Source organism: Coleofasciculus sp. FACHB-542 (assembly GCF_014695825.1).
Taxonomy (GTDB): Bacteria; Cyanobacteriota; Cyanobacteriia; order Cyanobacteriales; family FACHB-T130; genus FACHB-T130.
In genome coordinates this window covers 115,344-173,014 of the sequence record NZ_JACJPB010000041.1, presented here as the reverse complement: position 1 = coordinate 173,014, position 57,671 = coordinate 115,344, and the positions used below count along the sequence as shown (strand labels likewise).

Sequence of the window (57,671 nt, the reverse complement as noted above, 5' to 3'; positions counted from 1 at the left end):
GCCAAAGGAGAATTCGTCTAACGGGTAAGATTTGCTTTGACTCAATCCGGTTTGGTTTAGCATAATTATAGATTGGCTTCGGGTTAGACAAACCCATAAAATACCTTTCTATGGGTGGTTACAGGCTTCAAGGCAATCTACACAGGGAAAGTTTTTAGTCTTAAGCCAACCGGATTTTGCCTCTATTTGTGCCAGTAAAAAAGATTTTATCTCTTACCAATTGAACTGTAAAACTAACAATTTTTGAGAAATTTTATGAGTATTATTTTGCACATCACGAAGCGCGAACAGTGGGAAGAAGCAAAATTAACTAAAAAATATTGTGGCGATACGCTGGAATCGGAGGGTTTTATCCACTGCTCAACTCCAGAGCAAGTTATTAATGTAGCGAATAGCTTTTTTCATTCCCAAAGTGGCTTAGTTCTCCTGTGCCTCGAATCGGAGGCAGTTGAGGCAGAAATCCGATACGAGGCATTAGACGGAGAACGTTTTCCTCATATCTATGGGGCTTTAAATATCAATGCTGTGGTGCAAGTGCTGGACTTCTCTCCAGGGGAAGATGGCTGCTTTAAATTGCCGCCAGAAATTGCTGATGGTGCTGACAAGGCTTGAAGAACGAGAGCGATCGCATCCTCATCTAGCCGCATCCGTTGCCCGTTAGAGGCAACCTGAGCCGCATTTCTGGTTGATTTGGGGCTATCAAAGGATTAAATAGGAGCAAGTCCGTTTATCGATTGCTCAATAAACGGACTTGAAATCGGGAATGGCTAATCCCAAAAAACATAGGGTTTACAGACGTGAGTTGATTTTCCTCTGGTTGTCGCCAGCGCCACAAGTCGCCAGCGCCACAAGCCGCCAGCTCCACAGAGTTATAGCACCTGCGCCCTCAACCAAGCCGCTGGCAAACTCAGCAGCTTCCGGGAAGTCGGGACGTAAGCTCTGGTGCTAAATACATCGTATTGATTGCGTTCAATCCGATCGAGAATTTGGCTATAGAGCATTAAAGCCGCCGCAACGGGCCAACGAGCATCGGGACTAAGGGCACCAATTCCCTGTTCGGCTTCAACGTAGAATTTGCGTGCCCGTTGAATTTGGAAACGCATCAATTCGCGCCATCGCTCATCGACTACCCCATTCATCAGATCCTGTTCGGTGTAGTTAAATAACGCCAATTCTTCGAGGGGCAGGTAAATGCGACCCCGACGGGCGTCTTCTCCGACATCTCGCAGGATGTTAGTGAGTTGGTTAGCAATGCCAAGTGCGATCGCTTCCGAGGTCGGAATATAAATCTCTTGATTGCGTTTCCAGGGTGCTGTATACGGTTCCGTATCGACACCCATCACCGCAGTAGACATCAACCCCACCGTACCGGCAACCCGATAGCAGTAAAGATTGAGTTCTTCAAAGGTCTTGTATCGGCTCCGGTAGAGATCCATCCGCTGACCCGCAATCATATCCCGAAATGGTTCAATATCCATCGGGAAGCGTTTCAGCGTATCTACCAAAGCCACATCCGGGTCGTCTAGGGGTTCGCCAGCAAAAACAGATTCTAGCTGTTTTTCCCATCGATCCAAAGTTTCAGGAGTCGTAATCGCAGCTGAGGCACCGTCTACCAGTTCATCGGTGCGACGACACCAAGCATAAATTGCCCAGATGGCACGGCGCTTGGCTGCTGGCATCAGCAGCGTACCCAGATAAAACGTCTTTGCGTACTTAGCCGTAATCTGGCGACAGAGTTGGTAAGCGTCCTCTATTGAAGCCAGCGTTCTCATGCGCGGGAAATTAGACAGTTGCAGCATTCAGTACAGGCACCAGAGATTGTCAGTTTTCCGTTGTCAATTGTCAATTGTCCTGAGTCTGTTGTTCTTTGGTAGCAGGTAATAGATAGTCAGATATTCGGGAGTAGACTCTTTCCCCCTAACCATTACCCACTAACGACTAACGCCTGATCGGTGACCGTTGACGATTGATCGGTGACTACTGACGACTGACTGCTCACAATTGCCTGCGCTGTCAGCTTACCAGAAAGTACGGCACCTTCCATACTCGCTAGGTAACGCTGCATGGTGTAATCACCCGTCAAATAGAAATTCGCAATCGGTGTTTCTTGGGAAGGACGATATTGCTGACGCCCTGGAGTTGCCTTGTAGACTGAACGAGGGGTTTTGACAACGTGATATTTCAGTAACTTGGCTGGGTTCTCACCCCCAAAATGATCGGGAAAAAGTTTTTCCAATTCTGCAACGGTGGCGTCTACAATTTCCCCATCCGATTTGCTAATCCAATCTTTTGCTGGTGCCAGCACCAATTCCAACATTGAGCGGTCGGGGTTCGCATATTCGCGACAGGTGTTGCTCATGTCCGCGTAGACACTAAGCAAGGGCGATCGCGAAAACAGCAGATGGTCAATTTGAGTTAATTTTCGGTCAAACCACAGATGCACGTTGATGACCGGGACACCCTCTAAGCCGTCTAGCTTTTGGAAATACTCCATCTGACGCCAAGATTGGGGCAACATCACCTTCAGGGGATCAACCGGCATCGCAGATACATAAGCATCCGCCGTAATAATTTCATCCGCAGCACCATTTAACCCACGAATCAAGAATCCCCGCACCGTGCCATCGGCATTGAGCAAAAATTCCTTGATCGGCATATTCAACCGCACTTCCCCACCGCGCTCGGTGATGTAATCTACCATTGGCTGACACAACCGCTCGGTCGGGGAACCATCCAAAAATGCCATTTTTGAGCCATTTTTTTCCTGAAGGAAGCGATTGAGAGCGGTCAGCAATATCGTGGCAGAAATTTCATCTGGGTTAATGAAGTTCAGTGCTTTGGACATGGCAATGAAAACTTCTTTTTCTACCCGTGGGGGGATGTTTTGCTTTTTCATCCATTCCGACCACGAGTATTTATCCATCTCCTCAACGTATTTTTGCCCCTGAACCATCGCCGGAATTAAACCAATCCCGAAGCGAATTTTTTCAGGCCAAGTCAACATATCGTTGTTGCCCAAAATCGCTGTGACGCCATTAAATGGTGCCGGAATGTCCGGAAAGTCAAAGCGAGAATAAGTACCGGGGGCATCGGGCTGGTTGAAGATCATTGTGTGTTCTTTCCACTGCAATCGATCTTCAATACCGAGTTCCTTAAATAGCTGCAACATATTGGGATAAGCCCCAAAAAAGATGTGCAGTCCGGTTTCGTACCAGTCGCCGTCTTCGTCTTTCCATGCTGCCACCTTACCGCCTAGAACGTCCTGACGTTCTAGAACGATGGGAGTGTGACCGGCATCTGTCAAATATTTGGCGCAGGAAAGCCCTGCTAAACCCGCCCCAGCGATCGCAACTCGCATCTGATGGTCTACCCTTATAGCTGCTTGCGTGTTTGGTCGCTCTCATTATACGTTGCATTTCGTTACAGAAGATAGCGCTACCCCACTGCAAATCTCTGTAAAGTTGTCACCCTCTCCCGATCGATGAATATTAGCTGCGATCGGAGCGGGGCAATAATGAGAAATTATCGTCCGAGCTGAACCCGCAGGAAAGACCGATGAGTCAAGACAATCCCGATGCACCTCAACCACTCAGCGAACGAGATAGGGCACTGGCAAAGGAGCTTGCAGCAGTACGCGCTCAAAGACAACGTCTGTATGAAAAGCTAAATGGTTCCCTAAAAGCATTGTTTAGCCATTGTGAGTGGAGAATCACTCATCACGACACTGGAATGACAGAATTAGTTGTCATCTGCCCTAGCTTGGTCATTTATCAACGGCTATTAAAAAAAGTAATTTCCATTCAAACTCGGCTTGAAGATGCTATTGAAATTAAACAGACTAGATTTATTCTCTGTTATCCTCCAAATCCTCAAGCTTTTTATGAGCATGAAGTGACAATACAACAAGATTTCAATCCTGATCCTTATTTAGATTTAGATGAGAACGAGGAGTTTTAGGAGATCAGGAGAGAAAACTTAAACCGCAAGGGTGCAATCGTACCAAATCGTAGCAATGACAATAAGGAAAAAATAGATGCTAATTGTCCGCATTGCGAGCTTTGTTTAGCTCTAGCATTCAATGATGCGGACAATATTTTATCTAGCGAGGCCAGGGAATTCTAGTATCGGCAGCAATTTGGCGACCGATGACAGCCGCACCATAGCGATTTAAATGGCTGGGATCGGCAAAATAGCCATTTTGGTTTGTCCACTGTCTGGATAAGTCGAGAAAGATGAATCCTTTAGCACTAGATTGGCGAACCATATAAGGTCTAAATTGTTGCTCAGCTCTAAGACGAGTTCGGTCTAAATAATCTCTACTTAAAGGCAGGTTGATGAAGAATACTGGAATCCGACGCTGCTTGGCAAATACCATTAAATTATTCAACGCCGCCTCCTGCTTACCTCCGAGTTGGAAGGCACTGTAATCACTGTCATAAGCGCCTGCAACTCGCGGCTTTTGTCGATAGTAAATAGCAGGATTAAAGCGAATATTTACGGGAAGAAATCCATTGGCGTCGATTGCCGCTGCCGAGTAGTCGGGAGTCAATCCTCCTAGAGTATTTTGAGCCAGTATTGTCTCGCTGGACGGCTGAGAATTCAAAAGGGTGATATTAAACTGGCTTTCGTTCTGGGGAATTTCGTCTAGGTTGGTATCAGCAACTGAGTTGAGGTTTGGAGGTGGGGTCGCTGTTAAGAGTGTATCCGGGCGGTTAGAGGGTGTAATACCACTTAAGGGGCGATTGCCCGTTAATAAGCGCTTGTAGCCTGGAGAAGCCAAAATCAAGTTATAAGTCCGATCTACACGCCCACTGTTAAAGGCTCTCACTCCATCCGCCCACACAATGAGTTTCGGCAACTGCTCTTCGGTTAAAATTTTCCGCAACAACAAATCAATCACTTGGACAGTCGCACCATTCACCCCGAAGTTAAAGATTTTCAATCCCCCAAAACCTTTACCCGCTAAAGCTTGCTGCATCTGTTTGGGATCGACTCCCTGCAAAGAGCGGGAACTGCCTACAATTAAAATATCGGGTGGGCCAAGGGCAGCGATGTAGGACAGATAAAGAACTAGCTGATTATCAAGCAATTGGTTGTTAAAGGTGGGGTATTTTAACTGAAAGCTGGTTGCAGCGGCTCTTTGTTGGGCTACCTGCAAAAAAGCCATATACTCGATAATTTTCTTCTGGGCATAGACTCGTTGGGGACTGTCGGGTGGTATGGCTTGCAGGGATGCGATCGCGCTTAGCCATGTTTGGGCAACTTCATCCCAGTCCGCCGCCGATCTAGCCGTTTGAGCCAGGGTAGCAGCCCTGTTAGCGTAGTTAATTGCCTCCGACAAGGAATCGCTCTTAGTCGCTGCTGTTGTGGCAGCTAAGGGCTGAACCAGCAGGTTCCTATGGGGAATTTGGGGTACTAGCGTTGTCGAACAGCCAATCGCCAGCAAACATCCTGCCACGACGGCAGTAAAGCGGGACAAGAAGCGATGATTCGCAGCAAAAATAATAAAGAGTCGATATATCATTGAGTTTCTCTCTTGCCTGATACTGCTCATTCCTGACAGCAAGATAGAATAAATCCAGCAAATTGTTCTCAGTATATTAAGTTAGGTAAGGAGAACACGAATCGCATGGGCAAGGTAGTCGGCATTGACCTCGGAACAACCAACTCAGTCGTAGCTGTCATGGAAGGCGGCAAGCCCGTTGTCATTGCCAATGCGGAAGGCATGAGGACTACTCCCTCCGTGGTAGGCTTCAGCAAAGACGGGGAACGCCTAGTTGGACAAATGGCACGGCGGCAAGCCGTTCTAAACCCGCAGAATACGTTTTATGCGGTAAAACGGTACATCGGACGCAAGTATGCGGAACTCAGCCCCACCTCGAAGCAAGTTCCCTACACGATTCGGCGGGATGACGAGGGCAATATTAAAGTCAAATGCCCCAGACTGAAGCGGGAATTTGCTCCAGAAGAAATCTCGGCAATGGTGCTGCAAAAGTTGGCAGATGAGGCGAGTCGTTATCTGGGACAACCGGTGACGGGCGCGGTGATTACAGTTCCGGCTTATTTCAATGATTCCCAACGGCAAGCGACGCGAGATGCTGGGCGAATCGCCGGGTTGGATGTATTGCGGATTCTTAACGAGCCAACGGCTGCATCTTTGGCTTATGGTTTGGATCGCAAGGATACTCAGACGATTCTGGTGTTTGACTTGGGCGGCGGTACATTTGACGTTTCCATCCTGGAAGTGGGGGATGGAGTGTTTGAGGTAAAAGCCACCAGTGGCGACACCCAATTGGGCGGGAACGATTTTGACCGAAAAATTGTGGATTGGCTGGCAGAGCAGTTTCTGGAAAAAGAAGGGGTAGATCTCAGACGCGATCGCCAAGCCTTACAACGCCTCACGGAAGCCGCCGAAAAAGCCAAAATTGAGCTGTCTGGCGTCACGGTCACAGATATTAACTTACCTTTTCTCACTGCCACGGAAGAAGGTCCCGTACACTTAGAAACCAGGTTGACGAGGGCGCAATTTGAAGGATTGTGTGGGGATTTGGTGAGCCGATTGAAGGCACCCGTCAAACGCGCTTTAGTGGATTCTGGTCTGAACCCCTCCAAGATTGATGAAGTGGTGTTAGTGGGCGGTTCTACTCGCATTCCCTTGGTGAAACAGCTGGTTCGTAGCTTAATTGACAAGGAACCAAACGAGAACGTTAACCCAGATGAAGTCGTGGCAGTGGGTGCCGCAATTCAAGCAGGAATCCTCGCCGGTGAAGTCAAAGACGTGCTACTACTGGATGTCACGCCTTTGTCCCTAGGATTGGAAACGATAGGCGGCGTGATGAAGAAACTCATCCCCCGAAACACGACGATACCCGTGCGGCGTTCGGATATCTTCTCGACCGCTGAAAATAACCAAACCTTGGTGGAAGTTCACGTCCTGCAAGGGGAACGGGAAATGGCGGCTGATAACAAGTCGCTAGGGCGGTTTAAGCTCACTGGCATTCCCCCAGCACCGCGAGGAGTGCCCCAAGTTCAGGTATCTTTTGATATTGATGCCAACGGGATTTTGCAGGTGACGGCGTTAGACCGGACGACAGGGCGAGAGCAGAGCATCACCGTTCAAGGGGCTTCCACTTTAAGCGAATCGGAAGTTAACCGGATGATTCAGGAAGCCGAGCAATATGCCTCAACAGATCGGGAACGGCGCGAACGGGTGGAGAAGCGCAACCGCGCCGAAGCACTGGCTTTCAGTGCGGAACGGCAACTGAAAGAAGTGGCGCTGACCTATGGAATGCAGTTTGCTGCCGGTCAGCGCCGTCGCATTGAGAACATGGTGCAGGAACTGCGCCAGAGCATTGCCCGCGATGACGATCGGTCTGTGGATCGGGCACAAAGCGATCTCCAGGATGCACTCTACGAGCTGAACCGAGAGGTGCGGATGGAATCAATGGAGGACGAGGACGACTTTTTCGGATCGATCCGTCGCACGTTTTCCGGCGAAGGCGATTCCTTGTTTGGCAACTCGACACAAGACCGCTATGAGAGTAGCCGCTATCAAGATCGTTATGAAAGTAACCGCTATCAAGATCGCTCGGAGGGTAGCCGCTATCAAGATCGCTCGGAGGGTAGCCGTTCGCGCGATCGCTATGACGATGACCGTCGCAATAGCGGCTCTACAGGCGGTCAGCGGTATAGTCGGGATAGTGACGCGGCTCCCCGCCGGACTTCGAGAATTGTTCAACCTGAGGATGATTGGGATGATGATGATGATTGGCTGTAAATTAGCTATAGCTGTTAGCGATTAGCTGTTAGCTATTGAAGCGGTCTGGCACAAATAGTAGAGGATTAGTCTGCTAAAACTGTGAATATCCAACGCTCAATCAGCTAATCGGTAACAGCTAATCGGTAACAGCTAATCGTTAATTAACTATGCAAAATTTTCGGGACTACTACCAGATGCTGGGCGTTGCTCGTGATGCCTCCGGCGACGAAATTAAGAAAGTTTATCGGCGGCTAGCTCGGCAGTATCACCCCGATCTAAATCCTGGCGACAAAACAGCAGAAGAAAAGTTCAAGGATATCGGCGAGGCTTACGAAGTTCTTTCCGATCCGGGTAAGCGATCGCAATACGATCAGTTCAGCCGTTTCTGGAACCGGAGCGGTTTCAAGGGCGCTAAAGGGACGAAGGGGACTAAAGCCTGGGGGACGCGCTCCAACGGTCGCAACGGCACACAAGAATTAAAATATGACGATTACCCGGACTTCAACAGCTTTGTCGATACTCTGCTAGGACGTCGGGAAACCCGTGTAGCTACTCAGGCACCCAGTTCCAACAACCGAGTTGCCTCAGCCGATACCTTCCGTCCTGGTAACACAAAAACATCCTACACCGTGAGTTCGCGCCCTAGTCGGCGCGATGTTGAAGCTAGACTGACGATGCCCCTCGAAAAAGCTTATCAGGGAGGACGAGAGCGGATTCGGCTGGAAGATGGGCGATCGCTGGAAGTGGATATGCCACCCGGAATGGTCAACGAGCAACGCATCCGGCTGAAGGGTCAGGGCATTGAAGGTGGCGATTTGTACCTCAAAATTACCGTATCGCCCCACGCCTTCTTTCAAGTAGAAGGCTCGGATATTTTCTGCCAATTGCCAGTCACTCCCAGCGAGGCAGTCTTGGGGGGAGCCGTGGAAGTCCCTACCCTGGATGGTTTGGTGAAAATGACGCTTCCTAGCGGTGTCGGGCACGGGAAGCGCCTGCGCCTTGCCGGAAAAGGCTACCCGACAGGTAGAGGCGATCGCGGCGATCAGTTAGTTGAAATTCAGGTTGTGGTTCCCAAAACGGTCACTTCCCAAGAACGGGAACTCTACGAAAAGCTGCGGCAAATCGAAACCTTTAAACCCCGTCTCGATTTGCCAGTTCAACGCTAAAAAATTAGCCCGCGCAGGCAGGGCTAATTTTTTGTCTAGCCGCAGACTTCAGTCTGACGGATGAGATGGGCTTTAATTGAAATACTGGCGTTTAAGCGCGATCGCGATAGCACAAACCTAACAGCGTACCGCTAGCAATCAACTTCAACGCTTCTAATGTCCAGTAGCCCCCGTGCATTTGATTCATCCCGGCAGGAATCTCAGCAACGGGTTCAAAAAGATTGAGCTGTAGCCCCAGCGCGCTCATTTGTGGGGTTAAAAAATATGTATCAATAATGGCAATTGTCAGCAAGAACAGGGATAAGAAAATTACTTTGCGCCCTCCCAGCTTAGAAGCAGCCTGAGTGCGGTGAAGAACCAACAGCCCCGTTAACACTAAGGCTGCACATAATAATTCAATCCGATTAAAAATCCAGAAAATTGAATAACCTGCTGTTGCAAATCCAGGTTGAGTCATCATCCCGGTTGCAAACAAACTGGGCATAATTACCCAGTCCAAAAGCAAGCTTCCGCTAAGCCAGAAAGCCAACGTAAAGGTGACGGTTGTTTGCCATGCTGGTTGCTTTAATCCAGCGCTAGAAAAAGCGGTCATATAATTTCCTCAACTTTCTGTCTTCTTTCAGCTTATCGAATTGTTTTTAGAAACGATATGAAGTATCTTTTCGATTTTTGGCAGTTTTGCTGTTAGGAATTTACATTTAGTTAAATTCTCCAAATCATTAAGAATTTTAGTAAATTCCTAAGCTAGTTAATTGAGTCAGGAGGGCACCATCGGCTTGGTAAAGTGCGATCGCTTGCAAAGAAAACAGGTGCGAGTCGCTGCATCGCCGCCTACCAAGAAGGCGATCGCGCTCTAGACCCGTTTAAGATGTGTAAAACCCTGAAACGGAGATTTCCATCTAGACGTTTTTTGAGTCGAAATTAGGTCGCAGCCGAGTTTGATGACGCGGCTCTAAAAGTTTTTTGGACTCTATCTCGCAAAAAGGCTTAACATTTGCCTCATTCTGCCGATATTGTTCAACTTGCGCTTACAAATAAAACCAAGAGAAAACATCTGTCTAAAGAATGAACTTTATTAGGCAAATATACCTTTAAGACAAGGATGGAATCAGATTTACAAAATCTTTTCTCGATGCCCTTGCCCAAGTAAAATCCTCATCAAGAGAACACTATAGGCTTTTCATCGCTATCCGAAAAATGCAATCAAGCTTCGCTTTCTAAGTCTGGAAGCTGCTACTGGTTATCGTTCACCCTCAACCTTAGTTCACCGAAACACGCCATGATGAAAGCGATTCTGCCTAAAAATGAAGCTGATTTAGTGTATGCACCCACTGAGGGCAGCTCAACGAAGCACTTGCATCGGAAATTCTTCTACAAGGTTGCGGGAGGTCTGGGAGTGGCAACTGTCCTACTGGTTAGCATTGGTGGGATTTCGTACCGGAGTATCACGCAACTTGTGCAAGCGAATAACTCAGTAGACGATACCTTTACCTTCATTAATCAGCTTGATGATGTATTTTCCGGAATCAAGGACGCAGAAACTGGGCAGCGTGGCTACATAATCACTGGAGACGAGGCTTATTTACAACCCTACTACACAGCAACAGCTAAGGTTAATCAACAAGTTGAGTTTCTCAAGGGATTAGCGGGAAATAACCTCAATCAACAGCAGAAGCTCGGCACTCTGGAATCTCTGACTGCAAGTAAATTTTCTGAATTGAAACGGTCAATCGAATTACGAAAAAACAAGGGATTTGAAGCCGCGCAGCAATTAGTTAAGACGAATGAAGGCAAGGTAGTGATGGATAACATCCGCCTGCTTGTCAATGATTTGGAAAATGACCAAAAGCATTTGTTGAAGGAGCGGTACCAACAAGCGAAAGACCAGGCTCGTGACTCTCTAATTACATTTTTAAGCGGTGTATTCCTAAATTTTATTATTGCTTTATGGGTTTACAGGCTTATTTATGGGGAGATGAGCGATCGCTATCGGACAGAAAATGAACTTCAGAAAGAACGCGACTATACATCATTTATTGTTCAGACTACACCAGCACTGGTCGTTGGGCTAAAGCTTGATGGGGTGATTACATTTGTCAATCCTGCTGTTGAGCAGGTGACAGGCTACTGCGCAGAAGAATTAATTGGACGCAACTGGTGGGAAATCTTTTATGCTGACGATGAATACAGAGGTATCGAGCAGTTATTATCCACCCTGAAGCACGGAGGCGTCCCCGACTATGAAACAGTTTTGACCATTCAGAATCGAGAAAAACGGATTATCAATTGGAATGTTCTGAAGCGGTTTGACGAGCGAGGCAAATTGGTTGATGTGATTCAATTTGGCAATGATATCACCGATCGCAAAGCAGCTGAGGACATTCGCAAAGGCGCAGAACTGCTGCAACTGATTTTGGATAATATTCCCCAATATATCTTCTGGAAGGATAGAAACTCTGTCTATTTAGGCTGTAATAAGGTTTCATGTCAAATCACTGGGATTAACAATCCAGAAAACATTATTGGCAAGACGGATTATGACTTGTGGTCGCAAGAAATAGCAGAAAAATACCGCAAAGACGACCGTCGCGTGATGGCAACGGATACCCCGGAACTGCATATTATCGAACGCTTGATTCAGCCAAACAATGAAGAACTCTGGGTAGACATCAACAAAGTTCCCATTCACGATGCGATGGGCAAAGTAATCGGTATCCTCAGCACCATAGAAGACGTTACCGAACGCAAGCAGGCGGAGAAAGCCTTGCGGCAGAATATGGAGATGCTTGACTTAGCCACGGACGCAATTATCATTCGGGATTTGAATGACAAGATTAGCTATTGGAATCAGGGCGCTGAACGACTATATGGTTGGACAAAAGCAGAAACACTCGGTCAGTACATCCACACCTTCTTGGAAACTGTCTTTCCCCAACCAAAAGAGGAAGTTCTAGAGATATGCCTGCGTGAAGGGAATTGGGAAGGCGAATTGATTCACACCAAGCGTGATGGCACTCAAATCACGGTAGCCAGCCGATGGACGCTGCAATTAGATGAATTTGGTCAGGTGTCCGCCAGACTAGAAATTAACAATGATATTAGCGATCGCAAGCAAGCTCTTGATGCCTTGCGCCAGTCGGAAGCGAAGGAACGAGAAAAAGCCCAGCAGTTGCAGCAAACTTTGCACGAACTCAAAAAGACCCAATCTCAACTGATTCAGACTGAAAAAATGTCCAGTTTGGGTCAACTGGTCGCTGGAGTGGCGCATGAAATTAATAATCCCGTTAACTTTATCTACGGCAATCTCATCCACACCGAGCAATATACACAAGACTTGCTCAATCTAATGAAAGTCTACCAACGGTACTATCCCAATCCCGCGCCAGAGATTCAAGAAGAAGTTGAGGCTTTAGACATTGAGTTTGTTCTTGAAGACCTGCCCAAAATGGTCGCTTCAATGAAGTTAGGCGCTGACCGCATCCGCCAGATTGTCCTCTCTTTGCGAACCTTCTCCCGCCTGGATGAAGCAGAAATGAAGCCGGTTGATATTCACGAGGGTATTGATAGCACCCTCTTAATCTTGCAGAATCGGCTGAAAGCTAAACCAGATTCTCCAGGAATTACAGTTATTAAGAAATATGGCACGCTGCCAGAAGTAGAGTGTTATGCAGGACAACTGAATCAAGTATTTATGAATATCTTGAGCAATGCCATAGATGCTTTAGAAGGGTTGCCCTCTAATCGTCAAAAGCTCATCGATTTTGGAGAAACAAGTTCTAATAGCGAGTTCCTCATTCCTAATTCTCAATTACCGACCATCCAGATTTGCACTGAAGTTTTGAACGCGAACAAAATTGTTGTGCGAATTGCAGATAACGGCCCCGGCATCCGTGAGAATGTCAAGGCGCGACTTTTTGACCCATTTTTCACGACCAAGCCAATCGGTCAGGGCACCGGGCTAGGATTGGCAATCAGCTATCAGATTGTCACAGAAAAACATGGAGGGTCGATCAGTTGTGTATCAGCAGTGGGAGAGGGAACCGAGTTCGTTGTAGAGATTCCAGTCACACAAAGTCCAAGGCAAGGGAATTGACACATTTTCCGCGATTTCAAACGACAGAAGGGATTTCAAAGGTAATCCTTTTTGGTTAATGCTGTAATCCTGGGAGAACCTCTCAATCCCTTGGATCGCCAGACTTCCGAGTAATTTTCCCTGCTACTAAGTTAATCCTGCCCTTGAGGAGCATCTATGGGTGGATAGATGAGCGGCTTAAAACTAGATTTTTGGGTTTAAGAAAGAAAATCTTAAAAACCCGTAAAAACACAGTGTTTATTTTCTCCAATCCTCCTGAGAATGAGGATTGAGTGAAAGCATGGATCTAAAATTAGCGGACTCAAAATTTAAGTAGTAATCTCTTATATTACCACTTAACTTAAGATGTGAAAAAATAACATTTTTTGAAGTGTTACTTTCATAATTTTGGAAAGCGGTATTATTCTCCAGACACGGTAAAAAGTTAAAAGGTAAACATAGCCTTAAACAGAATGCAAAAACATCTATCTTGGACACGAAATCGCTCTTACAAACGAGCAGTGACTTGCTTCATCCTAGCCTTGTCCGTTACGTACAGTTGTGTAGCCTGTACTCAGCCAAGTGAAAATACCACAACGCCAATAAGCCCCAGCTCTCAGCCACTGAGTGATAGTTATAGGAATACAGGAGACGAACTAAAAACCATAAATATGGCGGTGATTCCGTGGCAGGTTTCAGCAGAACAGGAAAAGCAACTTCAGCCACTAGCGGACTATCTAAGCAAGACATTAGGAAAACCTGTTAAATTTCAGATTACAAAAGACTACGACACATCGATAGATTTACTGGTGAAAGGAAAAGTAGAAATGGCTTTTCTAGGTCCCCTGTCGTATGTGAAGGCACATCTTCGAGATCCCCAACTTAAGCCAATTGTTGCGCCAATTGAAAGAACAACCGGACGACCTTGGTATACAAGCACCATCGTTGTTAATAATGCCAGCGGTATCAAAACTATTAAAGATTTAAAAGGTAAGAGATTTGCCTTCGTCAGTAAATCCTCAGCTTCGGGTTACTTAGTGCCTTTAGCTCACTTTCAAGACATTGGTATTAACCCCGAACGCGACTTTGCTACAGTCAAGTATGCGGGTAGTCACGACAAGGTGAAAGCGGATTTACTAGCAGGAAAGGTGGATGCGATCGCGGATGATAAACGCTCGTATCTCCAGCAACAAAAAGAGGGAAATATCGATCCTTCAAAATACAAAATCATTTGGGAATCCGACCCAATTCCTCTTTCGCCGATTGTCGTCTCTAGTAAGCTTCCATCCCAACTGGTAATCGACCTCAAGAAAGCATTTGTCCACTCTCCAGAGGGACTGCTAGATCCCAGTGGTTCTGAGTCGGCTGGATATACTCTGGTAGAAGATCGAGACTATACACCGATTAGAAAGCTCCAAGAGCGCCTTAAGTTGAAATAAAGCCAAATGCAATGAAAATATTAACTAAGTTTATTGGATCTTCTATTGCCGTATTAGGGCTGATTTTATGCCTTACAGTTGGCAGTGAAGACTGGCTCAAGCAAGTAGAAAAATCTACCGAAACAAGCCGAGAAAGAGCCGCTCAAGCTGACAGTATAGTCTTGAATCTAAAAGTTTCTTTAAGAGACCAGATCGCAGCACTGAGGAACTATCTCATCCTCAACCGCGACCCCTCAGATATGGCAAAATATCACAAGGCAATGTCTGACTTTATCCTTAGCTTGGATGACTTAGAAAGTCTGATGCCAGAAAATTCAGAACTGAGAGTTGTTCGCCGTCGCCATAGTTTTCTCGTCCGCTTAGCAACAGAGCTTCGCGATACACCTTCTACTCTTAAACAGACTCAGCAGGATTTCAGAACCATCAATTCTTTTAAAGAAGATATTGATTTCTCTTTAAATTATCTAGTTACTAATATTCAGCAGCAGTATGCCCTAGCAAGGCAAGAATCAAATAAATTTAAACAGACAACCCATATTATTAGATATGCCACTACAGGTTTAATTCTTATAATTCTCACTGGGCAGATGATATTAATATTAATCCCAGTCATTTTATCTATAAAAAAACTCCAGTTAGGAGCGACAAAAATTGGTGCAGGTAATTTAGATTATCGCCTAAATATTCAAACAGGAGATGAAATTGAAAAATTGTCTTGCGAGTTCAACCAAATGGCAAAAAAACTTGCAGAATCTTACTATTTTTTAGAGCAAAAGATAATTGAACGGACTGCCGAATTGATTGAGTTAAACCAAAACTTAGAAATTGAAATTTCCGAACGCAAGCAGGCAGAAACAGAACTTCAGCAAGTTTTGCAAAACTTGCAACAAACCCAAGCTCAGCTCATTCAAACCGAAAAGATGTCTAGCCTTGGTCAAATGGTTGCTGGGGTAGCTCATGAAATTAATAACCCCGTTAATTTTATCCACGGCAACCTTGTGTATGTGGGTGAATATACACAAGATTTGTTGAGACTGGTGCAGCTTTACCAAAAACACTATCCTAACCCAATTACCGAGATCGAAGAGCAGACAGAAACTGTCGAAGTTGACTTTATTATCGCAGATTTAGACAAAATCCTATCTTCGATGAAAATTGGCACTGAACGTATCCGTCAAATTGTTCTTTCTTTGCGGAATTTCTCTCGCCTTGACGAGGCAGACATGAAGCCAGTTGATATTCACGAGGGATTAGATAGCACTCTTTTAATCTTGCAAAATCGATTAAAAGCTAAGCCGGAGCATCCCGCTATTGAGGTGGTTAAAGAATACGGAAATTTGCCTTTAGTTGAGTGTTATGCGGGTCAGATGAATCAGGTATTTATGAATATTATTAGCAATGCTATTGATGCCCTAGAAGCCTTTGATGGCTTATCGTTCATTGCTCGTAACAATGAACAATCGACAAGTAATCTTGAACCATCCCCAACGATTCGGATTAGCACTCAAGTTTTGCACCCCGACCGTGTTGCTGTGCAAATTGCTGATAATGGACTAGGCATGACGGAAGAGGTAAGAAAACGGCTATTCGATCCGTTTTTTACGACCAAGCCAGTTGGGCAAGGAACGGGGCTGGGGCTATCAATTAGCTATCAAATTGTAGTAGAGAAGCATTCAGGAATGCTTCGCTGCATTTCCGAAGCGGGACAGGGAGCAGAGTTTTGGATTGAAATCCCGATGCGTCAAAGCCAGAGAGGCTCTACTGCAACTGTTCGAGAGAGGTCAAATCGGTCAAAACCTATGGCAATTTCTTAAGCGTTGTCCTCTTATTGTTGAAGGGATGCATTAGCGAAGCTTAAGGAGCCGATCGGTTTTTGCTTTTGGCCTTCCTCTAGGCGACGCCGCAGCGATTAGATATTAAGTTGGTCTACCTCCTTCTTAACGTTGGTTTTGTAGAGACTCCATATCTCGCGTCTCTACAAACGATAAATGCTACCTCTAGGTCTCTGGCTTTTCATAAAAGTTTTATGTCTAAAATTTAACTTTAGTATCTTTTTTATTAATCTTTTATAAAAAAATCATATATTTTTGGAAGTCTTTTTAAGGTTTTCCAGTTCTATGCCAGAGAGATGACTTCTCTAAACTGGCATTACCTTGCCTATTCCAGCATTCACGAATAGGTAATTGTTACTAAGCATTTATTATTGAAACACTATTTCAAGTAGCAAGACGGTTTAGCATCAGGAACCCATTTAGATGAAAATCAGCCACAAATTGATGACAGGTTACTTAGCCGTTGCTCTACTTGTTGAAGTGGTTGGATATGTCGGAATTAAAGGAACGAATAATCTTGAAAAAAAATACAACGAACTTATTAATAGAACAATTCCTTTTCACTATGAGTTAGAGCGGTTGCAATATGTTTCGGATACAGTAGTTTTGTATACTAAAAAATTAGAATTCCAAGAAATAGAAAGAAATCCATCTGCAAAAGATATTGTATCGACGCGAAAATATCAAAATGTGGAGACTAGCCAGGAAAATTATCGCAAGGCTCTGAATGATTATAAAGAATTAGCGAACTATTTTTTCCCATCTGAGCAAGGATTGTCAGAAGAAATCCAAACTTCAGGTGAGAGATTTTTAAAATTATCCAACGAGGTGATTGGCTTAAAAAAGCAGGGAAAGGTAACTCCAGAGTTACTGGCAAAAGAAAACGAACTGGAAAAAACCAGCCAACAATTTATAGGAACTATTAACCAAAAAATTCAGGCTCAATCGCAAGAGTTGGAAGCCGAAAGAAAGAAGATTCAGGAAACTCTGCTCTTGACCGACAGAATGATATTTGGCGTCGGTTTATCTACCGTCTTAATCGCTATATTTCTTGGTCTTTCTATCTCGCGGTCTATATTGAGTCGGCTAAACAAACTCAAAGCGGCTGCGGGAGAGATAGGCAAGGGCAAGCTAGAGACAAAAATAGACGTTTCCAGCAAAGATGAGCTGAGCGCCTTAGCTGATGCTTTCAATAAAATGGCTGAGGATTTGCGGCAGAAAACAGCGGATGTAATCAATGTTTGTGAAAGCATGGTGGAATCTCTGATCGTGGTAACGCCCGATACCATGATTCAGTCAGTTAATAAAGCAACCTGCGAACTTTTGGGGTATCACAAAGAGGAATTAATTGGGCAACCGATAGGAGTTATTTTCGCCGATGAAAAATTTCCTTTCACAGCGTCGGAGTTGGATGATTTAACTCAAAAAAGGGTTGTCCGAGATGCGGAAAAAATTTACCTGTCCAAAGACGGGAGAAGAATCTCGGTGCTGTTTTCCTGTGCAGCGATCGCAAGCGTAACGGATAGAATTCAGGGAATCGTTTGTGTAGCCCAAGATATCACCGAACGACAGCGAGCGGAGTTGGCGATCAAACAAGCGAAAGAAGAACTAGAAATTAGAGTTGAGGAGCGCACAACTGAGTTAAAGCGTGCAATTGGGCAATTTCAGGGCGAAATTGTCGAGCGTCAGCGGGTAGAGGAAGCACTGCGCGATAGCGAGGAGCGGTTTCGGACGCTGATACAGGAGCTTCACGTCGGCGTTTTACTGCAAGGAGCCAACGCAGAAATCCTGCTGAGCAATCAAGCGGCTATCGACCTTCTCGGTATCACTGACAGCCAACTGCTGGGGAAAACTTCCTTCGATCTGAATTGGAATGTCATTCATGAAGATGGTACACCGTTCCCCGGAGAAACCCATCCGGTGTCGCAAGCGATCGCAACTCGTCAAGCCGTGCGGAATGTCGTGATGGGCGTTTATCGTCCCAGTGTGGGCGATCGCATCTGGCTATTAGTCAATGCCGAACCTCAGTTGGCAGCGGATGGTCGCCTTGAACAAGTAATCTGCACCTTCAGCGATATCACCAAGCGCAAGCAAGCAGAGGAAAGACTCGCGCAGCGCGAACGCTACTTATCAGCATTGGTTGAAGTTGAGCGCCGGTTGCTGACTTTTGATGGCAGCGTCAATTGCTACACGGAAATATTGGTACAACTCGGACAAGCAGCAGGCGCAAGTCGCGTTTACGTATTCGAGAACCATCGTTCGCAAATAGGCAACTTGCTGATGAGTCAGCGTGCCGAGTGGTGTGCCGAGGGCGTTCAGCCAGAAATCGACAATCCGGCGCTGCAAAACCTTTCTTATGACGACTTCTTCCCCCGCTGGGCATATTTGCTAGAAAAAGGTGACATTGTTGCCGGAATTGTCGCTGAATTACCCGAATCAGAGCGTTTTATCTTAGAACCTCAGGGAATTCTTTCCATCCTAATTTTGCCCATCATGGTTAAGGGCGAATTCTTCGGGTTTATCGGCTTTGACAACTGCATAGAAGCGCGTGCTTGGGAACCTTTGGAAATCAACCTGCTGCGTGCAGCGGCAGCCGCCATCTCTCTTACTCAAGAACGCAAGCAAGCAGAGGAAGCAGTAACACGCCTTGCCGGGATTTTGGAAGCAACGAGTGATTTCGTAGGCAGTGCGGACAATCGAGGACGCGCATTTTACATTAACCAGGCAGGTCGTCGCTTGGTCGGAATTCCTCTCGAAGAGGATATCTCAAACCTCAGCGTTGCCAGTTGCCACCCGAAATGGGCGGGTCAAATCATCTTGGAGGAGGGAATTCCTAGTGCGATTCGCGATGGCGTCTGGTGTGGCGAAACTGCACTTTTGACCCGCGACAAACGGGAGATTCCAGTTTTGCAGCTGATTATTGCCCACAAGAAGCCGGATGGAAGCGTTGACTTTCTTTCTACCATCTCCCGCGATATTAGCGATCGCAAGCAAGCAGAAAACGCTCTCAAACAGCTCAACGCAGACTTAGAAAAACGAGTCCTTGAGCGTACAGCAGAATTAAACAATGCGATCGCGCAATTGGAGGGCGAGATTGCCGAGCGCAAGTGGGCAGAAGAGGAACTGGAAAAATCCCTGTCCCTGCTCAAGGCGACGCTCGAATCAACAGCTGATGGGATTCTCGTAGTTGACAAAACCGGAAAAATAGCCAGTTTCAATCAAAAATTTGTCCAAATGTGGCGCATCCCCGACTCTATTGTCGCGGCAGGGAATAGCAACCAAGCCTTAGCATTTGTCCTAGAGCAGCTAAAAAACCCGGAAACCTTTATCACCAAAATTCAGGAACTCTATAGCGAACCAGACGCAGAAAGCTACGACCTCCTTGAATTTAAAGATAGAAGAATCTTCGAGCGCTATTCCCAGCCTCAACGGATTGGGGGAAAAGTCGTCGGTAGAGTGTGGAGCTTCCGCGATGTCACCGAGCGCCAACAGGCAGAAGAAACCATCCGCTATCAAGCGTTGCACGACCTGCTGACTGGCTTGCCGAACCGGATGCTATTCAATGAGCGGCTGTCTGTGTCCTTGGCGTATGCACGTCAAAGCCAAAGTACGCTTGCCGTAATGTTTTTGGATTTGGATCGTTTTAAGACGATTAACGATACATTGGGGCACGCTTTTGGCGATCGCTTGTTGCAAAGCGTCACTGAACGAATGATCGGCTGTCTGGGGGAGGATGACACCGTTGCTCGTTGGGGAGGGGATGAATTTACCCTACTTATCCCCCAAATTCGTTGTAAAGAGGACGCTGCTAAGATTGCCCAGAAAATCTTGGAAGCTTTAAAGCCAGAATTTTATTTAGAAGGGCACTCCCTGCATATCAGTAGCAGTATTGGGATTGCACTTTATCCCAGTGATGGCACAGATGCTGAAACGCTTTTGAGAAACGCCGATGCTGCCTTGTATCGTGCCAAAGAACAAGGTCGGAATAACTATCAATTTTATAATCCAGCAATGAATTCTCAGAATTCTGAGTTATTGGTACTCGAAAACGATTTGCACCATGCTCTAGAACGGGGAGAATTTGTCGTTTACTACCAACCTCAAGTCAATACAACGACTGGAGAAATCACCCACGTTGAAGCCCTGTTGCGCTGGCAGCATCCAAAATTTGGGCTAGTTTCTCCAGGAATATTTATTCCCCTAGCGGAAGAAACCGGACTCATCGTACCCATTGGGGAATGGGTGTTAAAGACTGCCTGCGCTCAAAATAAAGCTTGGCACGATGCAGGAATTGCCGACTTACAAGTGGCGGTTAACCTTTCTGCCCGACAGTTTCAGGAACCCGATTTAGTCAAAATGGTGACGCGAGTTCTGGAAGAAACTGGACTCGAAGCGCAATTTCTGGAGTTAGAAATTACTGAAACAATCACGATGCAAAATGTAGAATTTACCCGAAAAACTTTGAGTGAGTTGCATCGGCTAGGAGTCTACATTTCTCTAGATGATTTTGGGACGGGATATTCTTCTCTGACTTATTTGAAAAAGTTTCCCTTCCATACCTTAAAAATTGACAAATCCTTCGTTCGGGACTTGACAAGCGACCCCAATGATGCGGCCATCATTACAGCGATCGCAGCGTTAGGAAAGGTACTCAATCTGAGACTGGTTGCGGAAGGCGTGGAAACAGAAGCGCAAAAAGATTTCTTGCAAAATCTCCAATGCGAACAGATGCAAGGGTACTTTTTCTGGCGACCTCAAGCGGCTGAGGAGATTACCAAAATACTCGAAAAATCTTTCTCAAAGATAGCCAAACATTCAAGTTGTGTATCCGTTGCTAACTGTTCCTGTAGCTTTAGACTTTCAGCGGAAGCGATGCGATGATGGCTTAGGATGGATACGGAAGCGATCGCACAAAACTTATATTTTCGTCTTGCTCATGACGGATTAGGCAACTCAAACAGTAGTTTTAACCAAGCAACAAAGATGAGTGCGATCGCGTAAATTCTTCAGCCGTGCAGCGCTTGTTATCTCCCATATTAGAGGGCAGTGGTGGATTCGATGACGGCTTCGGCTTGGTGAACTAAGCTTCTTAACTTATCCACCATCTCTCGATCGACGTTTTGCCACAATCCCCGCTGATTCGCTTCTAGCAACCGTTCTGCCATATCTCGCAATGCCCAAGGATTCTTCTGATGGATGAAATCTTGCACAGATTGGTCGAATAAGTATGCTTCTGCAACTCCTTGATACATGAAATCTTCCACACAATTTGCTGTGGCATCATAAGCGAAGAGATAATCAACGGTTGCTGCCATTTCAAAAGCACCTTTGTAACCGTGGCGCATGACTCCAGCAATCCATTTTGGATTCACGACACGAGAACGATATACTCGCGCAATTTCTTCTCGCAGTTGCCGCACTTTCGGGTTTTCAGGAAGGGAATTATCCCCAAAGTAAGTTTGGGGATTTTTGCCACTCATCGCCCTTACTGCTGCTGTTAAACCGCCTTGAAATTGATAGTAATCATCTGAATCTAATAAATCGTGTTCCCGGTTATCTTGATTGTGCAATACGATTTGCATCTGGCGTAGACGCTGCTCAAAGGCTTCTGGGGCGGCGATTCCCCCTAAACCTCTTTTGCTCAGGGAAGGAGAAGAAACATCTCCCGCAACTCCTTTTGACAAGGGAGGCGAGGAATCTGCGGTGCTAGTGTAGGCGTAACTACTCCAGTTGATGTAGGCACGGGCTAAATCTTCGTCATCTGTCCAGTTTTGGGCTTCGATTAAGCCTTGCAATCCCGCACCGTAGGCACCAGGTTTAGAACCAAAGATGCGATAGCGCGATCGCATTTCTGCCTGTTCCTGATTTAACCCCGCTGCTTCCCATAACTCGGTTTCTTGTTTAACTTGCGCGGCTAAGGGGTTTTGTTCTGGCGGTTCATCCAACGCTGCGACTGCTGCCACCGCTTGATCGAATAGATCGATTAAGTTAGGAAAAGCATCGCGGAAAAAACCAGAGATTCTCAGCGTGACATCAACCCGGGGACGCTTTAAGACCGAAAGTGGCAAAATTTCAAAATCCACCACCCGCCGCGACGGACTATCCCACACGGGTTGCACTCCCAACAATGCCAGCGCTTCTGCCAAATCATCGCCGCCAGTCCGCATCGTGGAAGTTCCCCATACAGATAATCCAAGTATTTTAGGATACTCGCCGTTTTCTTGCGTGTATCGTTCGATCAAAGCTTCTGCTGCTTTGCGTCCAACCAGCCAAGCGGTTTCTGTAGGAATCGCCCGAATATCAACTGAGTAAAAATTGCGACCCGTAGGCAGAACGTCTGGGCGTCCTCGTGTTGGTGCACCAGATGCCCCGCTGGGAACAAAGCGCCCATCTAAGCCTCGCAATAGGTTTGTGATTTCTTGGGTGGTTTGTTGCAGGGAAGGCAGGAGGTAGCTGCGTATCCACTCCACTTCTCTTTGCGTGGCAGTGCCTACCCCATCCCAGCCCGGTTTGTCAACGGGGAGGGGGCAAGAGGGGGCGGAAACGGAGGGGGCGGTAAATAGATATTCCACCAAGTTAGCTGCTTGTTGTTCTAATGCTTCAACTGCGTCACCAACAGTGCGATAGGCTGCAATTGTTTGCTCGTTGTCCCCCTTTTGAACGGGGGGGATAGGGAGAGGTTGAGCGGGATCTGCTGTCAAGGGGTCGAAATCTAAACCCCAATCTTGGGCGATCGCGCGAGTTAAACCGAGACGATGAGTACCGGGATGACGAGCGATCGCTACTATCAAATCCCTGAGTTGTCGCCCCTGCGGACATTGCCCAAAAATGTGCAAACCATCTCGAATTTGAGCCTCTTTCAATTCGCACAGATACCCATCAGCGCGAGTAAGGAAATTTTGGATTTCCTCACTTCTGTTGTTAAGAGTTTCTAACCCTAAATCCTGATGGAGGTTTTCTTCAAGGATTAGCTGAGTGATGCGATCGCTTATCACTGGCAGGCGCGATGGATCTAAACTCTGCGCTTCATAATACTCGTCAATTAAACCTTCCAATTGTTGCAAAGAACCATAAAGTTCAGCGCGAGTCATCGGCGGCGTTAAATGGTCAATAATTACCGCTTGGGCGCGACGTTTAGCTTGCGAACCTTCGCCAGGGTCATTGACAATAAAAGGATAAAGATGAGGTAATGCGCCGAAAGTAACCTCCGGATAACAATTTTCAGAGAGTGCCACACTTTTACCCGGCAACCATTCTAAATTCCCATGTTTCCCCACATGAACGATTGCATCAGCCCCAAAATGTTGTCGCACCCAATAGTAGAAAGCGAGATAACTATGAGGCGGTTCCAAATCCGGAGCGTGATAATTCAAACTAGGGTCAATATCGTAACCCCGCGCTGGTTGAATCCCCACAAACACATTACCTAGATAAATACCAGGAATTGGGAATTCTGAAACGGAACCCGTTAACTCAATAAATCTCTCTTCCCTCTCTTCCTTCGCGTTCTTAGCGTCCTTGCGGTTCATCTCCAAAACCGAACTCCAGCGATCGCATATTCGCTTCTGCACGCCCACTGGCAACGTCGCAAAATACTCCTGATACTCTTCCCCACAGACAAATTGCCCGACTGGGCGCGATCGCCCCTCCGGATCGTTCGTCACCCCAGCCGTTAAACGCCCAATCAATTCATCTCCAGTTGCTGGGATATCTTCAACCTGATACCCAGCCAACTGCAACGCCTTGAGGATTTCTACACAACTTGCTGGGGTATCCAACCCAACACCATTGGCAAGACGCCCATCTCGGTTGGGATAATTAGCCAAAATCAAGGCAATTCGGCGCTCAGATGGTGGCGTTTGGCGTAGTTTTGCCCAATTAGAGGCTAAGTCAGCAACAAACTCAATGCGATCGCGTACTGGCTCATAAACCACCACATCCGTTTCCAACTGAGGATTCCGGGTTTGCACCGCCTTAAACGAAACCGCACGGCTAATAATCCGCCCATCCACTTCCGGTAGCGCTACATTCATCGCCATATCCCGTGGCGATAGCCCCTGAAACCCAGATTCCCACTGTTCCACCGTGCCACCGCTGAGGATTACCTGCAACACTGGTACATCTAAGGTGCTGAGTGCTAATGGCTCATCGCTAATCGCTAATTTTTGACCATTCGCGCTTGGCAATGAGCTAATCGCAAAGCTGGTGGTACTTAGCAAAACCTGTATGGGTTCTGCATCTTTAGGTTGGAGTTGTTGCAACACTTCTTCCTGCACATCCGGATCTCGCAAGGAAGAGACAAAAACAGGGACGGGTTCTAATTTTCGTGCGGCTAAAGCTTGGCAAAGCGCATCAATTACAGCGGTATTTCCCGCTAAATAATGAGCGCGATAGAACAAAATCCCAACTTTCGGATCTAACCTCTCCCCCAATCCCTCTCCTGCAAGGAAAGGGGACTCGTTCTCCCCCTTCCCTACGAGGGAAGGGGGCTGGGGGGTTAGGTTTTTATTAATATTATTCGCGCAATTAATGGGAGATGGGAAAGGAGAATTTTCTCCCTTATGCCCCATTTCCCATTGATAAAGCCCCACGCGAGGAACTTCTTGGGGTGGGAGTGGATTGTAACTACCTTCCAGACAAACATCAGCAATAAATTTTAGGGCGTTAGCAAAATTTTCCCCGCCACCTTCGATGAGGTAGCGCCACAACTGGTTAACAACTGATAAAGAAACAGTAGAATGACTGATTAAATCAGGATCTGGGCGATCGTCTCCTGGCAGGACAATCAATGCTGCACCCGTTCGCTGCACTGTCTCGCGTACCACTTCTAACCCGTAAGACCAGTAAGAACGTCCTCCCAGTAGCCGTAGAATAATTACCTGTGCCTGCTCTAGCACTTCCTCAGCGTAAGTATCAATACTGAGCTGTTGCTGCAACTGCAAAAGATTGACGACTCGTAGGGCTGGAAATCCCTCTGGTAATTTGGATACGGCTGCGGCGAGAGTTTGAATATCGGTGTCCGCTGCGGTGAGAAGGACGATCGGGGCAGGGGTTTGTTCGATAAAAATGACGCCTTCAGCGTCAGGATTCCATCCCCCAGGAGTAGCGGCTAGACGATGCATAATAGCGATTTTAGATTTTAGATTGGCTGTTGAGATTCGCTCTTGCCAAGGTATGACTTTCTCATACTTAGCTGAAAGTGGATTGCTCAAAGCTCATGGTTCGTTGTTCAATGTTCATGGCATTTGACGTAAACCATGAACCAAAATTCCCAAGGATTAAACGCGCTGAGTCAAGGTCTGATTGTATCTTGTCAGGCTCCGGTTGGCTCGCCGCTACATGAGCCGTCGGCGATCGCGGCGATCGCGCAAGCGGCGATTCTCAACGGAGCTGTCGGTGTCAGAATTGATACACCCGCTCATGTGAAGGCAGTCCGGGAACGGGTAAAATCACCGATTATCGGGCTGTGGAAACAACAGATACCGGGGTACGAAGTCTATATTACGCCCCAGTTTGAACACGCGGAAGCGATCGCTCAAGCCGGTGCGGACATTATTGCCATTGACGCTACTTTACGCGATCGCCCAGGCGCGGAAACAGTAGAAAAACTCATTACCCGGATTCACGATGAATTAGGCAAGCCGGTGATGGCTGATGTGGATACGATAGAGAGCGCGATCGCGGCGGCGGCGGCTGGTGCAGACATTGTCGGTACCACGCTCTATGGCTACACTGCCCAAACGAAAAATCTGGCTCCTCCCGGCTTCGATCTTCTCGCCCAAATAGTCGAACAGCTAAGCGTTCCAGCAATTTGTGAAGGTGGCATTGCCTCACCGCAGCAAGCTAAACACGCCTTGGAATTAGGAGCTTATGCTGTTGTCGTCGGTACCGCCATTACAGGTATAGATTACAACGTAAAAATGTACCGTGCTGCTTTCCCAAGTCTCGAAAAACCATAATTTTTAGCTAAAAACAATTGTGATAATTAAAACTTTGGCTACTTAATCATCAGTATTTCTCGTGAAACAGCAGTTTTTTTCTAGATTTAGTCTCAGCACGTAGGTAATTATTGGGATATACTTCTTTAGGTAGAGGCATACAAAGATTGCTCTAGTTATCTTTGTGGTCTAAAAAATAGTGAATGTGCCAGGGCGCTACCTAGGGTAATTTTTATGCACGCTTTACCACGAGTTATCAGGAAAACCGGCTTTTTATGGGCGTTGGTTGCAGTAGGTGCATTTCAGGGATTGCTGATTACCTGGATGCTGCCAACCCAAAGTTTGAACTTTAACAATCCGCCCCAATCGGTGCGTGCGGGAAATCGGTAGTTACGTGCAAAAACAAAAATACCCTCGATGCCTCGAAGGTATAACCAGAAAAAGTATTTTAGGTAGATTTGGCGGCACCCGCGCAACAACTAACCCGCCGCCAGTTGACGCCGCTTCACAATCACCATCGTGTTTCCCACGACTGGACTACGGGCTAGCACATCGCCTTGAGAATCGGCGAGTTGTAGCTTGCTGAAGTCGAGTTCTCTAGCACGTTGCAACATTTCAGCAGCTAATTTGTCCTGCTTAGAGACAGAGAGATTGTACCAAGCATCTCCTACCTTCACGATTAGCAAACTGCCTGGAAAGTTAGCTTCAATCGACTGAATCAGCCCATTTTCATATTGGCTGGTAATTTCAGTGACTCGATTTTGGATAGAGGCAATCAGGTTTTGCTCTGGAGTCAGCACTGGGGGAGGCGGCGTCACCGTTTCCACGGGTTCCGGTGCTTCAGGCGCTTTTAATTCCGGTGGAGTGGTAATTTGTGAAGTCGGAAGATTCGCCACGTCAGTCGGAGGCTTCCCAGGTATCAGGGCGGCTGTTGTCCAGAGTACTACGAGAAGAACGCCTGCGATCGCTCCCGACAAAGCCGTATTCGACAGCTTTTGACTGATTGCTTCCGGCAGAATTGAGCGGATTCTCCCTAGCGTCGCATTCCACAACATCACAAAGCGCATCCGACTCTGACGGAACCTCTCTAGAGGACTCGGCGTCGGTGGCAAAGGCACCACCTCAGCAGGGGGTGTCTCTGGTGCTGGCGTGTCCGCAGAGGTTTCTAGGGCTGACGTCTCTGTAGCCAATGCTGGTGCTTCTGGCGTCACTTCTGGCGTCAGCTCTGTCACCCCCTCAGTAGGTTGAAATACCACCTTTTCCGGAGGAGAAGGAGTCCTTGAGGGTAACTGTTCGGTAGGTTCTGCCTCCAGTTTTTCGACAACCCCTTCCAGTAGCTGAATTGTGCCACGCAGAGTTTTAAGGCTTTGCACTTTCAGAACGGGTTGGAATCTAGCCCAAATTTGCTGGAGGGCTTTTCCCGATTGGCTTTTTGCCCCCGTGGGCGTCGGCGTTTGGGGTGCCGGTTTAGCTGAAGAAGTTGGCTGTTTCGGTTGATCTTCTGGCATCGAATTTCCCCTGAGGGCAGTGCAAATAGGTGCAATTACGGTAAATTTTTACCGAATGCTGCCTTCACAGCCCTAATCTACCACTTTGCTATTCTGCTTTAATCGACTTGCGCCCAACTTACGTAACTCTTAATCAAGTAATCCATGCCCCTTAAACGCCGTGACTTTCTAATTTTAAGTAGCCTCAGTGGCTTCGGCTTAGCTTTTTTGGTCAGAAAATTCCGCAGCCAAATCGCTCAGAGTCAGGATATCAACCCAGGAGAGACTTCCAAAACCTCCCCTTCCTCCAACTTAGGCTTCAAATCGACAACGGTTAGTTCATCACAATCCCCTCTCCTGCGCTTTGTCTCCGTCGCTGACACCGGCACTGGTTCGGCAAGCCAGTATGCTGTAGCAGCGTCAATGGCTCGTTACCACGCGCTAAAGCCCTTTGATTTAGCAATTCTTGCGGGTGACAATATTTACAACAACGGTGAAATTGAGAAAATTGTCGATGTCTTTGAGCGCCCCTATCAAGCTTTATTGCGGCGCGGAGTAAAATTTCAGGCGGTTCTTGGCAATCACGACATCCGCACCGATAACGGAGAACCCCAAGTTCGCTATCCAGGCTTTAATATGCAGGGACGACGCTACTACACATTCCGCCGTAACTCCGTACAATTTTTTGCTTTAGATACTAATGAGAATGCTGACTGGGAAACTCAACTAAAATGGTTAGAAAAAGAACTCAGTCGCAGCAATGCCCCTTGGAAAGTAGTTGTTGGTCATCACCAAATTTATTCATCGGGTGCATACGGGGTTAATCAACCCTTTATACAAACCTTGACGCCACTATTTAAAAAGTACGGAGTGCAACTTTACATCAACGGTCACGACCACCATTATGAGCGCACTCAGCCCATCAATGGTACTACCTACCTCATCTGTGGGGCAGGGGCAGGACTCCGCCCGGTGGAACGTTCAGAATGGACGGCGCATTCTGCCAGTCAATTAAGTTTTGCAGCATTTAATGTATATCCAGACAGAATAATCATTAGCGGTATCGGCACCGATAACCGTATTTTCGACCAAGGCATCATTCCTCTGCACTCAGCCTGATTCAAACTATGAAAGTCAAGCGCTTGAAAGTAAAATACCTGTTGTGTACTACTTTCCCAATCTTGTCATATATGAGCAGCTAGATGTCGATGGGCAACAGAGGCTTTATTGTGATGCGATCGCTTATATCTTTAAGGCGTACTATCCTTAATATTGAGCTAGATTAATGGATAGGAGGAAATACGCGATCGCATCTAGTTCATCCGCCTATTTCACTGCGAGTCACTAATTTTTTAGCCTCCGAATAAGACGAAATATTTTATTTTCTTAAAAAGGATGAGAAAAAACAACAATCATGAAATTGCAGAATCCCAAAATTAGATTATTCCTTCTCGTCTTGGCTTGTGCAGTTGTTTTCAGTATTCAATCCTTATCTTTAGCACAAAAAGACGCTCAACTAGCCACCGAACCGATTACTTCACCTGCTTCCCAATTACTCGCTCAACAAAACGGGAAGTTAATTATTACTCAAGTAAATCGTGAGTTTCAGATAAATTTAAACGAAACCGCTATTTTACCTGATGAAAATATTTGGGTGAAATTTACTGACATCACAGAAGATTCGCGCTGTCCTATTAATGTCCAGTGTTTTTGGGCGGGACGAGCAAAAATCGTGGTAAATATTTGGAAAGACAGTCAAACTACAGGAGATTTTGTTTTGACCACTGGTGGCGGAAATCCAGCATTAGCAGTTCAAAACTTTGACAGCAACTATAATATTAAGTTTGTAGACCTTCAGCCAGCTCCCATTAGTGGATCAGAAACTCAAAAATCAGCTTATACTGCTGCTCTCGTGATTTCTAAAACAACAGACAAGATTTAGTCTTGTAACTTGCGTAGGCAGGTTTCATTTGTGTAGGTGCGGTTTCAACCATCCCTGCAAGAGGTGAGGGATTCTGACCCGCTGGCATATCGCAATTCAAATACGATTGCTATAGCATTTTTTTAACTATAACCATATCAAATTAGAAGCAAATAACTAAAAGATGAAGCACATAAACATTATTATTCCTAGCATTCTTCTAACTACGAGCCTGACGGCTACAGCAGCCTACAGTCAAAGCGTTTCCCCACGCCCAACTCTACTTCCCACATCCAGCCCTATTCCAAATTCAAATCAAATTAAACCCAACAACTGGGAGATAAATGTAAAAGAAATTTTAGAAACCCCTAATTTGGCTGACTGCAAATTTTGGATGATGCTTGGGGTAATCCTCGCTGCTGGAAGCCTGGGTGGGTTAGTCTACGAACTGCTCAATCTCCAGGGAAATATTGAGTTACCTCATAAGCCGACCGATGATGATTTAGCAGTAAAGTTTGCCTATGCTCATTCTACAAATGTGATTGATTTAGGGGTAGTGGCACGGTTACTCATTGGTGCCCTTGCTGCACCTCCAGCTATCGCGATTGTCCGACCAGAAACGGCTTTTATCCTGTTAGCAACCTCCGCAGTTGCTGGTTCCGCAGGTACTTTGATCTTTCGCGCTCTACAGGATCGGTTATTAGTCGCGGTACTTCAAACTGGGATAAACGAGGTCAGTGCAAGAAGTATTAAACCGCAACAACCAATCGATGAAGCGATTAAAGATTTTGACAAGCTAGTACAAGAAGTAAGAAAGCATTCAGAAAGTCCCAGAGGATTGACTGAGCTAAAGTTTACCAGAGACGCGACTTTAGACCCCAGCGACTTCGAGGAAGTCAGCAAACATTTGAATCAAATTCAAGGAGTAAATCCTAAAGTTGACGAGGCGATTGAGATTTTCAAAGAGCTGGTGGAGGAAGTGCGAAAGCACTCCGAAAGTCCTAGCGGGACTACTAAACTAAAGATTACTAAGGGTACCGTTTTACCATTTGAGCATTTACAGAAGATAAAAACACTTTTGTGGCAAGCTAAAAAAGACACGGAAACGACTACATCCGCAAATGATAGCACTGCTGAATTAGCATCTAAGCCGATGCCACCCGCAGAAGGCAGTACTTCTTCTCACAACTGAAATAAATTCAAGCACACGGATAAGCTAATCCTGCCGGATGCAGTTGCCTTGAAAAAACAGAATTAACACCACTTGTAATAAAACTTTACAGCTAAATATTGTCGTTCGATCTCTTGAGTTTTGTCAGTTAACCAGTATGGGTATTGTAGTCTAATAAAAATAGAATTATTAGGTTGTTACTCTATTAAGTTTAAACGTATGCAGGCTGGATGTTATTTGTTCAATCTATCGGAAGAGTGAGTTTTTTGGATAATTTGTGATAAAGGAACATCTGTCTAGAGAGCGGTTTAGCTGATAAGCCAAATGAAGTAAATATAGGATTGCTAAACCTAATGAGATTGTGTTCTATGCAACCAAATTATTTTACGAAAGGGCTTTCAACTGTAGGACGTTGGCTGGCTACAACGCTGTTTTGCGTGTCAGCGATCGCGTTTGTTTGGCAGGGTGCCTTTTTCTCGACCAGCGCAGCAATGGCTGCTCCTAGTGCAAACCTAATCGCATCTGTAGATACGAGCGACCAGGTTAAAGGAAAAGCCAATGAAGATTTGAACCGAAGCAAGAATTTCATTGACGATGTCAAAGACAAGGTAAAAGCAACTGCCAATAAGAATGCCGACCGAGTCGAGGAAGGAACGGATGGGCATGGGAATCTCATTGAGCGTAAAGCCAACAGAGATGCAGCGCGAATTGAGAAAAGAGCAGATGAAGATGCGGCTCGGACTAAGGAAGCAGTAGACAACACAAAAGGTCTTGTTGAAAAGGCTGTTGATAGCATCAAGGATGCTCTTGGTAACTAGAGAATAGTTGTTAGGGAAAGGTCAATGTACATTATTCCGTTCATTTAAACCTGAAGGATGGATGTACATTGATTGGCTGTTTGCAATTCTACTTCGGCAAGAGAAATAAAAGTAAAGAAACGAAACACAAGCTTACTCGCCGCTATCCCTGTCTTGTCACTCTCTGAAAACAAAAATTTAAGACGATTTTTTAACTCTGACTGGAATTGGGTTTATCGCTTTATTTTCTAATATTCTAGATATAGTTGTTGCGTAAAACTAAAATGCTTGTGTGGGAAGGGTTACATTTTTTCATCTGAGAATAATGATGGAAGAACGATAGAGTTTTAAGCCGTGTTCTTCAACTTTTTCGGGGTAGCCAGCGTTGCGTGGAAATTTCGCAAAATCGATGATCGCAACTGCATCATCAATCGCTCTGTTTACGGTTGTGTCGTTCATTCTTGAGGGTTTGGTTTGCTTGACAATGTGGACATTGCATCGTGCTTCAATTGTGCAATGCCCAAATCAATTATCCAGTCAGAACTTCACAAGGGCGAAAAGTCGTCTCGATCGCTTCAGCCATTTGTACAAATACCTGCCCGACTGTGGAACCTGGATGCGCTAGAGTCAAGGGCGTTCCCGTATCCCCACCCATACAAATACTAGGGTCAATCGGAACCTGCCCCAGTAAAGGGGCTTGGAGTTCTGTCGATAGCTGCTGCCCTCCACCACTCCCAAAAATCGGAGTGCAATCGCCACAATGACCACAGATTAAATAGCTCATATTTTCGATAATGCCAAGCACGGGAATGCCGACACGACGAAACATATGGACGCTGCGGCGCACATCCGAAACCGCAACTTGTTGGGGAGTCGTCACCAAAATTACGCCACAAATCGGACTTTCTTGCACTATCGTAATTTGAGCATCGCCTGTACCAGGAGGCAAATCAATCAGCAGGTAATCCAATTCTCCCCATTCCACCTCCTGGATAAACTGAGTCACGATTTTGTGCAGGACGGGGCCGCGCCAAGCGAGGGGATGATCGGGTTCTGCCAGCAGTCCTACTGACATGACTTTGATACCGTGAGCTTCTAGGGGAAGAAACTTTTGACCGTCGGGTGTATCAATCACCTTTACATCGGCCTGTCCCAATCCCAACATCTGAGGGACGTTGGGACCATAGACATCCGCATCAAGTAAGCCCACCTTCGCCCCCTGCAAACTCAAAGCGGCGGCTAAATTAACCGATGTTGTGGACTTGCCTACGCCTCCCTTGCCACTGGAAATTGCCAACGTCGTTCTGACACCAGGAATGGTACACAGCTGAATATAAATTTTCTTGCACCAAGTTACGGGTGAAAGTGCCGATTGAATTTCTGCTTCCAGCTGATGTTGATGTTTCCCCACATACAGGCGTAGATAAATATAGTCATCCACAACCCGCAGATTCCGCACCATCCCTAAGCTAACGATGTCGTTTTTGAGGATGGGTTCAATCACCTGTTTGAGATACTGGATAACTTCTCGTTGCCGAGATTCCGTTACTGGATCGGGAGGAGTGGCAATTTCCTCTGTATGAGTTTGGCGGAAGGGAGATTGATGGCTAGGCATTAGATGTCTCTGGCGTGGACTCTTGGATTTTCTGAATTGCTCGTTGTGCGTAAATACACACATCTTTGTCTGGATCGTCCAGAGATTGCTGGAGTGCATTCAGGGCGGTTGGGTTTTCTAGGATACCGAGTGCGATCGCAGCATCTCGACGCACATCTGAATACTCATCTGCCAACGCTTTCACTAACGCAGGTAAGGTTTGGTCAGTGGGGATTTTTTGCAAAGCTTGAAGAGTAAACTTCCGCACCTGCCAATGCTCATCTGCCAAAGCCGTTTCTAAAGCTGGAACTGCCGTAGAATCAGCGTGGAGTGCCAACGATTTTGCCGCATTGCGTCGCACCTGCCAATCCGTATCCTCAGTGAGTGCTTGACACAGACTGGGAACTACTTCTGCATCTGCTAAATGTCCTAATGTTAGGGCAGCAGAACGCCGCACATTCTCATCGGGGTCGGACATTAAGGCGATCGCTTCTTGACAGCGTTCCACTTGATTGAGATAGCGTAGCGTTGTCACTGCCGCTTCTCGTAACTCAGCATTTTCCGACTCAAAGAACGGCAATACATAGGGCAAAGACTGAGCATCGTGAATTTTCCGCAACAGAATTAACACATTCAGTTGCATATTCACGTCATCTCGATGCAGGGCATCTAGCAGCAGCAACAGGTGATCGGGAGTAACTAATTCGCCCAAGGCAGATAGCGCTTCTTCCCGAATCTCCTCATCAGTTGAAGCCAGACATTCCACTAAAGCCGGAACCGCCTTGGGATTAGCTAACTCCCACAGCGCAGTCACTGCAAGCTTTTGCACAGCCATGCTCTCATCTTGCAATGCTGTAATTAACGGTTCCAGAGCATCCTCATCGCCCAAATGTTGCAGCATTTTGACGGCAACTAGGCGATCGCTGGCGTCGGGCGATCGCAACATTTCCAACCATTGGTTCAATTCAGAATCAGCAGACATCATCACTCCTCTATCGCAACAAAAAGGGAATTTGAACCGTAATCGCGTTGGTGGGACACTCCTTCTCACAAGGCAAGCAAAACCAGCACTCGTCGTACTTCATATAGGCTTTGCCCGTTTCTGGGTTCTTCGCTAATACATCGAGGGGACACACTTCAATGCAAGCGGTACACTTTTCTAAGCATTTCGATTCATCAACGATTACGGGTACATCAACCCGTTGCATTGCTAAAGCCATAACTCTTCCTCTGTTTGCTACAAATTGACCGACTTAGCGCACCGCCACGTCATAAACTTCTCGTTCAATATCAACGTCCACCACATAAGGCTCAACCGGACGCTTGAACAAAGCCATCTCGCCTGATTCGTCTTTCTTGAGATTGACGTGGCAGAACCATTCTTCATTGTTCTTGTCGGGATAATCTACGCGGTAATGGTAGAGTCCCCAACGGCTTTCTCGACGATATAGCGAGGCGCGGGCTGCCATCTCTGCACAATCGCGAATAAAATGAACTTCCATGCAGCGCATCAGTTCATGCGGATCGCGTGCGCCCATCATCTCTAGGCTCTCGTGGTAGCGCACAAAGTTTCTCAAGCCAATTTCCATCTTGTGGTCTACTTTGGGCGGCTGTAGATAGTCATTAACCAATCGCCGTAACTTATACTCCACCTGGGTATGCGGCACGCCATTCGGGTTGTTCAACGGGGCATAAATCCGTTGTCTTTCTGCCTCTAAAACATCAGCATCGGGTTCAAGATGCTCTAACCCTTCGATATAATCCACCGCATTTGTACCCGCCAACCGACCGAAGACAAACGCCCCAATCATGTAATTGTGGGGAACGCTTGCCATATCTCCGGCGGCATATAACCCCGGAACCGTCGTCTCCGCTTTCTCATTCACCCAGACCCCAGAAGCGCTGTGACCGCTACACAGACCGATTTCCGAGATATTCATCTCCACACCATTTGTGCGGTAATTTTCACCCCTACCTTCATGGAAGCGTCCTCGGCTGGGTCGTTCATTCGACCATAAAATCGACTCAATTTCTGAAATGGTGTCTTCATCTAAGTGGGTCATCTTCAGTTGAACTGGGCCTTTACCAGAGTTCAACTCCTTCCAAATTTCCAGCATCATCTGACCGCTCCAGTAGTCGCAACTAATAAAGCGGTGTCCTTCAGCATTGGCGGTGTAAGCTCCAAACGGACTGGCTACATAGGCACAGGCGGGGCCGTTATAGTCCTTCATCAGAGGGTTAATTTGAAAACACTCGATATTAGTGAGTTCTGCGCCTGCATGATACGCCATTGAGTAGCCGTCGCCAGCATTGGTAGGGTTTTCGTAGGTGCCGTAGAGATAGCCAGAGGCGGGTAAACCTAAGCGTCCGCAAGCTCCTGTACACAGAACGACTGCTTTTGCCTGAATCACGACAAAATCGCCGTTTCGCACGTCAAACCCTACTGCTCCAATAGCGCGTCCGTCCTTGACTAGAACACGAGTTGCCATCACCCGATTCGTGACTTTCGCTTTGTGGCGCTTTACCTGTCGGGTCAAAATTTGTTTCAGGTCTTTTCCTTCTGGCATCGGGAGTACGTATTTACCTACGCGATGCACTTGCTTCAGGTCGTAATTGCCGTGAATGTCTTTTTGGAACTTGACACCCCAGCTTTCCAATTCTTGAATGACTTCAAAGCCTAATTTCCCGGTTTGATAGACGGCTTTTTGGTTCACAATGCCATCGTTGGAAATCGTAATTTCGCGAACATATTGCTCTGGGGTAGAATTACCAGGAATGACGGCTGTATTGACCCCATCCATACCCATTGCGATCGCCCCACTGCGACGGATATTCGCTTTTTCTAAAATCAGCACTTCTCCGTCAGGATTTGCCTGTTTTGCTTTGATGGCTGCCATCGTTCCCGCAGTACCACCACCGATGACAAGAACATCGGTCTTCATCCATTGAGTATCCACTCTTGACTCCTCTTCAGTTAGCAAAAACTTTTATAACTTTGTACGAATAAATTCACTAAGTCCGCTTTTTTACCTTTTTTATATTAGAGAAGAGAATTAAAAGTCACAAGCTTTTTTGTAACTAAAAATACCATTTATTCATTCGCGTTTTTTATGATTTTATAAATTAGCTTTATTCATTCATTAAGCTGTAAAATAAAAATTTCAATTTGGGGGTTAGAGAACGTGGAGGTTTATCAAGTTAAAGTATTTCTGGAGGTAGCTAGGCATCTCAGTTTTACTGAAGCTGCTGATGCTCTAAATCTTACTCAGCCTGCGGTCAGCGCCAAAATAAAATCCCTGGAAACTGAACTAGGAACTGACCTGTTTTATCGTCTTGGTCGTAAGATTCAGCTAACCGAGGTGGGACAGTTTTTATTGGAGGAAGGGCCAAGACTGATTGATGTTGAAAATCAATTGTTTGCCAAAGTCGAAGAAATCAAAAAAGGCAAATTTGGCAATCTCAAAATCGGCTGCACAGCGGCGATCGCTAATGGATGGCTACCTGAAATCCTCTTCCAGTACCGTCAGCAGTATCCTGGGATTCAGACTCAGTGTGTCGTATTTGATTCGGCTGAATTTCTCTATCGAGCCATTACCAGCAGTCAGATTGATATAGGAATCTCAGATATTAGTTTTGCAGAATTTTCTGAAATTTCAGCAACCCCAATTGCTCCCATTCACTATTCTTTAGTGGTTGCGGCAAATCATCCTTTAGCGAATCAAAGCTGGTTGAGTTTGAAAGAACTGCAAAAAGAGCGATGGGTGATGCTAAATACTGGCTCTCCTAGTCGTTTAGTGTTTGAATCTCGGCTAACTGAATTAAGGATAAACTTTTCTGATTTCGCTCAAGTTGAAATTGTTGATACTCTCAGTTTGATGCGAACCTATATAATGCAGGGGCATTATTTAGGATTTGCTTCTAATTTTGAATTTAAATCTGAATGTCAATCGGGAATGCTCGTTGCAATTCCCCTCCAAGAATTTGCCTTGTCTGGTAATGTTTTTCTCTTGTTACCCAAACGATTAAGCCAATCTGCGATCGCCTCCGGTAGCACGCAAAGCGCGATCGCAGACTCATCCTCGCAAAATCGGCGATCGCGCAACTCAAACCCGATGCAAAAGTTCGTTGCTCTTGTTGAGAACCGTCAAGAGCAACAGCCAGCCTCTGTTCGTCCTCATGCAACCCCAGTGCGTTTGCGATCGCCTAACCTGATCATTCGTTCCAACTCTCTGCAACATCCTGAGACAATTGATTTAGCGATCGGTATTCAAAACAGCACGATTCCAACGGTGACAGCAGGCTTAGTGATTCAGCGCTTAGGCTTGCTAGAACACTTCTTACCCAAAGAAGGGCGATACAGTTCTACCCAATACCGCATTCACTGGTGCGATTTTTCTACAGGAGCACCCATCATTCAGGGGTTACACTCCGGACAACTAGATATTGGCGTTTTAGGGGATTATCCCTTGTTACTGAGTGCTATCCAGCAAAATAATTCCAGTAGTGAAACTCGACAGACGCGACTAGTGAGCTTTGTTTCGACGAATCCCGATGGTTCCTGTAATGCCGTAATTGTTCCCAATAAGTCCAAACTGCAAAGTATTGAAGATTTGCGAGGAGGTGTGATTGCGGTTCCTTTCAGTTCTTCTGCACATGGGATGGTGATGCGATCGCTCAATTCTGCGAACTTACTTAACGAGGTTAAGCTTGCTTCCTTAGAGAACTCCAACATTACTCAGCCCTTTGGTTATTCCATTCAAGCAGATGGGTATGCTCATTTTGCTCCCTTTCACGATATTGCCTATCGTCAAGGCAAGTTTCGTTATTTACCAGGTGACAATTTGAATGTGTTACCGGCTTTTCATGGTGTAGTGGTGAGTGCAGAGTTAGCAGAACAGTATCCGGAAGCTGTAATCGCTTACCTAAAAGCCTTAAGCGCTGCCCAATATTGGTATACCATTACGCCCTCAGCGCTTTCTCTGATCAGCCAGTGGACAAACCTGGATGCCGAAATCGTCTCCCAAATTCTCAGCAATGTCTATCACCAGAATCAACCTGGGCGTTTTTTCTGCGAGATGATGATTCGTCCCGACTGGATTACTCAACACATTGCCCAACTGCGTCTAGTTCCCGGAAATGAAGGACTAGAGACAATTAACCTCGATCGCTGGATTCAAACCGAATTTCTCCATCAATCTCAGAACTTAAGCAGTTGGTAAAAGGGACAACAAAGGGCACGCCAAGCCGCTATCGAAAGCAACACACTTGGGCTGTACGAGCAGTACAAATACGGTTTGCTTCAATCAACCCAACTCCATACTCTTGAGAGTTTCTTCGCGAATCAATTTAAAGACTTGCCGATTGAGATTCACAAAATCCGGTGAAAGCATCGTATCTATATGGCGGGGTCGATCGAGATTCACCACAACTGTTTCTTTGATATGCCCTGGACGAACGCCCATAACCAGAATGCGATCGCTCAAAAAGATGGCTTCTTCAATATCGTGGGTGACAAAAATAACCGTGGATTTCAAATCGCTCCAAATGTTCAGCAGCAACTCCTGCATCATGTGCCGAGTCTGAGCATCCAAGGCTGCAAATGGTTCATCCATCAACAATACTGAGGGTGAATTTACCAGTGCCCGCACAATGCTTGCACGTTGTTGCATTCCTCCTGATAGCTGATGAGGATAAGAATGACGATGCTTATACAAGCCGACTCGGTCTAAGTAATCATTTACCAATTCAGTTCGTTCTACTCTAGAAATACCCTGAATTTTTAAACCAAATTCCACGTTCTCAAAGGTGGTCTTCCAGGGTAGGAGCGAGTATTGCTGAAAAACAAATCCGCGATCTGCTCCCGGTCTTTCAACGGGTTGTTCATCCACTAATACCTGTCCCCTTGTTGGCTTCAGAAAACCAGCAATCAAGTTTAGAATCGTTGACTTGCCGCAGCCCGATGGTCCCAACAAACAGACAAATTCACCAGGATTAATTTTGAAGTTTGTTGATTCTAGAACCAGCAAAGGCCCGTACTGGTCTCGTCGCTTAAAGGCAACGGATAAATCTTTAACTTCAACTGACCCTTTCGCCAAGGCGCTAACCTGCTTTTTTGCTAGGGTTGCCACAGCCTCTAAACCTCCAAAAATAGGCAACTTGAATATTCATTTTCAGGGAACTACACACCCTGCTTTTTCATTACTCGCCAAGGCATCAGCAACTTCGTTAAGAGATCGACAATCAGCGTGCTTATCAAACCCATCAAACCAATCAGCAGCATTCCCATCACGATTGGTGGATAATTCGATGTAACATAAGACTCCCAAGTTAGATAACCCACTCCAAACCGACCCGCCAAAATTTCAGATGTTACTAAACAAAACCAGGCATTTCCCATACCAATAACCAAACCGCTGGCAATGTTGGGCATCGCTCCTGGCACCACAATATCTTTAAAAATGTGCCACTGTTTAGCTCCCAAACACTGTCCTACTCGCAGCAGCACTATATCCGTACTTTCTACTCCCCGAATTGTGCTGATCAAAATTGGGAAGAATGCGCCTAAAAATGTGATGTACACCATTCCTGACTCTGCATTGGGAAACATGAGAATTGCCAGCGGTATCCAGGCGACGGCGGGAATTGGTCTGAGCAACTCCAATGGAATAAAAACTAAATCTTCAATCTGCCGAAACCAGCCAATCAAAATGCCCAAGCTAACGCCCAGAATAGCCGCAATTCCAAATCCCAGCAAAACTCGTTGAAGACTGGCAGTAATATGCACAGCGGCATTGCCAGAAAAGAATTCAACCGTTGCATTCCAAACTTCAACTGGAGAGGGTAAAAAGGTAAAATTGATGAAGAAATTGAACTGAGTGACGCACAAAAGCTGCCAGATTCCAAAGAATAAAACAATGGAAATTGCTCGCTTTAAATTGCGACTTTTGAGCAGTGCCAGACTGATAAGCGCTAATTTTGACAAGGAGCGCTGCTTCAAAAATTTGCTCCTCAGTACACTGTACTTCTCTCCTTTTGTCTTTCGTGCTGATTTTGGAGATACAGCCATTACAAACCTCTCATTTGACTCAATATAGTTCTATCGTTGCGATCGCTCCCCTTCATTCATCGCGCAACCGCTAAATCCTTTGACTGCGTATTTTTGGCATAAAGCTGCTGCAACTCTTGAAAGCTTGCCACCTTTGCTCCAGCTTTCCCGGCAAATGCTTGTGCATCTTTTTCCAGTAGGAATGCAGATACCTGGTCGCCATTCCGAACATAGAAAGAATTTTGGGCGAATAACTTCCAACCTTTGTCGCGATCGTGTACGAAGGCTACAGCCGCTGTTTTGCCCTCAGACTTGAGCTGTTGCAGCTTTGTCAGCATATTCTTGATTGAGGTAAAACTGAGAACTTTCTCTTCTCCTTCTACCCAAATCTGAGCTGCTAGTTTTGGATCTGGAATCGATTCTTGAGTGAGTGCATCATTACCACGAATCAAATTATCCGCCGACGTAGCTACATCCTGTTCGCTAATGTTGCTCTCTTTGAGCGCTTGTTTCAGGTAACTATCGTCCGTCCAACTTGCAACATCATCTGGATTCACACTGGCATCCAATTTTCCAATCTGCTTCAACGTCGTCACGCTATTTTTGAGCGCAGTGATTTGGTAGGGCTGAATTCTCGGATCGAGCTTTTGAATACCCGATGGACCGAGGAACATATAAAAGATTTCTTTCTCAATCCCTGTCCACTTTTCTAACTTCGCACTAAGGGCTTCTGGTTGTTCCCGGAAACGCTGATTCGCCTCCAACATTGCCCTTAGATAAGCCACCACAATTTCGGGATTTTCTTTCGCAAAGTCCGATCGCACTACAACTCCATGAAAGGTAGGAGTTTCTGTTTGTGCACCATCGTAAATCTTCCGAGCAAAGCCTCTAAAGGGAAATAACTCACCATAAGGCACAAAATCCGCATGAGCATCGATCTGACGGCTTCTCAGGCTCGTGCCACCGACTTCTGGTGATTGACTCACTAACGTCACTTCTTTCTGTGCATCAATGCCCTCATTCTTCAGCGCCCGCAACAGCATCCCATGCGCCGAGGTTCCGAAGGGAACTGAAATGGTTTTCCCCTTTAAGTCTGCTAGTTTTTTATAAGGTGTGTCGGTTGGAACAACAACCGCATTTCCAGCTCCATTAGGGCTGTAGGCAAGAGATGAGATTAAAACAGTCTTAACGCCATTGCCTTTCTTCTGAAACGTCGTCAGGTTGATCGTTGCCGGAAAGTCTGCCATGCTGCCGATATCAATTTGATTCGCCAACATTTTGTTGGTAATTGGTGGAGCTGATGTGGCGCTAGACCACTCAATTTTGTACTCAACATTTTGGTATTTTCCTGTTTTTGGCAGATACTTCTCCAGTAGCTTTTCTTCTCGGATGACTGCACCACCTGTCACAGTGTTAATAGTTTGGTCTTGAGTACCAATCGCAATCCGAATCACCTTTTTGCCAGAGGAACTACCTGAAGTATTTGCTGAAGTATTTGCTGAAGTATTTGCTGAAGTGTTACTACAAGCGCTGGTAAAGGCTAAGGAAACAACTAGCAGAGAAAAAAGAACACTCTTTAAAGACAATAGTTTGATATGCATACGGCTCCATTCCCGCATTGAATCTACTGCCCCACTTGTTTCACGCAAATCATGTTGGAGCAGTAGCTAGTTTAATCTCCGGTTTATCGGTCGGAATACGACTGTTTTAACAGAATGCCATAGTCAAACACCGAAGACAAGATGTAATCCCCGGTTTATCGATAGACTTTTCGTATTTATAGATAGATTTTTTGAATTGAAGCTGCCAGATTTGGAAACTCGCGCTGGAGGGAAGCACCTTTTAAGATGCTGGCTATGGCTCGCGACGCCTATTCAACCTGCTTTTTATCAATTCCCGCGATCAGCTATAACGCTCAACGTCATTGAATCAATACTGCTGGTCAAGCAGATCGAGTTTCCGGAGGAAATCCCAGTCCAGGAGACTCCCTCGCGACGACAGTGCAATTTGTAGTGGGAGCAGAATGAGGTATCCTCCGGCATCAGGTTGCCCTTATCCAACAGAACAACGCCCCAATTTCCAAGCGACTATAAGCCGATTATAAATAAAGCGATAAGCCGGACAGGATATTAACTCTTTCGTTTCTCTGCAGCGGTGTCGAGGGGAAGACGAATACTGAAAGTTGCGCCTTGACCTGGAGTGCTAGTAGCCGTAATCGTGCCGCCGTGTGCTTCCACAATCCGTCGCGCGATCGCTAACCCCAAACCCGTTCCGCTGCCTTTGCGCGAGGGATCTGCTGTATAAAATTGTTCAAAAATGCGGGGCAAATCGCTCTCTGTGATTCCGGTTCCCCGATCGCGAATTTTTACTGAAACCTGGGCACCTTCTATATTGCTTGAGACAGAAACTTTAGACTCTGGTACAGAGAACTTAATCGCGTTGTCCAATATATTTAGAAAAGCTTGCAATAGTCGTTCTGGATCGCCTTGGATTTGAACATCCGCAACCTCCACGCTGATGCCAACTTCCTTGGCTATCATCCGAGACTCCATTGCTCGCACCGCCCGTTCGATTAAGTCTCGCAGCTTTAGCGGTTGCTGTTCTAGTGGCGTTACGCCAGCTTCGAGTCGTCCTAAATCCAGCAGATCCTTAATTAGCCTGGACAGGCGCAGGGTTTCATCCTGTGCAGTCTGGATGAAGCGATCGCGTAACTCCGGCTCCTCAGCCGCTCCATTGGCGAGTGCTTCTAGGGTGACATAGACGTTGCTAACAGGAGTCCGCAGTTCGTGGGACACATTTGCGAGGAATGCCCGCCGCTCTTTATCTAAGGAAGCCAGCCGTTCGCTCATGCGATTCAATTCACTGGCTAATTGACCCACTTCATCATCTTGATGAATGTTCAGCTTCTCACCTAAATGACCCCCACCCACCTCAATTGCAAAGTGGCACATCGCCTGAATCGGTCTGGCAATATTACGGGCAAGGCTTTCGCTAATCAGCGCACAAAGCAAGAGCGTCAAGAAGAGCGTTCCAAGAACGGTGAAAATGACGCGGCGAAACTGACGCTGAAACTGTTCTAAAGTGATCGACATCCGCAGCGCACCGAGCAGACGACCCTTCCGAAATATCGGTCGCACTGCATACACTCGGTCATCGTTGGATAGAATCCCTTTTGCTACCCCTTGCGTCGGCTGATTTTGTAGCGCTTCTCTCACGCCAACAACAGCTAACCAGTTAGGGACTTGCCGATCTAGCTGGGGGGCGGAGGTGAATAGCAGGCGACCATCAGGTGCAAAGACGCGCAGGGTGACTGCTTCCGGTGAACCGTAGCGTTGCACTAGCACTCTTACCCGCTCAAGATTATTTTCCTCTAAAGCGTCAGCGACGCTCTCGCTGAGGGCTGTTGTCCAGGAATCTAAATCAGCCTGTCTCGTCCTCATGAAATAGGCATGGAAAGAGAACAGAATATAGCTTGCCAGAATAGAAGTTCCTAATGCGGTGAGTGCTAAATAGGTAACTAACAGTTTTCGGTAAATTGAATTCCATCTGATATGAATTGCTAACCAGCTCCTTGAATTTTTCAAAGGTGCAACTTCAATTTTTTTAATCTCCCTGTAGAGACTGTTGACCCACAGCGCGACCCCGGAGAACAGCTTTTATGCGTGCGAGAAGTTCGCGAGTGTTGAAGGGTTTGGTGATATAGTCATCTGCACCCGCTTCTAATCCCCAAACTTTGTCAATATCTTGGTCTTTAGCTGTCAGCATCAAAATCGGGATATTAGAAAATGCTCGGATGCGCCAGCAGAGTTCCATCCCATCAATGCCCGGTAGCATCAAGTCCAAAATAATCACGTCCGGCACTTGCTTATGGAACAACTTGAGTGCAGTCTGTCCATCCCCTGCGGTTGTCACTTGATAGCCTTCTTTAATTAAGGCGTAGCTAAGACTGGCACGTAATGCCTCTTCATCATCGATCAGTAAGACGTGTGGCATGCTGAGTTGACCTCTTCGTTCAAGTGTACCAGGTTGAGTTATTCACTTTTGAATTTTAGATTTTGACTTTGAGCTTTTGAAATCTACCAATAGATAGTTTCTAAAATTAATCTTTTGTTAATTTAAAGCTAACGGGGATGAGTTTAAACGGAAAATGAAAATAGCGATCGCGTGCAGTCAGAACAACACCTTTACCGAGCAACTGCTATAGAATCTTACTGAATGGTTCGGGAAGGTCAGGTACCCGACTTTTTTTAGAGCAGTCAGGTATCTGAAGGGCTGGCTCACAACTTCAAGAAGATTGCTAGATTTTCTAGTTAGGTTCAACCGTCGTCTATTTCGACTAGCTTATTTCTTGACGATAAACCCGATTTGATAAAAATTCTTAATTTTGATATGTTAAATTTTTTAGAGAGTATTTGAATTAACTCTTCATTTGCCTTACCATCTACAGGTGGCGACTTCAAATGAACCGTAAGGCTACCGTCCTCAGCTTCCTCAATTCTTTGGTTTTTTGAATTGGGTTTAACCTTTACTTGCTTCTTCATCTGGCTGGGGTGATGGTAATCTGGTTGTAGCTATCATGCGGGTTAACGATAAATTTCATAACCATAGCGATCGCTCAACACAGGTTTTCGTGTAGTGTAGTATACAAATATCGTTCGTATTAACTTCTGCCTCGAGATAGAAGTTTAGTTGGATTACTCTCTAATATCTTTTATTTGAAAGGGCAAAGCTAAATCTACGAATTTAATCCATTGTCAATAAGTTTTGACGAAAAAAATTTGTCCAGAAAAATTGATCTAAAATTGCTAGATGAGTAGATAGTACGACGAGATTCTAAATTTTAAATGCTCGTGTGGCAACCGCTACGCGGTTGCCACACGAGCGCTCGATTTTTGGCATCCCCTGAACCAACTTCACTTTTTTACAACACCACACCAGCATCTTCATGAACTGGATTCCTAACATGACAAAATATAACGTTAGCAATAGGAAGTGGCAAAAACTATCTTGCTGTAAAATTCATCAAGATGATTTATCTTTAGCTGAGTCTGGACAGCAAGATTCTGAAATATATCAGCCAAATATAATAACTAAAACAGATTATCTGCTCAGCAAATCATCTAGGCTGATCGGCGAAAGTCAGGATCTAATCGCCACAAGTGAAGCGCTAATCGCTACAAGTGAAGCGCTAATCGCCACAAGGAAAAAGCTGCTCGTACAATCCAAGCAACTAATATATAGATAAGTAGATACTACAACCCGTCCAAAAATTCGAGCGATCGCGTAGCACCTGCGTAGCAGGTGCTACGCGATCGCTTTCACCTTTAAAATCTACTAGTAAGTTCAAATTTTGTCTTTTACAATACCTGCTAACATCTCCGTTAACTGGATTCAGAGCATGACAAAACACAAACTGAGCAACAGGAAGTGGCAAAAATCAACTTGTTTTGAAGTTCCCCCATATCCTTTAGATTTGGCAGAATCTAAACAGCAAGATTCTGAGATATCTCAGCAAAATATAACAACCAGAACAGACTATCTGCTCAGCAGATCGTCTGAGCTTATCTGCGAAAGTCAGGAGCTAATCGCCACGAGCCAAGAGCTGATATTACTATCCGAACAGCTAATTACCCTAAGCTTGATGCTGAAAGAAAACAGCTTGATGCTGAAAAGCTGGCGAGAAAGATCAAAAGTTAAATCAAGGTAGGGGCATCCCGTTCGGGTTAATTCAGTTACATCTGATTAGCCATCAAACACAGGCTAAAAACTACTGAAAATTCTCCCTCATCTAATCATCCTATCTATTTATCCGAGCGAATCGGGGTTTTATCTTTGTAACCTCTAACAATTTGCTGTAACCATAGCCACCCGATGATGCAACCGAGCAGATAATGGGGGAAATCCCACCAAGAAAAGGTGGTTCCAAGCAACAGTTTGCCCAGAAAAGTCGAGCGAATCGAGTCTAAAACAGGTTGGTGCCACAGTTGCAGAAATTCGATCGTACAGGTGATACCGAATACCCAAATTGGAATTTGGTTCATTGCTTTGCGACTCGGAAACAGGAAAAACCCGAACAAACACCAAAATATTTCGTATAAGATATCACCTGAGAAATCGTTGACCCAGCCGCGACCGAATCCAGTGTATCTCTTGGAGAGCAATCCCAGGGGCACAATAATCAGCAGCGAGAGGATAATCCGCTTGATATATTTGGCGTCTCGAAGCATTGGCTACACTTCCAAGCAGTTCTCAGTTCTGTATTCTATACATTTAGACTAAAGCCGTGCCAACGAGCAGGCTTCTGCATCCAACTGAGCTTGCTAGCACACAGAAGAGTTTAATATTTCCTTCTTAGGTAGGAGATTAATTTATATCCTAGTTGTTATTGATTACGCAATCTTATCTAAATTTTTTATACTTTGACGATCTAATACTCAAGGTAGAGTATAAAGGTATACCAAAAATTATATTCTTAGTTTCTAAAGCTGAATATTGTTGGGAGAATAATAGTCATGAATAATCAAACAGATAACGTAGACAGCAGTCAACGAGTTGGTGAAGATAACTACGATCGGGGGATTGTACCTGCTGAAACCGCAGCACGTAGAGAAAGAGAGGGGAATGCATTTAAAACAACTCCCGGAAAAGATGATGAGGAAAAATCCCCTACTAACGATCAAACAAATGATGGAAGTATCGATACTACAGATGGCTACACGGTAGACAAAGAGGGTCTTTTAAATAACTATGCCATCGAACCCGAAATGTATGTGAACGAACCTGGAGACTTAAAAGCCAAAGAAGAAGCCGAGGCTGCCGAACGCGCTGAAACTGTCTCAGAATTACAGGACGATGAAGAAGGGAAGCTGACGATGGAAGGTGACAAGCGTCATCAAGGGCCAGGATTGATATAACGCAGAAAAATTTAGCTTTTGCGGCTTCTACCTTTTAGCGATGCTAAACAAGTGTAGAGGAAATTTTTAAATTAATTGGCAGGCGACGTGGATGTCGCCTGCTTATTTTTTCTATCTATTTGAATCGCCGTAGCCGATCACAGCAACTTTATGCCGATAGACTAGCTCGGCTCCGTACCAACCCGACAAACCGAGAAGGGTTGCCACAATAATTGAGATTGTAAGCCCTGTAGGCAATATGGCTCCTGAGGTATTGCCCCAACGGAGTGCAAAGTTGGCAATTGTCAGCCCTAGGGCGGCGACATTCAGTACCATGTGTGCCCAGCCAGCACTGCGCTTGCGAACTCGTTCAATTCTCAGAAAGTCCATCATGCCGCTTAGGGCTGCAAGCACCCCGCTTGCCAAGCCAATGCCGATTAGCCAAAAGGAGGCTTGTGCCCAGAAGAGATCTTTTGTCCACCAGTAGGCGAGATCCGCTGCTGCTGGTGTAGTCAAAAAAGCAATGGGAAAGGTGACGATCAGTGGATGCAGGGGATGTCCTGCGATCGCGACTGTACTTGTCACCCCGCTATCTTGATAATCGCTCTCATCACTTTCAATCAGCGGCGGGATATTGGGAGTTTGTGTCATGTTCTTCTCTCTGGATTCTAGGAGTTAGACGAGTGAAAGCAAGCGATCGCTGTTGGCTATTAGCTTTGGGTTGCCGATCTTAACCCCCTCGATTAACGGCAAACAGCGAACCGCAAACAGTTCATCACTAGCCTGAAGGAATTTGCTCCACGCGCGCTTCCGCCAAAAGCGTCATTTTTCCCGATTCTAGATTTAATTGTTTGATGCGAAGCGACATTCCTTGTAGATCGAAGTTACTTAGGTTCAACAGTTCGCTCGATTTTTCTAATAGCGCCGCCGTCAGTTCTGGGGAGAGTTCCTTGCCTTCGGTATACTCAACGTCTTCCAGATTGACCTTCTGCCCATTTGCACCAACTCGGGGCACTGCTGTAAAGGCAATTTGCGTGGTTTCTCCAGATTCGCGCAGCAGCACGTCGGCACTTAATGCAATTTTGTTCTCACCGGGTAGGCGAAAATCTACCTTTTTAGTGTCAATGGTCATCGGTTGTCCATTGACTGATACCTGCATACTTTGCAGCTTACTACCGACAAATTCCGAGTTGAATGCCCGGTTGATGTCTGCTTCCGTCAAGACAACGTGGGTCGTTGCATCAGTAGGTTTGGTTAATTCAATTTTGCCAAAAGCAGCGCTGAGGGGATTGATGGAGATGCCACGCATTTCCATTTTCATTTCCTGCATCCGGAGGTCTTTGTTCATCACCAAACCTTCACCTTCAACGGTGACTGAATCCACCTGTCCCTGAACCATTTTCAGTGGATCGCTCTGGATATCTACCGCTAATTCTTCTACTTCATCGAGTTGGCTAGATAATCCTATTTCTGCTGCTTTGTTAAGTGCCTGCTGCCCCAGAGAAGCATCCTTATTCGTCGTCACGCCCTGTCTCCTGCCCTTGTCTTAATTGAGTCTGTTATTGAGTCAATCTAGCGACCCGTATTAAGAAGTGTATCTGCCTGATGGTGGAATGGTGACAAAGTGATCGGCTATACACAAATTTAAACTAAATATTTCATTCTTAAGATAGTGGCACGAAGCTGTTTTTATAATAACTAGCTTGTCAAATCTCCGTCATCAAACTTCAGGCTATTTTAACTTTTCAAATATGATTTACGATAGATGCCGAATAACCAAAACAAGAATATAGTAAGCCAACTAAAAAAGAGAAAAGTCCTAAGGTTTTGAATCTTTTCTATCTTTGGATAGAGCCAATAAAAATTGGACGTTATAAAGAGGATAAATAAGGCGGATCTCTCAAAAGAGAGATGAATCTACTCGACAGAGATGACTATCTTCGAGATAGATTCCGATCCTATGATTATTGAGTGGAGAACAAAAGAATGGTAACGACACTAGATGATACCAAGCGCATAGCGATTGGCATGAAGTTGGCAGATATGAAAGCGCTGCAAAACTTGCTAATTGCTAACGAGCAAAAGTTCATCTCTGCGCTCGCCGATGATGATCTTCGCAAGCGCATACAAGATATGCTTGATGACGATCAGAAAAACCTCGGTGTTCTCGATACTGTAATTATTCAGTACGGTGTCAAAGCCGAACCCAAGGAATCCACAACCAAGATAATTGGTGAAGCTCAGAAGCTAATGGAAAGTTCTGAACTGACTTTGTTTGAAAAAGTATCTCAGCATGAATTGCTTAAGCATAAGCAAACCATGACGGGTTTACTGATTCACAAAGCTGCTCAAGTAGTTGGTGCTGATGTTGAAGCTGCCATTACTCCCTTGAATACCGTTAACTTTGAGAACCGCGCTCACCAAGAGCAACTGAAAGGTATTCTGGAAATTCTGGGTGTTCGCGAACTAACCGGACAAGAAGCCGATCAAGGACTGTGGGGACGGGTTCAAGACGCCGTTGCCGCATTATCAGGGGTATTTGGTAGTGCTGTCACCCAAACCTCCGACCGTTCTGATATGACCATCGGTGAAATTCTTCGCATGGATCATAGCAAGGCGAAGACCTTGTTTATGGAAATTGAGAATTCTAACGATGCTCAAAAGATCCAAGAATACTTCGGTCAGCTATACAAAGACTTGATGGCTCACGCTAAAGCCGAAGAGCAAGTTGTTTATCCAGCAGTGCGCTCCTATTATCAGGACACGCAGGATCTGTATAACGAGCAAGCTGAGCAAGCTCGGATGCTGGATGAAATTAAGGCGATGAGTCCTTCTTCTTCTGAGTTCAAAGCGAAAGTTCGTCAGCTAAGCGACGCTACCAACCATCACATTAATCAAGAAGAGAACGAGATGTTCGCTAAGCTGCGCGATAATTTCAGCAGCGAGCAGCAACAACAAATGGCAACCGAGTTCAAATCTGTTAAGAGCAAGCTACAAGACCAGATGGCAGCTTCTAGCAAGTAGTAGTGCGCGCGAACAGAATTAACTCTGTAGGGAGGTTTGGAACGTAGCTTCCCTATAGTTAATAAGTGCGATCGCTAACTGCCATCGCTGGAAGAAAGCAATTAAATCTAGGAGGATCTATAAGCTATCCTCCTAGATTTATTTTATTGACAAGTTAATTTTTCTTGAGCGCGTAACTTTACGTTTTCTATTGAAGGAATAAAGTATATCTATCCTCTTTTAGGTGTGAGATACCATTGGTTCAGCTCTCCAGCTTTTTAGAGAAGCCGGAGAACTCTCGTTCACAAATCATGTACAGCGATATATTCTTGAAACTTATTTAGATGAATTATTACTATACTCAAGAACCCTAATTTTGCAAACTATCAAAAGTAGAAGTTTTAATAATTTGAATTCCAAATAAAAATCTATAAGTTAAAAGTATTTATCTCCTCTATAAACCATACTTTTGGATTCAGTCGCGGGAAAGATGAATTACCTTAAGAGATTGTGAGATTATTCATAAAGATTCAAAAATCATAATATTTCAAAGAAGGAACAAAAATGGTATCAACACTGGACGATACAAAGCGCATTGCGATCGCTCAAAAATTGGCAGACATGAAAGCGACGCAAAATTTAATCATCTCTAACGAGCAAACACTGCTCGGTGCCACTCCCGATCAAGATGTGCGCGATCGCTTGCAGAATATGCTCCAGGACGACCAGAAAAACCTGGGCGTTCTAGAAACGGTAATTGTTCAGTACGGCGTTCCCTCTGAACCCCACGAGACAGTTCAGGAATTTGTTCACAAGACCCAAGAATTAATGTCTGGTGATAAGCTGTCTCTCTACCAGAAATTAGTTCAACACGAACTCCTGAAGCACGCTCAGGCGATGAGCGGTATCGTAGTTCACAAAGCTGCTCAAGTCGTGGGTGCTGATATTGAACTGGCGATTGGACCTTTAAATGCTGTTAACTTTGAGAACCGCGCTCACCAGGAACAACTCAAAGGACTGCTAGAACTCGTGGGTGTCCGCGAACTGACTGGAAAAGACGCAGATCAGGGACTGTGGGCACGAGTTCAAGACGCTGTTGCAGCCTTGTCTGGTGTGTTTGGTAGTGCCGTCACCCAAAACACCGATAAGCAAGATATGAACATCCAGACGCTCATCCGCCTGGATCACAATAAGACCAACACCATCTTTACAGAAATTGGGGCTACTGACGATCCTCAAAAACTCCAAGAGTATTTTGGGCAGCTCTACAAAGATTTATTGGCACACGCTCAAGCCGAAGAAGAAATCGTTTATCCCAGAGTTCGCTCTTTCTACGGGGACGACAATACTCAAGAGCTGTACGATGAGCAAGCCGAGATGAAGCGGATGTTGGATGAAATTAAAGCGATCAACCCTGCTTCTTCCAAAGACGAATTCAAATCAAAAATTAAGCAGTTGATGGATGCGGTTGGCGATCATATTCGTCAAGAAGAAAGCACGATGTTTGCAGCCATTGACAACAATTGCAGCACCGAACAAAAAGAGCAAATGTCTAGCGAATTCAAAGCTGCCAAGAGCAAAATTCAGCAAGAAATGGCAGCTTCGACGAAGTAATCGGAAGCACACTCAACCTCTAAAGCCATACCTCTCTAAACTTAACTGACGTTTGCACTCCCACTACTTACGTGGTGGGAGTTTTTTTGTTTCACTAGGTAAGTACACGCCCCCGCACTAGAAGGGTAGGTGTACATAAACAAAGCCTGCCTACGCAGACTCAACTAAAAATTCTTCAGCCTACGGGGAGCAGCTTTTGTACGCACAAGACCCACCTTTCAAGGTATAGGCGTATACCCTAGGATGCATCCCATCGCTAACTTCTAACATCTATCAAAAAACCCGTTCTCTAACCAGAAAACGGGTTTCTATTCTTTCAAGAAAAATCGGTAGTCATCTCAGCGTTAAGCATTGACAACATCGCCACCGTTGGGATGCAAAATCTGACCGGACATATAAGAAGAGTCGTCTGATGCCAAAAAGACGTAGCTAGGTGCAACTTCTTCTGGCTGTCCAGCCCGTTGCATCGGCACTTGTTTACCAAAAGAGGCAACTTTTTCCTCTGGGAAAGTTGAGGGAATGAGCGGCGTCCAGATGGGACCTGGGGCGACGCCATTCACGCGAATTCCCTTTTCCACCAGAGATTTTGAGAGCGATCGCGTAAAGGCAACAATGGCCCCTTTAGTAGACGAATAATCGAGCAGCTGCTGATTCCCTTTATAAGCTGTCACCGAAGTGGTGTTGATAATCGCGCTGCCTTCTTTGAGGTGCTTGAGTGCAGCTTTCGTCAAGAAAAACATTGAGAAAATGTTAGTCCGGAACGTGCGCTCAAGCTGTTCGGCAGTGATGTCTTCGATGCTTTCTTGAGGATGCTGTTCGGCAGCGTTGTTAACAAGAATATCGAGTTTCCCAAGCTCCGCAACCGTATTTTCTACAGCCTGCTGACAGAATTTTTCGTCACCAATGTCGCCAGGAATCGTAATACATTTGCGCCCTTGTTCTTCTACCAGCCGTTTCGTTTCTTGGGCATCATCGTGTTCGTTCAGATACATGATTGCCACGTCAGCGCCTTCTTTGGCAAAAAAGATAGAAACTGCGCGACCAATGCCGCTATCACCGCCAGTAATCAACGCCACTTTATCGCGTAATTTGTTACTACCTTGATATTTACTATCGTCTGCCTTGGGGCTAGGCGTCATTTCTGATTCGGTACCCGGTCGATGGTCTTGATGTTGGGGTGGTTGTAGCTGTTGTTCTGCTGGCATTAGTGTGTCCTTAAACTGTGTCTAAAAAAATGAAATCCAGAGAAGATTTCTTGTTTCTATTCACCCAACACGCTAGCAACCCTCCAGATTGACTTAATCAATCTGGAGAGGGAAAAGAAAAGTGAATGTAGTTAACTTTTTGTTGTAAATTGACTGGGCAATTCTTTTTGATCGAGATCCGTAATCGGTGGGCCATTGAGTACCTCACCCGTAGGGCTGAAACGTCCACCGTGGCAAGGGCAATCCCAAGTTTTTTCGGCGTTATTCCAGTCAACAATGCATCCAGCATGAGTACACACCGGAGAAAGCGAACAGAGATAATCTGTCTCGTCGCGGTAGACGGCATATTTCTTCCCGTTGATGTCAAGAATTTTGCCTTCGCCTGGTGCTACGTCCGAGGGTTCGTTGCCCTCTGATTTAAAAAGCCGATCCGCTACAAAGTGCTTGGCGACGCCCAGATTCTCCGTCACAAACCGCTGGGCGCTGGCTAGGATATTCGCGCGATTGGGGTCGTAAAGGTCGCTCCAGGGATTCGTCCGTCCCAGAATCAAGTCGCTTGTTAGCATCCCGCCAACGGTGCCGAAGGTCATGCCGTTGCCAGAATAGCCGGTAGCAACGTAGATATTAGAATTCGCTGCGGTTTTCCCGATATAGGGTAGACCATCGACCGGCTCGTACAATTGAGCTGACCAGCGATAATCGATAGAGGCGACATCATAGAGCGATCGCGCATACACTTCCAAGCGCTCGAAACACGCCTCATTATCCACATCCTCACCCGTCTTGTGGTCTTCACCGCCAATAATCAGCAGGTCTTTGTAGCTGCGTGTATAGTGATACGGCTCCTCGGTATCCCAAAACAGTCCTGGCGGTAATGGCGATCGCAATCTCACTCCGATAACGTAAGAACGATACGGGGCAATTTTTGTGGACATTACATACAAGTCCGGGAGACTGTTCAGATTGTGAATCGGCGTATGAGTAGCAATAATCACATCTAGTGCCGTTACCGTCCCCTGTTCGGTAGAAACTCGACTCGGCTTGTCTCCGGTGATATCGACAACAGATGACTGCTCAAAAATAAAACTGCCACCACCGTCAATCGCCTTCGCAAGCCCTTGGAGATAGGGAATCGGGTTAAACTGCGCTTGATTGGGGAACATCACCGCCGCTTCTACCGGAAATGGCAGTGGCACATCCTTGGTCAAAGCAGCCGGAATCACTAACTTGCTAACCGCTTCCGCCTCTGACTCAATTTCAGACACATCCTGGGATTTTTCAGTGTAAAGATATCCCGGCACTCGCTGAAAATCACAATCAATCTTCTCTTCTGCCACAAACTTAGCAATGCGTTCAATCGCCGCACGACTGGATTCTGCTACCAGCTTCGCATCCGTGTCGCCCACGGAGGAAATCAGGTCTTGGTAGCGTTCGTCAGCAGCTTCGGTGAGGTGGGCAGTCGTATAGCCGGTGACACCACTGCCAATTTGCGATCCCTCGATTACTGCAACCCTTAATCCAGCGCGTTTCAATAGCAACGCAGCGGTTAAGCCAGTAATGCCGCCGCCTACAATGGCAACATCTACGGTAATATCACTGGTCAATTGCGGGTATTTTGTCCCTTCTGTAGTGTCGAGCCAAACAGAGACGGAGGTTCCTGGTAAATTCATTCAGCGTTCTCCTGAGACAGTATAAATTTTTATATCTAGCACTTTACCTATTACTGGGATAACGTCTGAAGGCGGAACCTGGTATCTGTAATTAGAAGTAAGTAAACTTTGATACTTTTCCCAGCAGCAATCAACACATAGCTAGTTGATTTTCATTACAATAAGATATAAAAGTTTCTTTTTCAGCAGAATTCAAGTTACCTTTTTGCAAGTTAAGTGGAAAGAATTAAAATGTCTAAATTTTTTAAGACTCTACTTTTATATAGTCCAGCCGTTTTGGGAATGGCCTTGCTGTTAGCAAACAGTGCAGTTGCACAGGAAGCGATTCCCAATAATCCAAATTCTCAAATGCCACCTCCAACAGAGCGTTATGGGTGTCTCAGTGGAAATGGCGATGGAACTTTTCAAGGCAATCGGCCTGTAACTCGGTATGAATTTGCTGCCGGTTTAAATGCCTGCTTAAATCAAGTTGAACAACTCATTGATAATCCTGCTGGAAATCGAGTTAATCAAGAAGGGTTAACGGTTCCAAGAAGCCAATTAGAAACCTATCGATTAGAGTTGGAGCGTTTGCGTAATCGAGTAGATAAGCTGGATACCCAGACAAGAGAACAGTCGAGCCAGTAGTTTTTTAAAAACAGAAAAAAAGAACGGTTGTGATTGAGGAACTGGATTTCTAATCAAATACTTCTCGATTAGTGATGTTACATCCAAAGAAAGCCCCCAAACCCTCTTTTAAAGCTACCGTATACGCACAAGACTTCTTTAACTTGCAAGTCCCGTTTTGATCCCCCAACCCCCCTTAAAAAAGGTGGCGAATTAAGTCAAAGTTCCCCTTAAAAAGGGAGATTTAGGGGATCAATCAACTTTTTGCCCCTTAACCCAAGATGTGCGTACACCGTAGCCTTAAAAGGGGAGCTAAGACCGAATCGCAAGTGTAGGTAGCGCTAAGACAAGTAAATTATCTAACTTCGATAGGATTGAGACCGTTAAACCGCAACCATTTCTTGATGCTCAATCTTCGTTCCCAAAAGTTTCAAGAATTCTGCCAACCAGTTAGGATGAGCAGGCCATGCAGGTGCTGTTACTAAGTTACCGTCAACCATTGCCTCGTCTGGTGGAATATGCACGTAAAGCCCACCTGCCCGGTTAACATCCGGGCCGCACGCGGGGTAAGCGGTGCAACTTCTGCCTTCTAGCACTCCCGCTGCCACCAAAACTTGTAACCCGTGACAAATTGCGGCAATCGGTTTATTTGCTTCGGCAAAGTGGCGGGTGATTTCTAATACTTTCTGGTTCAAACGGATATATTCTGGCGCACGTCCACCAGGAACGACTAAGGCGTCGTATTCTGTCGCTTCCACTTCATCAAAGGTGGCATTTAAGGTGAAGTTGTGACCGGGTTTTTCACTATAAGTTTGGTCGCCTTCAAAGTCATGGATTGCGGTTCGCACCTCGTCCCCTGCTTTCTTATTGGGGCAAATCGCATGGACAGTATGCCCAACCATTTGTAATGCCTGGAATGGCACCATTACTTCGTAGTCTTCAACAAAGTCACCGACGAGCATCAAGATTTTTTTTCCCGCCATTTTCCTAACTCCTGTTTGATTGCTTGGATGTTGCAGTCTGTGGCTCCATAATAGAACCCATAAACAGCAAACTTCCAGTATCATCATCCCGAATCGCGCAGAAAAACGGGCGGTCAACCACCATGCTAAAGGGAGGGTCGGGGGGACCGAATGAGGCTTCTATACCAGTTGCGGCGGCGGCTTCGGTTCCTTCTTCGTTGACTTCGAGAAAGGTTTTATGGATGACGCTGGCAATGGCAATGTCTTGGGCAGACATCTGCTGGAAACCTCCTTCAAAAGCCATTCCCATCCCCAAGGCAATCAGGGCATCATTGAGTGCTACTTCATACTCTAGCTGAAAGCGGGGTAAAACAAGTGTTCCTTCCTCTCGCCAGAATTGGTAAATCCATTGATTCCAGTTTTCAGCGTTCAGATTTTTGTGGAATGCTTGCAAGTTTGAGTCTTGATCTGGAAGGAAGATGTACATACTCACCTGTTCACTACCGTAGGGTAAATTAACCGCCTGAAAGTTCTTACCTTGGTAGTAGCGGTAGGTTCTGTGCTGAGACATCATCGGGTACTGTTTCTGCGTCCCATCAAGTAATGTAAAGGCTCTATCGTGTGTATTTTCTTTATCGAAAGGGCTTGCCCAAATACCTTTAAAATAGATAGCGTTAATTAGGATTAAAACGGTTTGAGGGTCAAGCTTTTGGAGAATTGTCTCGATTTTGCCGTGGGTGTTTTCGCTTACCCAGTTGTTAATAGTTGCCAAAGCATCGGAACTGCTAAAGTCCAGGTTGGTTACTTTTGCACCGTAGAACTCTTGGGTTCGCTTCAAAAAATCCCGTTTAAATTCCACATTCTGATTCGCCCAAAGCGAATTAGCGATCGCTAACTCCACCTCGTTATCCAGATTTTCTAGCGATTGTTTCAACTGTAAGTTAGCTTCGTTGACTTGTTGCAAGCTCATTTCTTGCAATTCCAGCGCGATCGCCATTGCCGCCTGTGTCTGCCCCACACTGCCGTTATAGGTCATTGAGAGCGCGATCGCTATGCTTGCTGGAGAAACAAAAATGTTTTTGTCAGGCTCCTGCTTTGTAAGTTCCCTAAATAATTTCAAGGCAAATTGAGTATTCGCTGCGACAAGCTTGTTATTAACCATTGCATCGTTTCCAATAATTACAGCGAACCGGGAAATGAGCAGTTATCAAAAAACTTAAGGTAACTTGTAGCTAGAGACTCGCACGACTAACTCGCCATCGCGGGGATTGCGGCTAAAGATAAATGCGCCTTCTTCCTTTTCGCCGCCGGAGAGAAAGTCAATTTGTTGTTCGCCAGTTTCTTCAACTTTCCCATTAACCCGCAACTCGGCAATAATCTGGACTGATTCAGCAGTTTCTCCACCAGTATTCGTCACTTCAAAAGGGATGTAGAATTGCTCTTGAGTTTGACGAAGTTCTCTTTCCTTCGCGGTGACTGATAGAGTCGGGGGTTCAT

The 57,671-nt window shown here is 45.8% G+C and carries 46 protein-coding genes (2 of these 46 cut by a window edge); 21 read left to right on the top strand and 25 right to left on the bottom strand.

Annotated elements, in window-relative coordinates; all coding sequences use genetic code 11:
- Both H6F52_RS15360 and H6F52_RS15355 read left to right on the top strand, forming a co-directional pair.
- A protein-coding gene (locus H6F52_RS15360; RefSeq protein WP_190535904.1) for a PhzF family phenazine biosynthesis protein crosses the window boundary here: on the top strand, positions 1-21 show its final stretch. Its footprint begins 867 nt before the window's first position; only the last 21 of its 888 coding nucleotides appear in the window; its start codon lies beyond the left edge, outside the window; it ends in the stop codon at positions 19-21.
- 234 nt (positions 22-255) lie between these two features.
- On the top strand, positions 256-612 hold the full coding sequence (locus H6F52_RS15355; RefSeq protein ID WP_190535902.1) for a DUF952 domain-containing protein: 357 nt from the start codon (positions 256-258) through the stop codon (positions 610-612).
- A 257-nt stretch (positions 613-869) separates the two neighbouring features.
- Here H6F52_RS15355 and crtB read toward each other — a convergent pair whose 3' ends face one another.
- A complete protein-coding gene (gene crtB, locus H6F52_RS15350) occupies positions 870-1,799 on the bottom strand; it encodes a 15-cis-phytoene synthase CrtB (protein WP_190410266.1) in 930 nt (309 codons plus the stop codon).
- 125 nt (positions 1,800-1,924) lie between these two features.
- Positions 1,925-3,358 (bottom strand): 15-cis-phytoene desaturase, encoded by a 1,434-nt coding sequence (gene pds, locus H6F52_RS15345; RefSeq protein WP_190410267.1) that lies wholly within the window; start codon positions 3,356-3,358, stop codon positions 1,925-1,927.
- Positions 3,359-3,555: 197 nt separating this feature from the next.
- On the opposite strand from pds, the gene H6F52_RS15340 reads away from it, so the two are divergent.
- On the top strand, positions 3,556-3,957 hold the full coding sequence (locus H6F52_RS15340; protein ID WP_190535900.1) for a hypothetical protein: 402 nt from the start codon (positions 3,556-3,558) through the stop codon (positions 3,955-3,957).
- A 142-nt stretch (positions 3,958-4,099) separates the two neighbouring features.
- On the opposite strand, the gene H6F52_RS15335 is transcribed toward H6F52_RS15340, so the two are convergent.
- The gene (locus H6F52_RS15335; protein ID WP_190415080.1) at positions 4,100-5,524 is read right to left on the bottom strand and encodes a hypothetical protein; all 1,425 of its coding nucleotides are present in this window, start codon (positions 5,522-5,524) and stop codon (positions 4,100-4,102) included.
- A gap of 105 nt (positions 5,525-5,629) precedes the next feature.
- Here H6F52_RS15335 and dnaK point away from each other — a divergent pair, with 105 nt between their 5' ends.
- Together dnaK and H6F52_RS15325 are read left to right on the top strand one after the other, a co-directional pair.
- Complete coding sequence (gene dnaK, locus H6F52_RS15330) at positions 5,630-7,777, top strand: molecular chaperone DnaK (RefSeq protein ID WP_190524324.1); 2,148 nt, start codon at positions 5,630-5,632, stop codon at positions 7,775-7,777.
- A gap of 149 nt (positions 7,778-7,926) precedes the next feature.
- Complete coding sequence (locus tag H6F52_RS15325) at positions 7,927-8,925, top strand: J domain-containing protein (protein WP_190524327.1); 999 nt, start codon at positions 7,927-7,929, stop codon at positions 8,923-8,925.
- A gap of 91 nt (positions 8,926-9,016) precedes the next feature.
- On the opposite strand, the gene H6F52_RS15320 is transcribed toward H6F52_RS15325, so the two are convergent.
- On the bottom strand, positions 9,017-9,517 hold the full coding sequence (locus H6F52_RS15320) for a hypothetical protein (protein ID WP_190415077.1): 501 nt from the start codon (positions 9,515-9,517) through the stop codon (positions 9,017-9,019).
- A 687-nt stretch (positions 9,518-10,204) separates the two neighbouring features.
- On the opposite strand from H6F52_RS15320, the gene H6F52_RS15315 reads away from it, so the two are divergent.
- From H6F52_RS15315 to H6F52_RS15300, 4 genes are all read left to right on the top strand, one after another.
- A complete protein-coding gene (locus H6F52_RS15315; RefSeq protein WP_190535898.1) occupies positions 10,205-13,018 on the top strand; it encodes a PAS domain S-box protein in 2,814 nt (937 codons plus the stop codon).
- 452 nt (positions 13,019-13,470) lie between these two features.
- Positions 13,471-14,436 carry a phosphate/phosphite/phosphonate ABC transporter substrate-binding protein gene (locus H6F52_RS15310; RefSeq protein WP_190535897.1) on the top strand — a complete coding sequence of 322 codons (966 nt, stop codon included), beginning with the start codon at positions 13,471-13,473 and terminating at the stop codon, positions 14,434-14,436.
- 11 nt (positions 14,437-14,447) lie between these two features.
- Positions 14,448-16,250, top strand: a complete 1,803-nt coding sequence (locus H6F52_RS25790; protein ID WP_190535895.1) for an ATP-binding protein — start codon at positions 14,448-14,450, stop codon at positions 16,248-16,250.
- A 441-nt stretch (positions 16,251-16,691) separates the two neighbouring features.
- Positions 16,692-21,149: an EAL domain-containing protein gene (locus tag H6F52_RS15300; protein WP_190535893.1), complete on the top strand. Its 4,458-nt coding sequence runs from the start codon at positions 16,692-16,694 to the stop codon at positions 21,147-21,149.
- A 155-nt stretch (positions 21,150-21,304) separates the two neighbouring features.
- Here the strand turns inward: H6F52_RS15300 and cobN are convergent, their stop codons facing one another.
- Positions 21,305-25,390 carry a cobaltochelatase subunit CobN gene (gene cobN, locus H6F52_RS15295; RefSeq protein ID WP_190535891.1) on the bottom strand — a complete coding sequence of 1,362 codons (4,086 nt, stop codon included), beginning with the start codon at positions 25,388-25,390 and terminating at the stop codon, positions 21,305-21,307.
- A gap of 135 nt (positions 25,391-25,525) precedes the next feature.
- On the opposite strand from cobN, the gene H6F52_RS15290 reads away from it, so the two are divergent.
- Both H6F52_RS15290 and H6F52_RS15285 read left to right on the top strand, forming a co-directional pair.
- Positions 25,526-26,227: an N-acetylmannosamine-6-phosphate 2-epimerase gene (locus H6F52_RS15290; RefSeq protein WP_190535889.1), complete on the top strand. Its 702-nt coding sequence runs from the start codon at positions 25,526-25,528 to the stop codon at positions 26,225-26,227.
- A gap of 213 nt (positions 26,228-26,440) precedes the next feature.
- A complete protein-coding gene (locus tag H6F52_RS15285; protein ID WP_190415069.1) occupies positions 26,441-26,596 on the top strand; it encodes a hypothetical protein in 156 nt (51 codons plus the stop codon).
- 89 nt (positions 26,597-26,685) lie between these two features.
- Here H6F52_RS15285 and H6F52_RS15280 read toward each other — a convergent pair whose 3' ends face one another.
- The gene (locus H6F52_RS15280) at positions 26,686-27,714 is read right to left on the bottom strand and encodes a hypothetical protein (protein WP_190535887.1); all 1,029 of its coding nucleotides are present in this window, start codon (positions 27,712-27,714) and stop codon (positions 26,686-26,688) included.
- A gap of 144 nt (positions 27,715-27,858) precedes the next feature.
- Between H6F52_RS15280 and H6F52_RS15275 the strand changes: the two genes are divergently transcribed.
- The 4 genes from H6F52_RS15275 to H6F52_RS15260 all read left to right on the top strand — a co-directional run bounded on the left by H6F52_RS15275 (position 27,859) and on the right by H6F52_RS15260 (position 31,603).
- A complete protein-coding gene (locus tag H6F52_RS15275) occupies positions 27,859-28,812 on the top strand; it encodes a metallophosphoesterase (RefSeq protein ID WP_190535886.1) in 954 nt (317 codons plus the stop codon).
- A 295-nt stretch (positions 28,813-29,107) separates the two neighbouring features.
- Complete coding sequence (locus H6F52_RS15270) at positions 29,108-29,635, top strand: hypothetical protein (protein ID WP_190535884.1); 528 nt, start codon at positions 29,108-29,110, stop codon at positions 29,633-29,635.
- A gap of 163 nt (positions 29,636-29,798) precedes the next feature.
- A complete protein-coding gene (locus H6F52_RS15265) occupies positions 29,799-30,806 on the top strand; it encodes a hypothetical protein (RefSeq protein ID WP_190535882.1) in 1,008 nt (335 codons plus the stop codon).
- Positions 30,807-31,153: 347 nt separating this feature from the next.
- Positions 31,154-31,603, top strand: a complete 450-nt coding sequence (locus H6F52_RS15260; protein ID WP_190415064.1) for a hypothetical protein — start codon at positions 31,154-31,156, stop codon at positions 31,601-31,603.
- Positions 31,604-31,894: 291 nt separating this feature from the next.
- On the opposite strand, the gene H6F52_RS15255 is transcribed toward H6F52_RS15260, so the two are convergent.
- The 5 genes from H6F52_RS15255 to H6F52_RS15235 form a co-directional block, all read right to left on the bottom strand.
- Positions 31,895-32,041 carry a hypothetical protein gene (locus H6F52_RS15255; protein ID WP_190535880.1) on the bottom strand — a complete coding sequence of 49 codons (147 nt, stop codon included), beginning with the start codon at positions 32,039-32,041 and terminating at the stop codon, positions 31,895-31,897.
- 70 nt (positions 32,042-32,111) lie between these two features.
- Complete coding sequence (locus H6F52_RS15250) at positions 32,112-33,197, bottom strand: Mrp/NBP35 family ATP-binding protein (protein WP_190535878.1); 1,086 nt, start codon at positions 33,195-33,197, stop codon at positions 32,112-32,114.
- The gene (locus H6F52_RS15245) at positions 33,190-34,158 is read right to left on the bottom strand and encodes a HEAT repeat domain-containing protein (RefSeq protein WP_190536026.1); all 969 of its coding nucleotides are present in this window, start codon (positions 34,156-34,158) and stop codon (positions 33,190-33,192) included. The genes H6F52_RS15250 and H6F52_RS15245 overlap by 8 nt, the downstream gene beginning before the upstream one ends.
- Before the next feature lie 10 nt (positions 34,159-34,168).
- Complete coding sequence (locus H6F52_RS15240; RefSeq protein WP_071958132.1) at positions 34,169-34,396, bottom strand: ferredoxin family protein; 228 nt, start codon at positions 34,394-34,396, stop codon at positions 34,169-34,171.
- 33 nt (positions 34,397-34,429) lie between these two features.
- Positions 34,430-36,133, bottom strand: coding sequence for a fumarate reductase/succinate dehydrogenase flavoprotein subunit (locus tag H6F52_RS15235; protein WP_199300571.1), 1,704 nt, complete (start codon positions 36,131-36,133; stop codon positions 34,430-34,432).
- 225 nt (positions 36,134-36,358) lie between these two features.
- Between H6F52_RS15235 and H6F52_RS26460 the strand changes: the two genes are divergently transcribed.
- Entirely contained in the window at positions 36,359-38,395 is a 2,037-nt protein-coding gene (locus H6F52_RS26460) for a LysR substrate-binding domain-containing protein (RefSeq protein ID WP_190535876.1), read from the top strand.
- Between the two features lie 84 nt (positions 38,396-38,479).
- Here H6F52_RS26460 and H6F52_RS15225 read toward each other — a convergent pair whose 3' ends face one another.
- The 6 genes from H6F52_RS15225 to H6F52_RS15200 form a co-directional block, all read right to left on the bottom strand.
- Entirely contained in the window at positions 38,480-39,304 is an 825-nt protein-coding gene (locus tag H6F52_RS15225) for an ATP-binding cassette domain-containing protein (RefSeq protein ID WP_190535874.1), read from the bottom strand.
- A gap of 50 nt (positions 39,305-39,354) precedes the next feature.
- The gene (locus H6F52_RS15220) at positions 39,355-40,173 is read right to left on the bottom strand and encodes an ABC transporter permease (RefSeq protein ID WP_199300570.1); all 819 of its coding nucleotides are present in this window, start codon (positions 40,171-40,173) and stop codon (positions 39,355-39,357) included.
- A gap of 125 nt (positions 40,174-40,298) precedes the next feature.
- Positions 40,299-41,822 (bottom strand): ABC transporter substrate-binding protein, encoded by a 1,524-nt coding sequence (locus tag H6F52_RS15215; RefSeq protein ID WP_190535870.1) that lies wholly within the window; start codon positions 41,820-41,822, stop codon positions 40,299-40,301.
- 528 nt (positions 41,823-42,350) lie between these two features.
- Positions 42,351-43,661: a HAMP domain-containing sensor histidine kinase gene (locus H6F52_RS15210; protein WP_242033955.1), complete on the bottom strand. Its 1,311-nt coding sequence runs from the start codon at positions 43,659-43,661 to the stop codon at positions 42,351-42,353.
- 163 nt (positions 43,662-43,824) lie between these two features.
- A complete protein-coding gene (locus H6F52_RS15205; protein ID WP_190415056.1) occupies positions 43,825-44,214 on the bottom strand; it encodes a response regulator in 390 nt (129 codons plus the stop codon).
- 323 nt (positions 44,215-44,537) lie between these two features.
- Positions 44,538-44,762 (bottom strand): DUF167 domain-containing protein, encoded by a 225-nt coding sequence (locus H6F52_RS15200; RefSeq protein ID WP_190535868.1) that lies wholly within the window; start codon positions 44,760-44,762, stop codon positions 44,538-44,540.
- Positions 44,763-45,166: 404 nt separating this feature from the next.
- On the opposite strand from H6F52_RS15200, the gene H6F52_RS15195 reads away from it, so the two are divergent.
- On the top strand, positions 45,167-45,466 hold the full coding sequence (locus H6F52_RS15195) for a hypothetical protein (protein ID WP_190535866.1): 300 nt from the start codon (positions 45,167-45,169) through the stop codon (positions 45,464-45,466).
- Positions 45,467-46,022: 556 nt separating this feature from the next.
- Here H6F52_RS15195 and H6F52_RS15190 read toward each other — a convergent pair.
- The gene (locus tag H6F52_RS15190) at positions 46,023-46,448 is read right to left on the bottom strand and encodes a DUF2809 domain-containing protein (protein ID WP_190524389.1); all 426 of its coding nucleotides are present in this window, start codon (positions 46,446-46,448) and stop codon (positions 46,023-46,025) included.
- A gap of 285 nt (positions 46,449-46,733) precedes the next feature.
- Between H6F52_RS15190 and H6F52_RS15185 the strand changes: the two genes are divergently transcribed.
- Positions 46,734-47,135: a hypothetical protein gene (locus H6F52_RS15185; protein ID WP_190415053.1), complete on the top strand. Its 402-nt coding sequence runs from the start codon at positions 46,734-46,736 to the stop codon at positions 47,133-47,135.
- A 111-nt stretch (positions 47,136-47,246) separates the two neighbouring features.
- On the opposite strand, the gene H6F52_RS15180 is transcribed toward H6F52_RS15185, so the two are convergent.
- Both H6F52_RS15180 and H6F52_RS15175 read right to left on the bottom strand, forming a co-directional pair.
- Entirely contained in the window at positions 47,247-47,765 is a 519-nt protein-coding gene (locus tag H6F52_RS15180) for a DUF2231 domain-containing protein (protein WP_190535864.1), read from the bottom strand.
- 127 nt (positions 47,766-47,892) lie between these two features.
- Positions 47,893-48,639, bottom strand: coding sequence for a DUF2993 domain-containing protein (locus H6F52_RS15175; RefSeq protein WP_347276033.1), 747 nt, complete (start codon positions 48,637-48,639; stop codon positions 47,893-47,895).
- Between the two features lie 461 nt (positions 48,640-49,100).
- Between H6F52_RS15175 and H6F52_RS15170 the strand changes: the two genes are divergently transcribed.
- Both H6F52_RS15170 and H6F52_RS15165 read left to right on the top strand, forming a co-directional pair.
- The gene (locus H6F52_RS15170) at positions 49,101-50,138 is read left to right on the top strand and encodes a hemerythrin domain-containing protein (protein ID WP_190415051.1); all 1,038 of its coding nucleotides are present in this window, start codon (positions 49,101-49,103) and stop codon (positions 50,136-50,138) included.
- A 543-nt stretch (positions 50,139-50,681) separates the two neighbouring features.
- Positions 50,682-51,731, top strand: a complete 1,050-nt coding sequence (locus tag H6F52_RS15165; protein WP_190535862.1) for a hemerythrin domain-containing protein — start codon at positions 50,682-50,684, stop codon at positions 51,729-51,731.
- Between the two features lie 344 nt (positions 51,732-52,075).
- On the opposite strand, the gene H6F52_RS15160 is transcribed toward H6F52_RS15165, so the two are convergent.
- Positions 52,076-52,936, bottom strand: a complete 861-nt coding sequence (locus tag H6F52_RS15160) for an SDR family oxidoreductase (RefSeq protein ID WP_190429986.1) — start codon at positions 52,934-52,936, stop codon at positions 52,076-52,078.
- A gap of 131 nt (positions 52,937-53,067) precedes the next feature.
- The gene (locus H6F52_RS15155; RefSeq protein WP_190535860.1) at positions 53,068-54,606 is read right to left on the bottom strand and encodes an FAD-dependent oxidoreductase; all 1,539 of its coding nucleotides are present in this window, start codon (positions 54,604-54,606) and stop codon (positions 53,068-53,070) included.
- A gap of 231 nt (positions 54,607-54,837) precedes the next feature.
- On the opposite strand from H6F52_RS15155, the gene H6F52_RS15150 reads away from it, so the two are divergent.
- Positions 54,838-55,233, top strand: a complete 396-nt coding sequence (locus H6F52_RS15150; protein WP_190415891.1) for an S-layer homology domain-containing protein — start codon at positions 54,838-54,840, stop codon at positions 55,231-55,233.
- Between the two features lie 362 nt (positions 55,234-55,595).
- Here H6F52_RS15150 and H6F52_RS15145 read toward each other — a convergent pair whose 3' ends face one another.
- The 3 genes in view from H6F52_RS15145 to H6F52_RS15135 are tightly spaced (at most 54 nt apart) and all read right to left on the bottom strand, a layout consistent with a single transcriptional unit that may run on beyond the window.
- Positions 55,596-56,195, bottom strand: coding sequence for a DJ-1/PfpI family protein (locus H6F52_RS15145; protein WP_190415889.1), 600 nt, complete (start codon positions 56,193-56,195; stop codon positions 55,596-55,598).
- 4 nt (positions 56,196-56,199) lie between these two features.
- The gene (locus H6F52_RS15140; protein WP_190535858.1) at positions 56,200-57,336 is read right to left on the bottom strand and encodes a serpin family protein; all 1,137 of its coding nucleotides are present in this window, start codon (positions 57,334-57,336) and stop codon (positions 56,200-56,202) included.
- 54 nt (positions 57,337-57,390) lie between these two features.
- Positions 57,391-57,671, bottom strand: the 3' portion of a protein-coding gene (locus H6F52_RS15135; RefSeq protein WP_190415885.1) for a TIGR02588 family protein. 145 nt of this gene lie beyond the right edge of the window; 281 of the gene's 426 nt are visible here — the last part of the coding sequence; its start codon lies off the right edge, out of view; its stop codon occupies positions 57,391-57,393.

What these genes read in the sequence shown, in the direction of transcription:
- H6F52_RS15165 (WP_190535862.1), top strand. Translation starts at nt 50,682, where the DNA reads ATGGTATCAACACTGGACGATACAAAGCGCATTGCGATCGCTCAAAAA.
- H6F52_RS15155 (WP_190535860.1), bottom strand. Translation starts at nt 54,606, where the DNA reads ATGAATTTACCAGGAACCTCCGTCTCTGTTTGGCTCGACACTACAGAA.
- H6F52_RS15190 (WP_190524389.1), bottom strand. Translation starts at nt 46,448, where the DNA reads ATGCTTCGAGACGCCAAATATATCAAGCGGATTATCCTCTCGCTGCTG.
- cobN (WP_190535891.1), bottom strand. Translation starts at nt 25,390, where the DNA reads ATGCATCGTCTAGCCGCTACTCCTGGGGGATGGAATCCTGACGCTGAA.
- H6F52_RS15275 (WP_190535886.1), top strand. Translation starts at nt 27,859, where the DNA reads ATGCCCCTTAAACGCCGTGACTTTCTAATTTTAAGTAGCCTCAGTGGC.
- H6F52_RS15285 (WP_190415069.1), top strand. Translation starts at nt 26,441, where the DNA reads ATGCACGCTTTACCACGAGTTATCAGGAAAACCGGCTTTTTATGGGCG.
- H6F52_RS15255 (WP_190535880.1), bottom strand. Translation starts at nt 32,041, where the DNA reads ATGAACGACACAACCGTAAACAGAGCGATTGATGATGCAGTTGCGATC.
- H6F52_RS15335 (WP_190415080.1), bottom strand. Translation starts at nt 5,524, where the DNA reads ATGATATATCGACTCTTTATTATTTTTGCTGCGAATCATCGCTTCTTG.
- H6F52_RS15205 (WP_190415056.1), bottom strand. Translation starts at nt 44,214, where the DNA reads ATGCCACACGTCTTACTGATCGATGATGAAGAGGCATTACGTGCCAGT.
- H6F52_RS15250 (WP_190535878.1), bottom strand. Translation starts at nt 33,197, where the DNA reads ATGCCTAGCCATCAATCTCCCTTCCGCCAAACTCATACAGAGGAAATT.
- pds (WP_190410267.1), bottom strand. Translation starts at nt 3,358, where the DNA reads ATGCGAGTTGCGATCGCTGGGGCGGGTTTAGCAGGGCTTTCCTGCGCC.
- H6F52_RS15200 (WP_190535868.1), bottom strand. Translation starts at nt 44,762, where the DNA reads ATGAAGAAGCAAGTAAAGGTTAAACCCAATTCAAAAAACCAAAGAATT.
- H6F52_RS15170 (WP_190415051.1), top strand. Translation starts at nt 49,101, where the DNA reads ATGGTAACGACACTAGATGATACCAAGCGCATAGCGATTGGCATGAAG.
- H6F52_RS15245 (WP_190536026.1), bottom strand. Translation starts at nt 34,158, where the DNA reads ATGTCTGCTGATTCTGAATTGAACCAATGGTTGGAAATGTTGCGATCG.
- H6F52_RS15240 (WP_071958132.1), bottom strand. Translation starts at nt 34,396, where the DNA reads ATGGCTTTAGCAATGCAACGGGTTGATGTACCCGTAATCGTTGATGAA.
- H6F52_RS25790 (WP_190535895.1), top strand. Translation starts at nt 14,448, where the DNA reads ATGAAAATATTAACTAAGTTTATTGGATCTTCTATTGCCGTATTAGGG.
- H6F52_RS15180 (WP_190535864.1), bottom strand. Translation starts at nt 47,765, where the DNA reads ATGACACAAACTCCCAATATCCCGCCGCTGATTGAAAGTGATGAGAGC.
- H6F52_RS15185 (WP_190415053.1), top strand. Translation starts at nt 46,734, where the DNA reads ATGAATAATCAAACAGATAACGTAGACAGCAGTCAACGAGTTGGTGAA.
- H6F52_RS15310 (WP_190535897.1), top strand. Translation starts at nt 13,471, where the DNA reads ATGCAAAAACATCTATCTTGGACACGAAATCGCTCTTACAAACGAGCA.
- H6F52_RS15160 (WP_190429986.1), bottom strand. Translation starts at nt 52,936, where the DNA reads ATGCCAGCAGAACAACAGCTACAACCACCCCAACATCAAGACCATCGA.
- H6F52_RS15215 (WP_190535870.1), bottom strand. Translation starts at nt 41,822, where the DNA reads ATGCATATCAAACTATTGTCTTTAAAGAGTGTTCTTTTTTCTCTGCTA.
- H6F52_RS15265 (WP_190535882.1), top strand. Translation starts at nt 29,799, where the DNA reads ATGAAGCACATAAACATTATTATTCCTAGCATTCTTCTAACTACGAGC.
- dnaK (WP_190524324.1), top strand. Translation starts at nt 5,630, where the DNA reads ATGGGCAAGGTAGTCGGCATTGACCTCGGAACAACCAACTCAGTCGTA.
- H6F52_RS15290 (WP_190535889.1), top strand. Translation starts at nt 25,526, where the DNA reads ATGAACCAAAATTCCCAAGGATTAAACGCGCTGAGTCAAGGTCTGATT.
- H6F52_RS15340 (WP_190535900.1), top strand. Translation starts at nt 3,556, where the DNA reads ATGAGTCAAGACAATCCCGATGCACCTCAACCACTCAGCGAACGAGAT.
- H6F52_RS15320 (WP_190415077.1), bottom strand. Translation starts at nt 9,517, where the DNA reads ATGACCGCTTTTTCTAGCGCTGGATTAAAGCAACCAGCATGGCAAACA.
- H6F52_RS15315 (WP_190535898.1), top strand. Translation starts at nt 10,205, where the DNA reads ATGATGAAAGCGATTCTGCCTAAAAATGAAGCTGATTTAGTGTATGCA.
- H6F52_RS15280 (WP_190535887.1), bottom strand. Translation starts at nt 27,714, where the DNA reads ATGCCAGAAGATCAACCGAAACAGCCAACTTCTTCAGCTAAACCGGCA.
- H6F52_RS15150 (WP_190415891.1), top strand. Translation starts at nt 54,838, where the DNA reads ATGTCTAAATTTTTTAAGACTCTACTTTTATATAGTCCAGCCGTTTTG.
- H6F52_RS15195 (WP_190535866.1), top strand. Translation starts at nt 45,167, where the DNA reads ATGAACTGGATTCCTAACATGACAAAATATAACGTTAGCAATAGGAAG.
- H6F52_RS15260 (WP_190415064.1), top strand. Translation starts at nt 31,154, where the DNA reads ATGCAACCAAATTATTTTACGAAAGGGCTTTCAACTGTAGGACGTTGG.
- crtB (WP_190410266.1), bottom strand. Translation starts at nt 1,799, where the DNA reads ATGCTGCAACTGTCTAATTTCCCGCGCATGAGAACGCTGGCTTCAATA.
- H6F52_RS15145 (WP_190415889.1), bottom strand. Translation starts at nt 56,195, where the DNA reads ATGGCGGGAAAAAAAATCTTGATGCTCGTCGGTGACTTTGTTGAAGAC.
- H6F52_RS15355 (WP_190535902.1), top strand. Translation starts at nt 256, where the DNA reads ATGAGTATTATTTTGCACATCACGAAGCGCGAACAGTGGGAAGAAGCA.
- H6F52_RS15325 (WP_190524327.1), top strand. Translation starts at nt 7,927, where the DNA reads ATGCAAAATTTTCGGGACTACTACCAGATGCTGGGCGTTGCTCGTGAT.
- H6F52_RS15300 (WP_190535893.1), top strand. Translation starts at nt 16,692, where the DNA reads ATGAAAATCAGCCACAAATTGATGACAGGTTACTTAGCCGTTGCTCTA.
- H6F52_RS15270 (WP_190535884.1), top strand. Translation starts at nt 29,108, where the DNA reads ATGAAATTGCAGAATCCCAAAATTAGATTATTCCTTCTCGTCTTGGCT.
- H6F52_RS15140 (WP_190535858.1), bottom strand. Translation starts at nt 57,336, where the DNA reads ATGGTTAATAACAAGCTTGTCGCAGCGAATACTCAATTTGCCTTGAAA.
- H6F52_RS15210 (WP_242033955.1), bottom strand. Translation starts at nt 43,661, where the DNA reads ATGAGGACGAGACAGGCTGATTTAGATTCCTGGACAACAGCCCTCAGC.